The 55,601-nt window shown below is 55.6% G+C and carries 55 protein-coding genes and 1 pseudogene (1 of these 56 running past the window's edge); 28 read left to right on the top strand and 28 right to left on the bottom strand.

Annotation, left to right across the window (positions count from 1 at the left end):
* The 3 genes from KIF87_RS13345 to hsdR all read right to left on the bottom strand — a co-directional run.
* A protein-coding gene (locus KIF87_RS13345) for a restriction endonuclease subunit S (protein ID WP_213329056.1) crosses the window boundary here: on the bottom strand, positions 1–1,692 show its 5' portion. 90 nt of this gene lie to the left of the window's left edge; only the first 1,692 of its 1,782 coding nucleotides appear in the window; the start codon lies at positions 1,690–1,692; its stop codon lies beyond the left edge, outside the window.
* A complete protein-coding gene (locus KIF87_RS13340; protein WP_213328986.1) occupies positions 1,692–3,164 on the bottom strand; it encodes an N-6 DNA methylase in 1,473 nt (490 codons plus the stop codon). The genes KIF87_RS13345 and KIF87_RS13340 overlap by 1 nt, the downstream gene beginning before the upstream one ends.
* A gap of 74 nt (positions 3,165–3,238) precedes the next feature.
* Positions 3,239–5,677 (bottom strand): EcoAI/FtnUII family type I restriction enzme subunit R, encoded by a 2,439-nt coding sequence (gene hsdR, locus KIF87_RS13335; RefSeq protein WP_213328985.1) that lies wholly within the window; start codon positions 5,675–5,677, stop codon positions 3,239–3,241.
* Positions 5,678–6,115: 438 nt separating this feature from the next.
* Here hsdR and KIF87_RS13330 point away from each other — a divergent pair, with 438 nt between their 5' ends.
* Positions 6,116–7,063 carry a hypothetical protein gene (locus KIF87_RS13330; protein ID WP_094420543.1) on the top strand — a complete coding sequence of 316 codons (948 nt, stop codon included), beginning with the start codon at positions 6,116–6,118 and terminating at the stop codon, positions 7,061–7,063.
* Positions 7,064–7,614: 551 nt separating this feature from the next.
* Here the strand turns inward: KIF87_RS13330 and KIF87_RS13325 are convergent.
* The gene (locus tag KIF87_RS13325) at positions 7,615–8,445 is read right to left on the bottom strand and encodes a hypothetical protein (RefSeq protein ID WP_213328984.1); all 831 of its coding nucleotides are present in this window, start codon (positions 8,443–8,445) and stop codon (positions 7,615–7,617) included.
* A complete protein-coding gene (locus tag KIF87_RS13320) occupies positions 8,399–9,826 on the bottom strand; it encodes a deoxyguanosinetriphosphate triphosphohydrolase family protein (RefSeq protein WP_213328983.1) in 1,428 nt (475 codons plus the stop codon). Before KIF87_RS13320 ends, KIF87_RS13325 begins: the two co-directional genes overlap by 47 nt.
* A 374-nt stretch (positions 9,827–10,200) precedes the next feature.
* Between KIF87_RS13320 and KIF87_RS13315 the strand changes: the two genes are divergently transcribed.
* Both KIF87_RS13315 and KIF87_RS13310 read left to right on the top strand, forming a co-directional pair.
* Complete coding sequence (locus KIF87_RS13315; RefSeq protein WP_077257130.1) at positions 10,201–10,770, top strand: DNA adenine methylase; 570 nt, start codon at positions 10,201–10,203, stop codon at positions 10,768–10,770.
* Positions 10,767–11,612 (top strand): 8-oxoguanine DNA glycosylase, encoded by an 846-nt coding sequence (locus KIF87_RS13310; RefSeq protein ID WP_213328982.1) that lies wholly within the window; start codon positions 10,767–10,769, stop codon positions 11,610–11,612. The genes KIF87_RS13315 and KIF87_RS13310 overlap by 4 nt, the downstream gene beginning before the upstream one ends.
* Here the strand turns inward: KIF87_RS13310 and KIF87_RS13305 are convergent.
* The 4 genes from KIF87_RS13305 to KIF87_RS13290 are packed head-to-tail and all read right to left on the bottom strand — an operon-like array spanning position 11,556 to position 14,380.
* Entirely contained in the window at positions 11,556–12,230 is a 675-nt protein-coding gene (locus KIF87_RS13305; RefSeq protein WP_213328981.1) for a nitroreductase family protein, read from the bottom strand. The two genes, KIF87_RS13310 and KIF87_RS13305, sit on opposite strands and share 57 nt — an antisense overlap.
* A complete protein-coding gene (locus KIF87_RS13300; RefSeq protein WP_213328980.1) occupies positions 12,208–12,813 on the bottom strand; it encodes a 7-cyano-7-deazaguanine synthase in 606 nt (201 codons plus the stop codon). The genes KIF87_RS13305 and KIF87_RS13300 overlap by 23 nt, the downstream gene beginning before the upstream one ends.
* Positions 12,810–14,048 (bottom strand): PfkB family carbohydrate kinase, encoded by a 1,239-nt coding sequence (locus tag KIF87_RS13295; protein WP_213328979.1) that lies wholly within the window; start codon positions 14,046–14,048, stop codon positions 12,810–12,812. The genes KIF87_RS13300 and KIF87_RS13295 overlap by 4 nt, the downstream gene beginning before the upstream one ends.
* Entirely contained in the window at positions 14,045–14,380 is a 336-nt protein-coding gene (locus KIF87_RS13290) for a hypothetical protein (protein ID WP_213328978.1), read from the bottom strand. Before KIF87_RS13290 ends, KIF87_RS13295 begins: the two co-directional genes overlap by 4 nt.
* A gap of 413 nt (positions 14,381–14,793) precedes the next feature.
* Between KIF87_RS13290 and KIF87_RS13285 the strand changes: the two genes are divergently transcribed.
* Entirely contained in the window at positions 14,794–15,495 is a 702-nt protein-coding gene (locus tag KIF87_RS13285; protein WP_213328977.1) for a hypothetical protein, read from the top strand.
* A complete protein-coding gene (locus tag KIF87_RS13280) occupies positions 15,492–15,926 on the top strand; it encodes a hypothetical protein (RefSeq protein WP_213328976.1) in 435 nt (144 codons plus the stop codon). The genes KIF87_RS13285 and KIF87_RS13280 overlap by 4 nt, the downstream gene beginning before the upstream one ends.
* A 6-nt stretch (positions 15,927–15,932) precedes the next feature.
* Here KIF87_RS13280 and KIF87_RS13275 read toward each other — a convergent pair whose 3' ends face one another.
* Positions 15,933–16,547 (bottom strand): class I SAM-dependent methyltransferase, encoded by a 615-nt coding sequence (locus KIF87_RS13275; protein WP_213328975.1) that lies wholly within the window; start codon positions 16,545–16,547, stop codon positions 15,933–15,935.
* Positions 16,547–17,560 (bottom strand): HNH endonuclease family protein, encoded by a 1,014-nt coding sequence (locus tag KIF87_RS13270; RefSeq protein WP_213328974.1) that lies wholly within the window; start codon positions 17,558–17,560, stop codon positions 16,547–16,549. The genes KIF87_RS13275 and KIF87_RS13270 overlap by 1 nt, the downstream gene beginning before the upstream one ends.
* A 459-nt stretch (positions 17,561–18,019) precedes the next feature.
* Between KIF87_RS13270 and KIF87_RS13265 the strand changes: the two genes are divergently transcribed.
* Entirely contained in the window at positions 18,020–18,487 is a 468-nt protein-coding gene (locus tag KIF87_RS13265) for a SymE family type I addiction module toxin (RefSeq protein WP_213328973.1), read from the top strand.
* Positions 18,488–18,864: 377 nt separating this feature from the next.
* A complete protein-coding gene (locus KIF87_RS13260) occupies positions 18,865–19,128 on the top strand; it encodes a hypothetical protein (RefSeq protein WP_213328972.1) in 264 nt (87 codons plus the stop codon).
* Between the two features lie 75 nt (positions 19,129–19,203).
* Here KIF87_RS13260 and trpS read toward each other — a convergent pair whose 3' ends face one another.
* A complete protein-coding gene (gene trpS, locus KIF87_RS13255; RefSeq protein ID WP_213328971.1) occupies positions 19,204–20,208 on the bottom strand; it encodes a tryptophan--tRNA ligase in 1,005 nt (334 codons plus the stop codon).
* A 199-nt stretch (positions 20,209–20,407) separates the two neighbouring features.
* Here trpS and fosA point away from each other — a divergent pair, with 199 nt between their 5' ends.
* Positions 20,408–20,833 (top strand): FosA/FosA2 family fosfomycin resistance glutathione transferase, encoded by a 426-nt coding sequence (gene fosA, locus KIF87_RS13250; RefSeq protein ID WP_213328970.1) that lies wholly within the window; start codon positions 20,408–20,410, stop codon positions 20,831–20,833.
* Here fosA and KIF87_RS13245 read toward each other — a convergent pair.
* Positions 20,819–21,826 (bottom strand): LacI family DNA-binding transcriptional regulator, encoded by a 1,008-nt coding sequence (locus KIF87_RS13245; RefSeq protein WP_213328969.1) that lies wholly within the window; start codon positions 21,824–21,826, stop codon positions 20,819–20,821. The genes fosA and KIF87_RS13245 overlap by 15 nt on opposite strands.
* A 185-nt stretch (positions 21,827–22,011) precedes the next feature.
* Between KIF87_RS13245 and KIF87_RS13240 the strand changes: the two genes are divergently transcribed.
* Together KIF87_RS13240 and KIF87_RS13235 are read left to right on the top strand one after the other, a co-directional pair.
* Positions 22,012–23,103, top strand: coding sequence for a cellulase family glycosylhydrolase (locus KIF87_RS13240; RefSeq protein WP_213328968.1), 1,092 nt, complete (start codon positions 22,012–22,014; stop codon positions 23,101–23,103).
* 47 nt (positions 23,104–23,150) lie between these two features.
* The gene (locus tag KIF87_RS13235; RefSeq protein ID WP_213328967.1) at positions 23,151–24,572 is read left to right on the top strand and encodes an MFS transporter; all 1,422 of its coding nucleotides are present in this window, start codon (positions 23,151–23,153) and stop codon (positions 24,570–24,572) included.
* Here KIF87_RS13235 and KIF87_RS13230 read toward each other — a convergent pair.
* From KIF87_RS13230 to KIF87_RS13215, 4 genes are read right to left on the bottom strand one after another with little or no spacing between them, the layout of a single operon-like run.
* Entirely contained in the window at positions 24,535–25,356 is an 822-nt protein-coding gene (locus KIF87_RS13230) for an alpha/beta fold hydrolase (RefSeq protein ID WP_032660966.1), read from the bottom strand. The genes KIF87_RS13235 and KIF87_RS13230 overlap by 38 nt on opposite strands.
* Positions 25,357–25,386: 30 nt before the next feature.
* Positions 25,387–27,006, bottom strand: coding sequence for an MFS transporter (locus tag KIF87_RS13225; RefSeq protein WP_213328966.1), 1,620 nt, complete (start codon positions 27,004–27,006; stop codon positions 25,387–25,389).
* Complete coding sequence (locus tag KIF87_RS13220; RefSeq protein ID WP_148400877.1) at positions 27,003–27,410, bottom strand: DoxX family protein; 408 nt, start codon at positions 27,408–27,410, stop codon at positions 27,003–27,005. Before KIF87_RS13220 ends, KIF87_RS13225 begins: the two co-directional genes overlap by 4 nt.
* Positions 27,410–29,281, bottom strand: coding sequence for an amidohydrolase (locus KIF87_RS13215; RefSeq protein ID WP_213328965.1), 1,872 nt, complete (start codon positions 29,279–29,281; stop codon positions 27,410–27,412). The genes KIF87_RS13220 and KIF87_RS13215 overlap by 1 nt, the downstream gene beginning before the upstream one ends.
* Positions 29,282–29,499: 218 nt before the next feature.
* Between KIF87_RS13215 and KIF87_RS13210 the strand changes: the two genes are divergently transcribed.
* The 5 genes from KIF87_RS13210 (at position 29,500) to KIF87_RS13190 (ending at position 36,722) form a co-directional block, all read left to right on the top strand.
* Positions 29,500–30,186 carry a hydrolase gene (locus KIF87_RS13210; protein ID WP_008501349.1) on the top strand — a complete coding sequence of 229 codons (687 nt, stop codon included), beginning with the start codon at positions 29,500–29,502 and terminating at the stop codon, positions 30,184–30,186.
* Positions 30,187–30,247: 61 nt separating this feature from the next.
* Entirely contained in the window at positions 30,248–30,469 is a 222-nt protein-coding gene (locus KIF87_RS13205) for a DUF1427 family protein (protein WP_193940819.1), read from the top strand.
* The gene (locus KIF87_RS13200) at positions 30,466–30,726 is read left to right on the top strand and encodes a XapX domain-containing protein (protein ID WP_032660955.1); all 261 of its coding nucleotides are present in this window, start codon (positions 30,466–30,468) and stop codon (positions 30,724–30,726) included. Before KIF87_RS13205 ends, KIF87_RS13200 begins: the two co-directional genes overlap by 4 nt.
* Positions 30,727–30,749: 23 nt before the next feature.
* A complete protein-coding gene (locus tag KIF87_RS13195; RefSeq protein ID WP_047646549.1) occupies positions 30,750–31,130 on the top strand; it encodes a response regulator transcription factor in 381 nt (126 codons plus the stop codon).
* A 9-nt stretch (positions 31,131–31,139) separates the two neighbouring features.
* The gene (locus KIF87_RS13190; protein ID WP_213328964.1) at positions 31,140–36,722 is read left to right on the top strand and encodes a trifunctional serine/threonine-protein kinase/ATP-binding protein/sensor histidine kinase; all 5,583 of its coding nucleotides are present in this window, start codon (positions 31,140–31,142) and stop codon (positions 36,720–36,722) included.
* Between the two features lie 3 nt (positions 36,723–36,725).
* Here KIF87_RS13190 and KIF87_RS13185 read toward each other — a convergent pair whose 3' ends face one another.
* Together KIF87_RS13185 and KIF87_RS13180 are read right to left on the bottom strand one after the other, a co-directional pair.
* On the bottom strand, positions 36,726–37,343 hold the full coding sequence (locus KIF87_RS13185; RefSeq protein WP_213328963.1) for a response regulator transcription factor: 618 nt from the start codon (positions 37,341–37,343) through the stop codon (positions 36,726–36,728).
* A gap of 185 nt (positions 37,344–37,528) precedes the next feature.
* Entirely contained in the window at positions 37,529–37,915 is a 387-nt protein-coding gene (locus tag KIF87_RS13180; RefSeq protein WP_213328962.1) for a VOC family protein, read from the bottom strand.
* 82 nt (positions 37,916–37,997) lie between these two features.
* Between KIF87_RS13180 and KIF87_RS13175 the strand changes: the two genes are divergently transcribed.
* The 3 genes from KIF87_RS13175 (at position 37,998) to KIF87_RS13165 (ending at position 40,680) form a co-directional block, all read left to right on the top strand.
* Positions 37,998–38,768, top strand: a complete 771-nt coding sequence (locus tag KIF87_RS13175; protein WP_213328961.1) for a DeoR/GlpR family DNA-binding transcription regulator — start codon at positions 37,998–38,000, stop codon at positions 38,766–38,768.
* A 63-nt stretch (positions 38,769–38,831) separates the two neighbouring features.
* Positions 38,832–39,434 carry an ATP-dependent Clp protease proteolytic subunit gene (locus KIF87_RS13170; protein ID WP_024909504.1) on the top strand — a complete coding sequence of 201 codons (603 nt, stop codon included), beginning with the start codon at positions 38,832–38,834 and terminating at the stop codon, positions 39,432–39,434.
* 124 nt (positions 39,435–39,558) lie between these two features.
* Positions 39,559–40,680: a ribosomal protein uL16 3-hydroxylase gene (locus tag KIF87_RS13165; RefSeq protein WP_213328960.1), complete on the top strand. Its 1,122-nt coding sequence runs from the start codon at positions 39,559–39,561 to the stop codon at positions 40,678–40,680.
* Positions 40,681–40,741: 61 nt separating this feature from the next.
* Here the strand turns inward: KIF87_RS13165 and KIF87_RS13160 are convergent, their stop codons facing one another.
* Positions 40,742–42,160: an aminotransferase-like domain-containing protein gene (locus tag KIF87_RS13160; RefSeq protein ID WP_047646554.1), complete on the bottom strand. Its 1,419-nt coding sequence runs from the start codon at positions 42,158–42,160 to the stop codon at positions 40,742–40,744.
* Between the two features lie 176 nt (positions 42,161–42,336).
* Here KIF87_RS13160 and KIF87_RS13155 point away from each other — a divergent pair, with 176 nt between their 5' ends.
* On the top strand, positions 42,337–42,498 hold the full coding sequence (locus KIF87_RS13155; protein WP_213328959.1) for a DUF1127 domain-containing protein: 162 nt from the start codon (positions 42,337–42,339) through the stop codon (positions 42,496–42,498).
* Positions 42,499–42,592: 94 nt separating this feature from the next.
* On the opposite strand, the gene KIF87_RS13150 is transcribed toward KIF87_RS13155, so the two are convergent.
* Both KIF87_RS13150 and pdxR read right to left on the bottom strand, forming a co-directional pair.
* Positions 42,593–42,847, bottom strand: coding sequence for a DUF4282 domain-containing protein (locus tag KIF87_RS13150; protein WP_213328958.1), 255 nt, complete (start codon positions 42,845–42,847; stop codon positions 42,593–42,595).
* An 81-nt stretch (positions 42,848–42,928) separates the two neighbouring features.
* Positions 42,929–44,317, bottom strand: coding sequence for a MocR-like pyridoxine biosynthesis transcription factor PdxR (pdxR, locus tag KIF87_RS13145; protein ID WP_213328957.1), 1,389 nt, complete (start codon positions 44,315–44,317; stop codon positions 42,929–42,931).
* A gap of 101 nt (positions 44,318–44,418) precedes the next feature.
* On the opposite strand from pdxR, the gene KIF87_RS13140 reads away from it, so the two are divergent.
* A complete protein-coding gene (locus KIF87_RS13140) occupies positions 44,419–44,898 on the top strand; it encodes a carboxymuconolactone decarboxylase family protein (RefSeq protein WP_014882392.1) in 480 nt (159 codons plus the stop codon).
* On the opposite strand, the gene KIF87_RS13135 is transcribed toward KIF87_RS13140, so the two are convergent.
* Positions 44,885–45,787: a LysR family transcriptional regulator gene (locus KIF87_RS13135; RefSeq protein WP_213328956.1), complete on the bottom strand. Its 903-nt coding sequence runs from the start codon at positions 45,785–45,787 to the stop codon at positions 44,885–44,887. The two genes, KIF87_RS13140 and KIF87_RS13135, sit on opposite strands and share 14 nt — an antisense overlap.
* A gap of 100 nt (positions 45,788–45,887) precedes the next feature.
* On the opposite strand from KIF87_RS13135, the gene KIF87_RS13130 reads away from it, so the two are divergent.
* Positions 45,888–47,303, top strand: coding sequence for an aldehyde dehydrogenase family protein (locus KIF87_RS13130; RefSeq protein WP_213328955.1), 1,416 nt, complete (start codon positions 45,888–45,890; stop codon positions 47,301–47,303).
* A gap of 50 nt (positions 47,304–47,353) precedes the next feature.
* On the opposite strand, the gene KIF87_RS13125 is transcribed toward KIF87_RS13130, so the two are convergent.
* The gene (locus KIF87_RS13125; RefSeq protein ID WP_213328954.1) at positions 47,354–47,875 is read right to left on the bottom strand and encodes a GNAT family N-acetyltransferase; all 522 of its coding nucleotides are present in this window, start codon (positions 47,873–47,875) and stop codon (positions 47,354–47,356) included.
* 3 nt (positions 47,876–47,878) lie between these two features.
* Entirely contained in the window at positions 47,879–48,148 is a 270-nt protein-coding gene (locus KIF87_RS13120; RefSeq protein WP_063143245.1) for a type II toxin-antitoxin system TacA family antitoxin, read from the bottom strand.
* Between the two features lie 216 nt (positions 48,149–48,364).
* Here KIF87_RS13120 and KIF87_RS13115 point away from each other — a divergent pair, with 216 nt between their 5' ends.
* The 5 genes from KIF87_RS13115 to KIF87_RS13095 all read left to right on the top strand — a co-directional run bounded on the left by KIF87_RS13115 (position 48,365) and on the right by KIF87_RS13095 (position 52,218).
* Positions 48,365–48,688 (top strand): antibiotic biosynthesis monooxygenase family protein, encoded by a 324-nt coding sequence (locus tag KIF87_RS13115; RefSeq protein ID WP_213328953.1) that lies wholly within the window; start codon positions 48,365–48,367, stop codon positions 48,686–48,688.
* Positions 48,689–48,756: 68 nt separating this feature from the next.
* Positions 48,757–49,452 (top strand): ArsR/SmtB family transcription factor, encoded by a 696-nt coding sequence (locus KIF87_RS13110; RefSeq protein ID WP_213328952.1) that lies wholly within the window; start codon positions 48,757–48,759, stop codon positions 49,450–49,452.
* A gap of 150 nt (positions 49,453–49,602) precedes the next feature.
* The gene (locus KIF87_RS13105) at positions 49,603–50,073 is read left to right on the top strand and encodes a MarR family winged helix-turn-helix transcriptional regulator (RefSeq protein ID WP_213328951.1); all 471 of its coding nucleotides are present in this window, start codon (positions 49,603–49,605) and stop codon (positions 50,071–50,073) included.
* Entirely contained in the window at positions 50,070–51,137 is a 1,068-nt protein-coding gene (locus tag KIF87_RS13100; RefSeq protein ID WP_029739339.1) for an HlyD family secretion protein, read from the top strand. Before KIF87_RS13105 ends, KIF87_RS13100 begins: the two co-directional genes overlap by 4 nt.
* A 4-nt stretch (positions 51,138–51,141) precedes the next feature.
* Positions 51,142–52,218: a DUF2955 domain-containing protein gene (locus KIF87_RS13095; protein WP_213328950.1), complete on the top strand. Its 1,077-nt coding sequence runs from the start codon at positions 51,142–51,144 to the stop codon at positions 52,216–52,218.
* Here KIF87_RS13095 and KIF87_RS13090 read toward each other — a convergent pair.
* The gene (locus KIF87_RS13090) at positions 52,215–53,486 is read right to left on the bottom strand and encodes a DUF445 domain-containing protein (RefSeq protein ID WP_032660921.1); all 1,272 of its coding nucleotides are present in this window, start codon (positions 53,484–53,486) and stop codon (positions 52,215–52,217) included. The genes KIF87_RS13095 and KIF87_RS13090 overlap by 4 nt on opposite strands.
* Before the next feature lie 170 nt (positions 53,487–53,656).
* Here KIF87_RS13090 and KIF87_RS13085 point away from each other — a divergent pair, with 170 nt between their 5' ends.
* Positions 53,657–53,944, top strand: a complete 288-nt coding sequence (locus KIF87_RS13085; protein WP_010427219.1) for a BrnT family toxin — start codon at positions 53,657–53,659, stop codon at positions 53,942–53,944.
* Positions 53,931–54,233, top strand: a complete 303-nt coding sequence (locus KIF87_RS13080; RefSeq protein ID WP_116342305.1) for a BrnA antitoxin family protein — start codon at positions 53,931–53,933, stop codon at positions 54,231–54,233. Before KIF87_RS13085 ends, KIF87_RS13080 begins: the two co-directional genes overlap by 14 nt.
* 30 nt (positions 54,234–54,263) lie before the next feature.
* On the opposite strand, the gene KIF87_RS13075 is transcribed toward KIF87_RS13080, so the two are convergent.
* Complete coding sequence (locus KIF87_RS13075) at positions 54,264–54,902, bottom strand: LysE family translocator (RefSeq protein WP_213328949.1); 639 nt, start codon at positions 54,900–54,902, stop codon at positions 54,264–54,266.
* Between the two features lie 47 nt (positions 54,903–54,949).
* Positions 54,950–55,507 (bottom strand): annotated as a pseudogene (locus tag KIF87_RS13070) (helix-turn-helix transcriptional regulator); the annotation flags it as partial.
* Positions 55,508–55,601 lie beyond the last annotated feature (94 nt).

The following is a 55,601-nucleotide window of genomic DNA, read 5'->3' as shown; positions in this document are numbered from 1 at the left end:
CATTAATACACTTTCTGTGGCTGAAATTATCTTCTTTTTTTCATTATAAGGAGGCAATGCAACAGGCAATAGGGAAACTTGATTTCGTGTAACATTTTTCATTGATGCGCTGGTACCACCAGCTACTATTGCGTAATACTCACGTGAAAGCATAGAGTTATTCACAATATTGATATAGTTCACATCTATCAAATCGGGAAATTGGAAACGTATAATTTTATCACTAAGCATTAAATGCTTAGGCACCGTTTGAGGTACAACCACAGAGCGGGCAACCAGCTCGGATGTATTTGCTCTTGATAAAAGGAAATCATTCCCCTTAACTTCATATTCATGTTTAGGTTCCAATTTTACCGGTAGCGCCTTGTTTTCCTCAGCATTGAACTCTCCCCAAGTAACTGCACTTATTTTCAAGACTCCCCAGTCATCGCCATTTCTTGGATGTGACTCGCATTGCGGGCTCCACCCGGCCTCTGAACCAAGTGCCAAATCACCTAAACGACACCATTCCCATCCCATTGGTAGCACGAAAGGTTTTTCCTCATCACTCACTGGCGGCAAAGGTTTTTGCTTTTTAATTTTGCCTTCTTTAACCAGTTGAGCTTTTTCCTGCTCAATACGTTTAAGCAACTCAGACGTAGGTTCGTCGTTAGGATCCTGCGGAACCAGTTTACCCATTACCGCCAGTTGCAGAATCGTTTGCTTAAGCTCATCGATACTCGCTTCAGTGGTAAACAGCGTGTCGAAATGCTGATTGATTCGCGCCCAGTTTTCGGCGAGTTCTTCGGCATTCTGGCTGTCGGTCAGCGTTGTCAGCAGGGTTTCTACCAGCTTCTGATGTGCATCCAGACTAAGTAGGGATTGCTGTTCCAGTTGGTCGCAAAGGGACATCAAGTCATCAATTTTGCCAAGAATTCTAATTTGTTCGTCAACTGGTGGAACAGGAATGAGAAACCGAGCTAAATCATTTGCTGCAAGATTAGGTTGCGCAGTACCGTTGTCATATTTTTTTATGAATTGATATGAAATAGGGCTATCGAAATAAAAATGAACATACTTGTTATTAACCAGCGGATAGACTCGCACTATAACTAACGAAGACGCAATAGCACCAGAGACATTTCCGACTAATGCAGATTTCCCCAGAGAACCTCTTAAGCAAAACAAAATATCACCGGGCAAAAATTTTCCTGAACGTAGAGTTTCAAAATGGCTTTCTTTAATAAAAGTCATTTCTTTTTCATCTATTTTTCCATTCAACAAATGTCCGGCATTAACGAAAGGAATACCAGTCTCAGTAAGAGTGGATTTATTGGGATAATTCTTGCTTCTATCACCATTCTCTAGCAGACATAGATTTTGAATTGAAGACCACTCCCACCCCTCCGGCAACTCAAACGGCTTCTCTTCCTCACTAATTTCCGGCAGCGGCTTCTGCTTTTTAATTTTACCCTGCTTCACCAGCTCTGCTTTCTCAAAAGCAATACGCTTCAGTAACTCAGACGCCGGTTCATCATTCGGGTCCTGCGGCACCAGTTTGCCGCGCACGGCTAGTTCCAGAATCAGATCGCGCAGTTTCTTGATGCCGTAGAGGTCGATTTTGCTATTGCTGCCTCGCACAGCAGTTGAGCGGGTTTGCAGGGCAGAGGACCAGATATCAATATTCTGGGTAATCAGTTTCTCAACGGTCATCATTTCGCCCCCTTGTTACCCGCCAGCGCAGCATCGAGGATATCGCGCAGCTGGTTACGCAGCTCGCTGATTTCCATTTGCTGTGTCTGGTACTGTGCCAGCAGCTCGTCCGGATCATGGCTGACGGTTTCACCCTGGTACGGGTTTTTGATATCGAGGTTGAAGTTGCGGGCAATGATCTCGGCGATGCTGACTTTCCACGCCTGATTGTTCTCTTCACGGCTGGCAAAACCATCGGCTTCGTTACCCCACCAGTCGATTTCGGTCTGGAATTCTTCAAACTTCATCGGCTTGGTTTTGCTGTAGTTCTTCACGCCGTCCGGGTACGGATGCTCGTAGAACCAGATCTCTTTGGTCGGCTGACCTTTGGTGAAGAACAGAATATTGGTTTTGATGCCGGTGTACGGGTTAAACACCCCGTTCGGTAACCGCACGATGGTGTGCAGGTTACACTCTTCGGTGAGCATCTTTTTGATTTTGGTTTTCACGCCTTCGCCAAACAGCGTGCCGTCCGGCAACACCACTGCCGCACGGCCTTTGTCGGCCAGCACTTCAATAATCAGTTGCAGGAACAGGTCGGCGGTTTCGCGGGTCTGCATCTCTGCCGGGAAGTTTTTCTCAATGCCGTCTTCTTCGGTGCCACCAAACGGCGGGTTGGTGATAATCACATCCAGCTGCTCATCCCACGACGACAACGGTTTGTTGAGGGTATTGTCATGGCGAATTTGGACCGGCACTTCAATGCCGTGCAACAGCATATTGGTGGTACACAGCAAGTGAGGCAGCTGTTTTTTCTCGACGCCGTGGATCTGCTGCTGCAGCGTTTTATGATCTTCGGTAGTGTTGACGTAATGCTCTTTCACATGGTCGAACGCGCAGGCAAGGAAACCGCCTGTACCGCACGCGGGGTCCATGACCGACTCACCCAGTTTCGGATCTATACGGTTGACCATAAAACGCGTCACAGCACGTGGGGTATAGAACTCACCTGCGTTACCGGCACTTTGCAGGTCGCGAAGAATCTGCTCGTAAATATCGCCAAACAGGTGACGTTCGGAGCTGCTGCTGAAGTCGATTTCGTTGAGCTTATTGATCACCTGGCGCAGCAACGTACCGTTTTTCATGTAGTTATAGGCATCACTGAATGCCTGTTTCACCACAAAGCCACGCGGGTTCTTATCGATCGGTGCGGTGAGGTTTTTCAGCGTCGGGAACAGATCGTCGTTCACGAATTCCAGTAACGCATCGCCGGTGATACCTTCGCTGTTTGCCGCCCAGGTACGCCATAAATATCGCTGTGGGATCGGAAGCTGATAGTCATCTTGCTCCAGTTCCAGCTCTTCTTCCTGGGTATCAAAGATCTTCAGGAACAGCAGCCATGATAGCTGCCCCAGACGCTGTGCATCGCCGTCCACACCGGCGTCTTTACGCATAATGTCCTGCAGGGATTTAATGACTGAGCTAATCGACATGTTTTCTTTCCACTCTTAAAAAAGGATGCCACCGGGGGCCAAAGCGCCAGGTGGCAGAATAGGGGGTTTGGTTATCAGGCTGAGCGTGGTGGCAACTGGTAAATTTCGCTTTCCAGTTCGTTCACGGCATCTTCGTAAGCCTGTTTGCTACCAAAGCTACTTTTGATAATTTCCAGCGGGCGACCGAGCGAATCGAACGGTTTCAGTTTCAACACCTGGATGTCCTCGATTTCCTGCACGCCTTCATCTGCGTACTTGTCCAGCAACGTATTTAATACGTTTTGCGCGGCCTCGGAGTATTTAGTGAAATAGTTACGCTTACGAACGTTGTCGGCGCGCTCTTTGCGCGTCAGCGGTGGCTGTCCGTAAACCACATGGCATAATAGATCGAACGGGTCGAGATCTTTGCCCACTTCTTCTGCCAGCACATCCCAAAGCACACCGAGCTGCTCCAGTTCATCAATGATGATCTGTTTGCGGTCCGCAGAGTGCCACTTACGGATGAAGTCATCAAGCGATGCGTAGCCTTTATCTTTGAGCAGCGTTTTGCGGGTGTAATCCTGAAATGATTCAGTGACCAGTTTGCCGTCGGCATCGTAATACTGCACGCGCTTTGCCAGCACTTTTACGCTGACACCGTTGACGTGGAATTTACGGACTTTGTTTTCGTCTTCTTCTTCAAAAGCCCCACTGCCGTTACCTGATGTTGGGTCATAGATGGCAGGTGTTTCAGCGACGCCATTTATCAAATCAGGTAATTCGTGTTCTGGCGTTTCGTCTTCAAGCTGGTCGTCGAAATCAGATTCAGGATCGGTAATATCCTGCGGCGTGGTACGGATCACTTTCTCTGGTACGCCGTCGAAGCGTTCGTCCGCAAATAGCTCGGTCGCTTTTTTGAAGTCGAGAATGGTGAACCACAGTTTGCCGTATTTTTCGTTGATACGCGTGCCACGCCCGATGATCTGCTTAAATTTGGTCATCGACTGAATGTTCTGGTCCAGAACCACCAGTTTGCATGTCTGCGCATCCACACCGGTACTCATCAATTCTGAGGTGGTGGCGATAACCGGGTAGGCTTTCTTCGGGTTGATGAAGTTATCCAGTTGCCCTTTGCCAATATCGTCGTCGCCGGTGATTTTCATCACGTACTTTTCGTTCTTTGCCACCTGCTCCGGATTCAGGTTTACCAGCGCCCGACGCATACGATCGGCGTGATCGATGTCGTTACAGAAAACGATGGTTTTATCCATCGGGTTGGTGCGTTTCAGATAGTCAGTGACGGTTTGTGCCACCAGCCAAGTGCGCTCATCAATGACCATCGTGCGGTCAAAATCTTTCTGGTTATAAATACGGTCTTCAATCAGTTCACCGTTTTTATCAACCTGCCCTTTGGTTGGCCGCCAACCCTGTAAGTCGACATCAATATCCACCCGCACCACTTTGTAAGGGGCAAGGAAACCGTCTTCGATGCCTTCTTTGAGCGAATAGGTGTAAACCGGCTCACCAAAGTAGTCGGTGCTGGAGACTTCTTCGGTTTCTTTCGGCGTTGCGGTCAGGCCAATTTGTGTAGCGCTGCTGAAGTATTCGAGGATTTCACGCCAGGCGCTGTCTTCCGACGCGCTGCCGCGATGGCATTCGTCAATCACAATCAGGTCGAAGAAATCCGGGGCAACTTGTTTAAACGCTTTTTGATGTTCTTCCGGACCCGTAATGGCCTGGTAAAGTGCCAGTTGAATTTCGTAGGCCGGATCAATCGTCCTGCTCGTCACTTTTGACATCGCGCTGCCAAAAGGCTGGAAGTCGTTTGTTTTGGTTTGATCAACCAGGATATTGCGGTCAGCGAGGAACAGGATGCGTTTCTTACTTTTTGCTTTCCATAAGCGCCAGATTATCTGGAAAGCGGTATAGGTTTTCCCGGTTCCGGTTGCCATCACCAGCAATACTCGGTTTTGCCCGGCAGAAACGGCTTCAACGGTTTTATTTATCGCCTGAAGTTGGTAATAACGCGGGGATTTACCTAAGCCATCATCGTAATAATCCTGGCTTATGACGGGCATCTGTTCGGCGGTAAACCCTTTCCAGATACAGTATCTATTCCACAGGTGCTCAGGAGTTGGGAAATCTTCCAGCTTGATTTCAGATTCAAGCTGAAGAGCGTTGCTGGTTTTATCGTGAAAGACAAAGCCATCGCCGTTGGAGGCAAACACAAAAGGCACGTCGAGCAGGCGAGCGTAATCCAGACCCTGCTGCATACCCTTGCCTACCTCATGCTTATTGGCTTTAGCCTCTATGACTGCAAGCGGTAATCCCGGTTTGTGGTAAAGCACAATGTCCGCTGATTTCACTGTCAGGCGTGCAGCCAGCTTGCCGCGTACAACCACTTTACCATCGCGGAGTTTCACTTCCTGGCGGATCTGCGACATCACATCCCAGCCTGCGTCTTTAACCGCTGGCAAGATGTATTTGGTGATGATATCCGTTTCAGTCAGATGAGTTTTGTTTACGCCAGCCATAGCAGAACACTCCACGATATTGGGTTAGCTCTGATTTTACACAAAATAGTGCATCAGGTAATGACCTGAAACGACGTTTTGGGAGGCTATTGGTAAAATCATTGTTCGGCAGGAAAAACTCCGCGGTTTCAGTTCATTTCTTGGATAGCATGATCTGATCCTATGATTAACATATTGTGATGTTGACAGTATCAGACCTGCTTCCAACCGTTGCTATGGTGAAAAGTTTGCAATGTCCTTTGTTAGCTCGAACTAGCCAGGCTTACGGTTCTTAAGAGACGCCATGAAAGAACTGCGTGAGTTCATAATGTTCTGTAAGTGTATGGAAGAATTACTGATGTTGTCGTATTTTAGTCAACATGATGCAGATGGCTAATGGCTTTAAGTAGATATCATTGAAACAAGTAATTTAATGACATATGTAAGCTAAGGGGTTAGATGAAAAAGGTTTCGATTACTCAGGAAGAAATTAATCAAGGCGAGGGTAATTTTCACGATTACATGAGCTACGTGAGAGATCGCTTGTCCGCCAAGTTTGTTGAACCAAGTTATTCACTTTTTGCTGCAGCAGACCTTATTTCTGCAGATGGATACAAAATAGTTTTAGGGTCTAATCCGGATGATGCTGGGCTATCAGTGACAAATTGGTTGGCAAATTTTTATGGAGATAGGCAGCATATTTCCTATTGTTTTCCTCCTATTGCCTATCAAATCAATGGGGTTTTATATTGTGTCAGAATACCTATTGAAAGAATAAAAGAAATTCCTTTACTGGAGGCGGTGGTCGGTCTGACTGAAGAAGCTGTAATGAGAATTACCAGTAGTAAGCTAGAAAAACTTCAGGCTGACTATAACGAATTTTATACGATGTTCTATGACATTAGCCGTTTTGATGTCACTACTATAATTCATTTAGAATCAGCTGCAGATCGGCTACTCGCAGGAGCGGCCCATTATGCGCTTTCTCGATGGGAAAGCCTTCACTTCATCGAACGTGCAATGAAAGAGGTTTTGGAACAGAAAGGTGTAAGATTGTCGGGTAGTGACGGTCATGACATTAGTGGCGCACTTCACCGCGAGTGGATTAAGGCTGGATTTCCTGCTCTCCCAATTGAATTACTTCAGAAGGTGATGTGCACTCCCGCTATTCGCTATCAGAGAACTCCGTATCCCTTTATTGCTTCTGTTACTGCTCACCATGCTTCGATTCGCTTGGCCGCGATTATAGCAAGGGAAATACCTCAAGAACCTAAATTAAAAGATAAAATGATTATTAACAGCTCAGTCTTGTTTCGTGAGGGGGCATTGGCTATCGCTCGCTTATATAAATCTATGGATCCTACATCAGAAACATGGGAGCCCGTAAAACTAATATCTCCCTCTTGATTAAATCAACACAAATCATCATGTTCACTGGAGGATTAAGCTTAGGAACTGTGTTTTGCTTGCTGAGAGGATATCGATTTTGAAAAAGGACTTCGGGAGATTCCTCCATAATTAGTGAAAATGAAACGATCACATACCGTTCCATTGTCGGGTCAAATTGAGCTTCTTAAGCCCATTACAGGACTGTATCAACTGATATTCAATGGGTTAAATGGTCGTAATAAGCTGCTCTCAAGGAGAGTGTGAGTCAGGTAATTTAATTGTTAGGATATAAAGGATGGCTTATGTGATACGGTTCTCGGCAAACGATGGGTGCAATTATGCGCGAACAGGGATTTAACTCGGCTTAGATTTAGCTGGAGCTTGAGCATGTGGATAAAAACGCAATACGTGAGACGTATAACCATACGCAGTATCTGGAGGGATGTAGGGAGATGGTTCTGTTGTATACGGGTTACATTACAGTGTTGATAAAAGTTAGTATAACTCCACATTATATCCCTCTGGATATAGGCATCTAGAGGGATAATAAAATTAATTTTGTTAATGAGCTATTTCTTTTCATTGGATGAAATTAATTCTAAATTCAGCTGCTTACAGTACAGATGGGAATTAACTTTTAAACCGCCTTTGCCTGACCAACTGGCAAGATCTTGGCGGAGCTTGGATAGCCTTGTGCTAGTAATGTAACTTGTCCTAAAACGTTCAAGCTCATCACTAACTAATGTCTGATTTGAATAAAAATTCAGCGATGATGCCAAAAACTGGCATAGACGCTCACCTAGCATGAGTACTTCTTTACCATAGATAGTGCGCAATATTCTGATTAAAGCACTGTTTACATCTGGGGTATGTTCTAGTACTAAATCGAGGCGACCAGTATGTAGATCAGTAAGCCATGAGTCATTTGTAATGATCCTATCATTTTGAATATCGTAAAGAACTGAATCCCATGACATTAGGGTAGTATTCAGCAAGCTCTCCACATCTTTTTGAATGATAAAATGATTTTTAAAAGCCCAAGTCTCCTCAAGACTCCAGATATCAATGTCAACACTGAAGTCTCTAACCCTGAAGCCACCAAATTTATTTTCAGTTATCTGCTGCAAACCATAATCAGAAAGAGCTCTATGAAGATGTCTCTTGGAACCAGCAAAAACCAAGTCAATATCAGAACGAAACTGGTGAGCCGTAAAAAGGCCAATATCACGGATAAGCCCACCAAAAACATACAGATGTGCCTGCTGCGACAGCGCCTTGATTAGCGCCGTCTCGCTTTGCCTACCCCCCCGACCAGATTTGATGTAATACTTTATCCGGCGCTTAAGGAGATTCTCATCTCTGACGACATTCGTACTGGTGGAGTTTTGCGAGTTCATCATGTAATGCTATCAGATAACTGTCAGTCATGCCCGAAATCGCATCAGCGAGCAACTGAGCTTCTTTGTAATGGGCTGGTAAGTCGTTTCTTTGTTCAAAAATACGCCGATAGTTTTCCGAAATGCGACCGTAAACGTAACGACCAAATGGTGTATCCCATTGGGTGCCACCTGTTGCACGACCTTTAATTCCGAGCCAAAGCATATCCATTAGGCCCTTGATATAGTTAGAGCCTTTTAGCTCAAGCTTAAGGACACTACTGTGCTTGTAGCCCCTGGAACTGTCAAATTTCTTCAATACCTTACACAAGTTTCTACCATTGCTTTCTGACACCAAGTCTTTGATTTGGCAATTGTCATTCAAAAATTTGTCGATATTATCTTTAAATGCGATAACAACCGCATCAACAAGCTCTGCGATGGCGTAGACACGAAACTTTTGCATGCTCATATCATTAAGCTCAGCAGGGGAAAGGTCTTGTTGCGCGTAGGTCGTATGATCTTCTTTGCAATTATCCACAACGCGTTTCGCAACAACATCCTCTTTACAAAGCTGATGACACTGAATGAAATCCATAAGGTCGTGAAATGAGGCAAGCCCTTTTTTCACAATATCTTCAGCATCAAGTACTGAGTAGGCGATGTCATCACAAGCTTCCATTAGGTAGGTAAATGGATGACGAACACCTTCGCACAAGCCAGTTTTTTCCCAGACATCATGCACAACATCTTTCTCTGAAAGGAAGAAACCGTGTTTACTCCATAGCTCGGAATTTGCATCCGACGATATGGGGTACTTGATCATTGATGCTAGGGTGGCATAGGTAAGATTTAGCCCATAATTATCATTTAAAATTTGAAGCTTAGTCACCAAACGAAAGGTCTGAGAATTCCCATCAAAACGGCGAAAATCGTCATAAATTTTTTCTTTATACTCTTTAGTCTCTTCAGGCAGGTTTTTTGTAAACCATTCACTCATAGCTTTCTCACCTTGATGCCCAAAAGGTGGATTGCCCATATCATGCACCAAACCAATTGTCGCTAGCAGTGCGGGTACATCGCGCTCTAGGTAGATGTCTTTGCAGATGTCTTTGCAAACATCCTTGAATACCTCATCTTGAAGCTCAAAAGCCAGTCGCATGCCGATTCCTCTCGACAAATTAGACACTTCATGTGAATGAGTAAGGCGTGTTCTAACACTATCATTTTTATCCAAAGGAAAAACTTGTGTTTTATCTGCTAACCGACGAGTAGGTGCAGCGAAGAGGATACGGTCAAAATCACGTTCTATCTGCTGCCTACCTTTGGAAGTATCTTGGGATGAATCCTTATTTTCTTTTTTGGGTTTACGGCGATTGCTGTTTAAGAGGTCATTCCAATGCATGAGAGTTCCTGATGAAGATGTGGTTCACTAAAGTTTCATACATATTAACAATGGAATATTGTAAAAATCATGATTAACTGCACAAAAAAACGAACATAAGCACATGATATTATTAGTTCTGCAATTATTTTTTAGTCTGAATGCCGTGAAATAAAAATCACAATCATTCCGAATTGTGAAACATTTTTTACCATTCTTTTTGACTACCAAAATCCAGCGTTTGAAGAACAATTAAAATTGACATCATCGTCAAAAATGACGATGATTACCTCATGAGATATCCAGGCGGAAAAGGCAAGTGCTACCAACGGCTCATCAACTTGATGCCCGAGCACCAAACGTACATTGAGACGCACTTAGGCGGAGGCGCAGTTATGCGCAACAAACTACCCGCTAAAAAAAGTATTGGTGTAGATCTAGATAGCAAAGTCATTGAACAGTGGCGTAAAACAGAGCCATGCATGTGTGAACTCATTAACGATGATGCACTGTCGTTTCTTAGCTCATTTCCATTTAAGGGAAATGAGTTAGTTTACGTTGATCCACCATACGTTCACAGCACCCGGAAACGCAGCCGAATCTATCGACATGAATACAGTGATGATAACCACCGACAACTGCTTGAAAAGATATTATCACTAACATGTAACGTTATGATTTCTGGATATGAAAACTCTCTTTACAACGAAATGTTAACAAGTTGGCGCTGCGTCAAATTTAACGCAAAAACCCACTCAGGTATTCGAGAAGAAAGCGTGTGGATGAACTATGCTCCACCAGCAAAGCTTCATGATTCACGTTATCTAGGTAACAACTACAGGGAAAGACAAACCGTTGCTCGTCGTCGTGCCCGCTTGTATGACCGGATCGAGCAGATGGAGCAAACAGAGCGTAGTGAATTAATTCAATGGCTGAATACCAAATATGGTCTGGAGACAGTATGACTCAGCGCGGAGCTGTAATTATAGGACCAACTATAATCAACCTCGATTTTCCTGCAGCTGATCAAGCCATACTACCAGGAGTAATGTGGGGAAAGATTGAAGCATTTCCCTCCCCTGCATACTGGGCTTACCAAGTCTTTGCTCGCCGGTTGGAAGTTAATACAGTTAATTACAAACTGGGGCGGACCTTAAAAGAGGAAGTAGGAGCCTGCTTACTTGGTGGACATGGAATACCGGCAGCAATAGGCATTGCCGCATTTAACCTGTTAAAAGCATATGGAGCATTTGAAGCACCATCTCCTTCAGAAGAGCTTCTTTACGAATGGCTTTCTCAGCCGATTGATACAGGTAGTAAATCTGTGCGTTACCGTTTCGCAAAGCAGAAATCCCGTTATCTAGCCGCAGCCTTGAACAAATTAGATATCGAAACACCACCACTTGAATCAGGCCGACAGCTCCGCGACTGGCTAACTACTATTCCGGGTATTGGCTATAAAACAGCTTCATGGGTAGCTCGAAATTGGCTTGGTGCAGATGATGTTGCAATATTAGATATTCACATTCTGCGAGCTGGCCTATTGGCTGGTTTTTTCCCTCAAGACCTAACTGTTGAGCGCGATTATCTGAAGCTTGAACAACTATTCATCCAGTTTAGTGAATCAATGGGGGTGAAAGCCTCAGAGCTGGATGCTCTCATTTGGTACGAAATGCAAGCATCCTCAAGAACAGTTTTTTCTTTGCTTGAATCCTCGAGAGGTCAATCACTTACAAAACTTAAACCACGTTTAACGCGAGCCAAGAACCGCCAAACCGACACCGGCCAAGCAGTCCTCCAGTTTTAAACTGGCGCACCATTCATTGCCTGTAATGCCAAGTGGACAAAAATTACATGCAAACGCTTCTGCTACAAGTGCCATCTGGCCTGTTAAAACACCTGCGTCACGCCATACAAGGCTGTCCGCATATTCGTACTTAGCTGCCGTCTTCCCTGGTTCCGCAATAAGCCTAACAACGATGCCAGATTGAATATCAAGTACTGGTAATAATTCATTGCGTACAACGGCCCTTGTCTGATTTGGTTGTGAAAGCAGCGCCAATGCATGCTTGTCCGGTAAGTAGAGTTGCCACCCATCCATTTCTGGCAAGGAAAGAACAATATGTATAGGATGAATTGCACCAGCGGAAGGTGCTGGCCGTTGGGTTAGAGCGAAGCCTAATTGAGAATGCCCTGCAACCATTTCCCTTGCAACTAACCAGAGCCATTCAGAAAGTATACAGTGATCCAAGGCTCCAAACTCACGTCTTGTTCTACGTGACTCAATCACTGAACGCACCGGCGGCAATAAATTACCTTCTGATGGAGGTGGTAGAAAAAAAAACTCCTCTATCGGCCATTCAATAGGTCGGTATGTGAGAGGTTGTATGCGCGGAAACGGGCTACCTAAGTCTATCCAGTCCATATCCTACTTCATCCAGAACCTGAAAATACTTATTGCACCCACGGCAGTTACCACATGGGATATTTGCTTTGTGACAACTATGCGCCCACGCAAGTCCACCGGGAGTGACGCCAGAACGCCTAACCAATTCAGTTGTGGAAAGTTCTATTGCTGGGGCTTCAACGATCATGTTGCCTTCTTGAAAAGACATCAGCTCACTGATTTTATCCACAAAAGCTAGCGTGCCATCTGAATGAGAGCTATCAGACCTCACTGTCCCTATCCAGAGGTGCGTGACATCAAGCGTAATCGCTTTCATTGCAGCAAGTGAAATCAGCATTTGATTACGATAAGGCCACCAATCACTGCTCGGTGCGTTAGAATTTGCCTCTGCACCCGCCATATCCCCAGACCCTAAAGAGCTACAATCTACTTTAATGACATGATGATCAATTTTCAGGGTGCTACAGGTCGCACTAGCTGCTTTTATTTCAGCTTCTGCAGCGCGTTGGCCATAATCTAAAGTAATGGCTATATCTGGTCGTTTCCACCATGCAATTGCTATAGAGTCCATGCCACCAGAGAGCAATAGAGCTGTCTTCATTTCTGCACCACTGTCCAAAGAGTTTTATAGATTGCAGTAACATAATCCTTGCACAAGATGCACCCTGAGCCAGACATCATTTTTTTGTCTTCATCAGCTTCATTTTCCGCATAGAAGACAACGGGTATATTACATGCTCGAGCGTAACCTATTTCATAGATAGTTCCGGCATCTAAACCATCGCCAATCGCAAAAATGATATTAGCATTTTTTATCCCCTCAAGATCTCTTTCCACAACATCTTCTGCTTTACCATGCCCAACGTCATGATAAGGAGAAAATACTTTAAAGCCTAGATCGCTCAAATTGCGGCGAGCTTGTTCAATTAACCACATCTGTGCCAGAGTAAAGAAAGGGCCCGCGAGATAGACTGAATATTTTTCACCACGTTGAAATTCAGAAGTAGGGCAAATTGCCTTAGGATTAAAATCATCGAGCCCCTGAGATGATGGAAATAAACTGTTCTCACAATAATACGCTGTTGCATGAGAAGCTGCATTAGCTGCATCATGAGCAGATTTTTTATTAATCATCCACTGGTATGCGAAATAAGCAACGAACGCATCTCCTGAACCTATTTTGAATACATTACTGGTCTCATAAGCTGGAACCGTGGATATTTTTCCATTATCACATACCAAGGCTCCAGCAGGCCCTTGCTTAATTATAATTACTTGCGCATGGCCTTGTTCAAACAAATGGATAGCTTGTTCTTCAACAGATAATTTAGGTTGACCGCTCAACGTTGTGGCTTCATAGCGGTTGAGGATAAGTGCCAGATTCTTTGCTGTTGAGCCGTTTTGCGTGAACAATTCGGGTTTCGACACATTTTGAGGATCATAAACGGCGTATTCAGCATCAACAACAGCAGTCCCTTCCAGCATCCCATAACGTAGAACGTTAGTCGCTTTCAATCTGATGTCTGGCATCGATACGGGAGGCACATTATAAATTTTAGGTTCTGACAGGCCATGCTCATAGTGAAACAAAATAGAACGAGCTAGAGGTTGGATGTCGACATTAAAGCCCTCAAAATAGGCTCTCTCACGAAGTACTTGAGCAACGCTGTTATCCGCGTAAGTGTGAAAATTAACTGGTACTTTGAGATGGGCAAGTGCTGAAGCGGCTCGACCGGCAGATCCGAATATATCGTGGTAGCCAGGGTGCAGACAGACTTCATGGTAAGAGCCTCCAACTAATGTCAGAACTCCATTATCTGGTGTATTTGTATTCATTGTGCGTAAACCTTAACCATAACCTGCCCACCATTGATTGAAATTACCTTGGCAACATAGGTAGTACCGAGCTCAATGCATTCACGCATGCGCCGAATTTGAGGGGAGGCAATACCACCTGCAACTTGGTTAGCACCATATATGGCTTCAGTTAAAGATAATCCGTTTTGGTTGCGTTGCTGGATGACCAGTATGTTACCAACTTTGAGTAATGGCACTACAGCTGGGTTTGGCGAGCTAAGCTGTGTAGTTATCGTTAATTTTTCACATGTAAGCTCAAAAGTGTCTTGACCAAACTGACCACCAAAGCTCCCACCGCCTGAACCGGACATAATGACCTCGAGATTATAGCTAGAGATATGTCATTAAAATGTATTATGAAAAAAGATCTATTTGTACAAAAATTGACGATTTTCTGATCATCATCAAACATTGTTTTTGTGTTTAGTACTGCTGCCATAACGGCCCATATACTGCGAAAACAGCTGCTTGATACTATGTCCGGCGATTTTCACGAGTTGACAAAATTAAAGGCAACCGCATGTTTTAGATGAATTTTTTCACGTTTATGGTTAACTAAATCTGGGGGGATATTGTAAAAATCAGGATGCCAGTGAAATTTCAGGGCCATGAAATACTATACGAAGTGAGCACCAACAAGCTTAAGTTGTTCAAGAAGGATATGTCTGGACTGCCAAAAACCGTCTATAACATAGCTAGTTACACTACATATGGAGATGTAAGCATGAGCACCAGAAGAGAGATAAAGGATGGGGCACTATTCGACGTTCTCGACAGAGGGATCGTCTACACCGAGGCGTTGGGCTGGCTTGATATGGGACATGCCCGTGGCAATGACGTGGCAACGCTCAAACGTCAATTCGTTGAGGGAGAGCGTAGCGGTAAGCCATCTTATTCCGTCATGTATCGGCAAGATATGGGCGTCTTAAAATTCAAATCGCGGCTCGGCGTCGGGAAGTTCTCTCACTGGGAAATTAAGCGTGGCCGAAGTACCGAAGACATTAACAGAATCATGCTGGCGATGATGATGAACACCGCATCCAGACTCGAAGGTCTGCAAAGCCTGCGATCATTCTCCTGGTATACGGACAGCGGCTTTAGCGGTGAGGATTTGGTGTCTGACTTGTTCGGGTTCTATCGCGCAATTATTCCTGGCCGGTACGGCTATCGTCTCAAGCCTGTGAGCTATGAATCAGCCGTTCGCCGGTGGGATTACTATGGTGCTATTGGTTCCCATAAAAACCATGGCTTTCGCCCGATTCTCTTTCCTGATCCAAAGGACCAGTGTGTGCTGCACCAGCCGTATACGATTAATCTTCCGCATTTTATGACGTGGCTTCGGCCGTGGGACGATTTCGCATCCGGAGTGGTGAAGGTCATTACAAACGATGGGACATCGCTCTCATTCATGGGGGCTAAACGATGAAAACCCTTTTAAAAGTCCTGAAGTGGTGCGCACTCTCGGTTGCCACCGTCTTTATCCTTGGATGGCTGTTTGTCTGGCTCGTGGCATCGGGTTCTGATGAAACGACGGTTTACACCCAAAATGACTTTTTCCACTACCACACGCTGACTGACAAGGATATTGAAAACGCCCCGCGTGTAACGGATGACTACTATTTCGAGGCGCATCCCGGTGATGGTTATGCCCCTTCAAATAGCATCTTCTTTAAAGGGGCTACTGGTGTAGCACCGTTGCGTGCGTATCTCGAAACGCTGGGATACACGAAGGAAAAGCGTCGCCTGGGGGATAAGGAAATCTGGTCAAAACCCGATCAGGTAAAAGGGGACATTTTCTATTTGTACTTTAATGCCGCTACGGGTGAAGTTGAGCTGACCAAGGTGATGAATTACTGAGTTCGCTTATTCCGTGTCGATTAGCACCGCCTGATGATCAAGCGGCGCTTTTCGTAATACCCCATTCAGCCATGTCTCATCCCTGTCTGGGCGGTTATCCTGAGTTGCCCACAGCGATGCTATCTCTATTCCCGGAACTGCCTTCAGCAACTCCTGCACCCCCTCTTCATCCAGGTCCGTAAACCGTCTTTCACCCTGCACGCGCTCACCGTTGCCATACTTAAAGGAAACATACCAGACACCGCCAGGTTTAAGCGCATCCGCAAGCTTCTGCATCACTGCGGGCAACTCAGAAGAGGGGACATGCAACAAAGAGGCACAGCACCAGATCCCATCGTACTGCGCTTTACCGTCGATCTCTGAAAATGTCATCAGCTGCACGGGTAGCCCGGTATGTTGCTTTGCCAGTTCCACCATGGCGGAAGAGGCATCAAACGCATCCACCAGATAACCCATCTCATGAAAGGCTTTTGCGTCCCGACCAGAACCGCAGCCCGCATCCAGAACCCGGGCACCGTGAGGCAGATGTTGGGTGAAGGCCTCGTAGAGCGAGGTCATATCGACATTGACTGTGCCATCGAAGAAATCCTTCGCGTGGTTTTGATAGTAGTGAAGTGTCATTAAAACGTTGCCTCGCCTTCTGCGTTGGGTTTCCAGGTATGGATAAGTTTATCCAGCGCGGCCTGCCAGTTACGCTGAAGGAAGCTTTTCCGTGCTTCAGGATGTTGCCCTGTCTGTAGAACAATCGTCTCATGTAACGGCAGTTTGCTCTGAATAAAATACTCATTGCGGGCGTGTAACCGCTGCAGGAGCCTGAGCTCGGGAATGCGTGCAGATTTGCCTTCGGCGCCACGGTTACAGCACCGACAGGCCAGCACTAAGTTCCATACGCCATTAATATTGCTCACTTCTTTTCGGGCTGCCCAGGGAATAAAGTGGTCGACGTCCGCCAGTTCTTCATCTCCCGGTACCAGGCTGATAGGTTTGAAGCAGTAAAAACACCGTCCTTTCTGGTAACCATTCAGGCTGTCGCGGCAGCTGGTGATGTCTACGCGACGCGCATTCACCCTCGTGAACAACAGCTGATTATCTTCGTCGAACTCCACGCCCACAAGGTTACGCGAAATCCCCATAGACCAGGCCTGTTCCACCAGGTTCCAGCGAGCATTGGTTTCAAAAGCGAGGTTTTTATACTGCAGGCGTTCTCCCAGTTTAAAGAAGTTATCCGTCAGGCGGATCCCGTTATGGGTTTTGCGCTCATCAAGGAAAAAACGTTTATCGATCTCGCCCTGGTTCACGTAGTGAAAGGCATCAATCACGTTGTTAAAGCCAAGGCGCACCGTCGCTTCAATGAGCTGGGCATGGGTGATTTCGCTTCTGTTGAATTTCAGACAGGTTTCCAAAAACTGACTGCTGCGTGAGGTGATCTGGTTTGGTGCATGCTTCAGGTGCTCGCAAAGATAGCGGCTGAACGGCACGGCAAGCTGGTCGAGTGTAATCAAATCGCTGCCCGTCTTATCCACTTCATACAACGCTGACGCCAGCGCGAACTTGTAAGATGCGACGTTCCTTCCAAAGAGGATCACACCACGCCAGTAGTTCTCAAGCGTCGGATCGGCCTGATAAAATTCCATCGATGAAGTCCTGTTACGGTTGGCTGGGCAGGACGTTACTAAAGCCTGTAACAGGATCACATAACAAAATCAGGGTGATGTAAATCGTTAATCTATAGGTTTGATGAATTTTTGAGAGGTTTGAGAGAGCGATGTAGCGGCAATCAATGCGGCATTAGCGCCAGGTATGCGAACGAACAGATATCTGGAAGAGGGGAGTTGAAGTGATTTTCAGGCCGAAGTGTTGTTGTTTCTCGAATTAAAAAATACCTACCGTTATTTCCTGAATCCCCCTCGCAAATTCTAAATTTACCCCACACCAAACCGCTGTATTTATATTCAGCTCTGTATAATGAGCACCAGAAATTACGCCGAACGGCAAAGGAAGTATCAAGGAATATTTAAAGAGAGAATTCGCGATATGAAGGTGCTGCAACACCCCCATACCGCTAACCACAAACAACTAATCAGGAGTTGAAAATGGCTACAACGAATTTTAAGCCAGAGTTTACTGTTTGCAAAACAGAATCAGACGCTTTCACCGGCATGATTGAAAACCGCGAGCTGGTACGCAAAAACAGCGCCCGCCGTTTACACGGCAACCAGACCAACGCGGCCCCCGTCCATCCCCGCGCGGAAACGCCGCAGGACAGTGCCGCCTGCTGCGAACTCTATGCACGCATAGACATGAAATATCTTCTCCTGGGCGGCGACTGGTTAACTCGCGCGGGCTTTATCAACGGCATGCCCGTAAAAATCCGCGCCATGAAAGACTGCATTGTGATTACGCCACAGCATACAAGAGAATTATGGGGATGCCTGGAAGGTATGAGCGTGGTGAATATAAATAAACTGAAAGTCGCGCAGTGGTTAAAAACGTTTCCGGGAGCGTTGAATGATACGGGAGATATACCTATGGTGAAGCGCGGAAATGGTCTGGCAGAATAAGAATAATATCTAAAATCACCCTTCATTAATCCTGTAAAAGGATAAGTCAATACGGACATGAATACGCATGTCCGTATTTTTTGTTTTTCACGTGAATTATCTATCACCGCTGGTGCACTCAATAAATCGGTTGTAACATTCTCCGCAAAGCGACAGGGAGGACTGCTATGCAGATTTGTAGGATGGACTACAACGATGTCTCCGCCGATGGATGAAAGCTGAAACTACACGTTCATGGCGCTGGGACGTTTCCCGTTTTTCAGGTATAGAACCCGTAACTAATATTACAGAATGCGTCTTTATCAGGAATGCAGCATTACCTGGTGGTAAAGGGTTGATGGCATACGGACGTATTGATGTGACAGGAAGGGCTGATTATGCTTCATGCAAAGTTAAAAAATAATTTCCTGATGGGTCTGTCATGCCTCATTGCTTCCTTCTTTATCGTCCTGTTTCCACTGGGTGGCTTGCTCGATTACTTATCTCAAGCCAGCAATGATTTTTTAAATCGTACCGGTTTGGGGTTTGCTGATGGTGAAGCAGACCCATCATTCCTGTGGGTGCTGGGTGGGATGATGGTCGTCGTTACCGCGCTACTGATGATCATTATCCGAAAGATATGCAACCTGAAGCAGGGATGAAATATTTCATAGCCGCTTTCTAAAACAATTAAGCGGCTTCGTGCCAATCCCACGCACTCCACCGCTAAATCTACTTTAACTAAACACCGGCACCCCCAGCCCAACCTTCACCTCCCTCAACGTCCCTTGCGTCACCCCCTGCGCCCGTTCGGTCCCGCGCTTCAGCATCGCCATCAGCTCGCCCCTGTCACGCATATACATCGCCCTCCGCTCCCGCATCGGCGCAATCAGCTCCTGCAGGCACGCCTCCAGCTCGTTCTTGCACGCCCGGTCACCCAGCCCGCCCGCCTGGTAATGCGCCTTCATCGCCGCCACTTTCTCCTTATCCGGATGAAACGCGTCGAGGTACGTAAACACCACGTTCCCCTCAATCTGCCCCGGGTCGCTCACCTTCAGGTGGTTCGGATCGGTGTACATGGCGCTGACCGCACGGTGGATCGTCTCTTCGCTGGCCGAAAGGTGCAGCGTGTTGCCCAGCGATTTCGACATCTTGGCGCTGCCGTCGATGCCGGGCAGGCGGCTGGTGTCGCTCAGCATCGCCTTACAGTGGCGCAGCACCGGGGCGGGCAGCAGGCTGTTCATCTTGTGCACAATCTCGTTGGTCTGCTCAATCATCGGCAGCTGGTCGTCGCCGACAGGCACGCACTCGGCCTTAAACGCGGTGATGTCCGCCGCCTGACTGATGGGGTAGGCCATAAACCCGACCGGCAGCGAGCGGGCAAAGCCCTTCTGCGCAATCTCGTTTTTCACCGTCGGGTTACGCTCCACGCGGGCGACGGTGACGATGTTCATAAACAGCATCGTCAGCTCGGCGAGGGCGGGCAGGGCGGACTGCAGGCAGATCGTGGTCAGGTTCGGGTCGATGCCAGCGGCGAGGTAGTCGGCCAGCACTTCGGGGATGTTGTCGCGGATTTTCTGCGGGTTGCTGCCGTTGTCGGTCAGCCCCTGCAGGTCGGCAATCAGCACAAACTGGCTGTGCGTCTGCTGGAGCGCCACGCGCTGGCGCAGCGATCCGACGAAGTGGCCGAGGTGCAGCGGGCCGGTTGGGCGGTCGCCGGTGAGGATGGTTTGCTTGTTCATAAAGACTCCTTAATGGGCAGTGGCCGAAAGGGGTCTTAGAAATGTGAAAGCCGCCTTTCGGCGGCTATCTGAAAATGGGGAAAACAACTCCGTGCCGCCTTTAAGAAGGCAGCCACCAGCGGTTTACGGTGAGCACGGCGTGGTTTATGTTCATCTCTTTACCGTACCACGTCCGGCGCGAAAAACAAAAGGGCACGTCATGCTGCAATCACTCAACCACCTGACCCTCGCGGTCAGCGACCTGCAAAAAAGCGTCACCTTCTGGCACGAGCTGCTGGGGCTTGCGCTGCACGCCCGCTGGAATACCGGGGCCTATCTCACCTGCGGCGATCTGTGGGTCTGCCTGTCGTACGACGAGGCGCGCCAGTATGTGCCGCCGCAGGAGAGCGACTACACCCACTACGCGTTTACCCTGGCGGAGGCGGATTTTGAACCGTTCTCGAACAGGCTCGAGCAGGCGGGCGTCACCGTCTGGAAGCAGAACAAAAGCGAGGGGGCGTCGTTCTATTTTCTCGACCCGGACGGGCACAAGCTGGAGCTGCACGTGGGCAGCCTCGCCGCGCGGCTGGCGGCGTGTCGCGAGAAGCCCTACGCGGGCATGGTGTTTACCTCAGACGAGGCTTGAGGCGCGCACCTTCAGCCTGCCCGCCAGCGTCACGTGCGTGGCGGCATCTTCCTCATTGCACAGGTACTCCACCGCCAGCCGTCCCAGCTCGCTGTAGGGCAGTTGGATACTGGTCAGCGGCGGGGTGAGCTGCTCGGAGATCTTCTGGTCGTCGTAGCCCGCCAGCAGCATGTCCTGAGGGATGCGCACGCCGTTAACCGCCAACGCCTGATAGCAGCCAATCGCCAGCCAGTCGCTGGCGCAGAAGATGGCGTCCGGGCGCTCGGCCAGCGCCAGCAGGGACGTGGTGGCGGTAAAGGACTCGCTGAACTGCCAGTTGGTCTGGCGCACCAGGTTGTCGTCGCACGCCAGTCCGGCCTGCTGTAATGCCGCCTGGTAGCCCGCCAGACGCTGGCGCGAAGCCTCCATCCAGCTCTCGCCGGTGATGTGGGCGATGCGCGTGGCCCCGCAGGCGATAAGGTGTTTAGTCACCTGGAAGGCGTTGGCGTAGTCGTCCGGGATAAACGACGGCAGCAGCGGCGAGCCGGGGTCGCGCTGGTTGAGCAGTACCAGCGGAATGCGGGTGCAGTCCTGGAATGCCGTCATGTCCACCAGCGTGGTGACCGGAGACGCGAGAATAATCCCGATGCAGTTGCGCTTCTCCAGCTGGCGGATAATGTTCAGCGCCAGCTCGATGTCGTCGCCGTAGTCGTAGACGGTGAGCAGGGTCTCGTTGCGCCACGCCGCTTCCCGCGCCTGGCTGATGGCGTCGATAAACGGGTCGAAGCTCTGCATGGAGCTGACCAGCAGGGCGATCTCCTCCTGGTTGCGCGGGGCGTGAACGGCGGGGAGGCGGTCGTAGCCGAGCTCGGTGGCAACGCCAATCACCCGCTGGCGGGTGTCGTCGCTGAGCTTGATGTTGCGGGACTGGTTAAGCACCAGCGATACCGTCGCCTGCGACACGCCCGCCGCCCGCGCAATATCGTTCATCGTCACTTTCGTTTTTCGCTTCATCCGTCCTCTCCCTTTCGCGATTTCGCATCATACCCTAACCGCGCGCTTTAGCGCCGTCGATCACGTTTCTCATTCATCGAAGCGTGAACTTTGTGAGAGCCGTCGCTTTTCTAAACGCCGTGATTTGCGCATTTATCCTGCAACTAATATTTATTAGCTAAATATTATCAGTAAGAGGACGCGTAATGAAAGAGCAGTGGAGCAGGGAGCAGGCACAGGCGTGGTACGAGCAAAAAGGCTGGCTGTGCGGGTTTAACTATCTGCCGTCGACGGCGGTGAACTGGACCGATATCTGGCAGGAGGAGACCTTCGATGCCGAAACCATCGAGCGCGAGCTGGGCTGGGCGGCGGAGGCGGGCTACAACACCCTGCGCATCAACCTGCCGTTTATCGTCTGGGAGCACGACCGCGACGGGCTGATGGCGCGCATCGACAGGTTTTTGACGATTGCCGACGGTCGCGGGTTTAGCACCATGCTGACCCTGATGGACGACTGCGGCTTCTCCGGCGACGAGCCGTACCTCGGCCCGCAAAAGCCGCCGGTGCCGGGCAAGCACAACAGCCAGGCGGCGGCGAGCCCGGGGCGCGACAGGGTGTGCGATCCCGACTGCTGGGCAGACATTGAGCGCTATATCCGCGACGTTGTCCGCCAGTTCCGCGAGGATAAGCGCGTGCTGCTGTGGGATCTCTACAACGAGCCGGGCAACCGCGGCATTTTCGCGACCGGCACGCAGGAGGTGCAGTACGACGCGAAGCTGGAGACCTGCGCCCACGCGCTGATGAAGCTGGCGTTCCAGTGGGTGCGTGAAGAAGACCCGACCCAGCCGCTCACCGTCTGCGCGTGGCGTCTGCCGCCGGAAGAGGAGGGCGAGACGTTCTTTCAGCATCCGCTGGACCAGACCGCGCTGGCGCTCTCGGACGTGGTGAGCTTCCACGCCTACACCCACACGGGGCGCATGACGGCGATTATCCAGCAGCTGCAACAGCTCGGTCGCCCGCTGTTCTGCACCGAATGGCTGGCGCGCCACGTGGGCAGCACTCTCGAAGAGCAGCTTCCGCTGATGTACGCGGCGAAGGTCGCGCCGTACCAGTGGGGGCTGGTGCGCGGCAAAACCCAGACGTGGCTGCCGTGGCCGGTGGTAATGAAGGAGTCCACGGACTACTGCCGCCTGTGGTTCCACGACGTGTTCGAGGAGAACGGCATTCCTTTCTCGCGCCGTGAAATCGCATTAATGCAGCAGCTGCGTAAGATCGCCCCGCAGGCGCAGGGCGAATAATATCGACCCGGCGGCCGACCGCCGGGCAACCAGGCAGGCATATAACAATGGCAACGACAATGAAAATACCGTCTCGCGAGTTGTGGTCTTATTTTGGCTATGGTTTAGGTCAGTGTTTTAGCTTTGGTTTAGTGGGTTCGTTTATTAACTATTTTTACACCGACGTGCTGGGGATCTCGGCGCTGGCGGCGAGCACCATCTTCCTGATTGCCCGCGCGTGGGACGCGGTTCACGATCCGCTGTTTGCCAGCATTATGGACACCATTAACAGCCGGTTCGGCAAGTTTCGCCACTTTTTGCTGATCGCGCCTTTGCTGATCACCGGCGTCACGCTGCTGTCGTTCTATAAAATCGAAGCGGACATGACCACCAAAATCCTCTACGCCGGGGTGACCTACATCCTGTGGGGGACGCTGTACGCCATCTCCGATATTCCGTTCTGGTCGATGTCGTCGGTGATGACCAACGACTCCGCCCAGCGCACCCGCGCGGTGACGGCGGCGATGCTCGGGGTCAACGCCGGGATTGCCTGCGCCAACATCTTCTTCCCGAAGCTGGCGGCGTTCTTCGCCCAGTACAGCAACGATAAAGGCTACTTTATGGCGGCGCTGGTGATGATGCTGGTGGGCCTGCCGCTGATGCTCAACGGCTTTATGCAGATCAAAGAGCGCGTGCCGCCGAGCCCGGAAAAGGTGACCATCCGGGATACCTTCCACAACCTGCGCCAGAACAAGCCGCTGTTTATCGTCCTGCTGTCGTTCTTCTTCTGCGTGTTTCATAACGTGGCGGGCGGGCTGTATATCTACTTCTTTATCAACAACCTGGGCGACGGCAGCCTGCAGATGGCGATTGGCGTGATGGGGATCGTGGCGGCGGTGCTGTGCCTGGTCGCGCCGATGCTGACGCGGCGGATGCAGAAGCGGAAGCTGTTTATGATCCTCTGCGGGCTGGATGTGGCGGTGCGCGTGGTGATGTGGTTTGTCGGGTATCAGCAGGTGACGATGCTGTTTATTCTGCTCGGCCTGAGCACGCTGTTCGTGATGATGACCAACATCCTCACCTCGTCGATGATTGCCGACACTATCGAGTACGCGGAGTACCACACGAACAAGCGCTGCGCGGCGATCACCTTCTCCGGGCAGACCTTTACCGGCAAAATGTCGGTGGCGGTGGGCGGCGGGCTAATCGGCGTGTTCCTGACCATGATTGGCTACGTGCCGCAGGCGCAAATCCAGAGCGAAGGCGTGCTGTCGGGGCTGTTCTTCGGGATCTGCCTGCTGCCGGCGATAGGGTCGCTGATTCGCATCGTGTTTATGTCGCGCTTTACCTTTACCGAGGAGAAGCATGCGAAGATTTGTCGGCTGCTGGCGGAGCGGAACGCGTCTGCGAAAGCGCCGGGTGGCGGCTGCGCCTTACCCGGCCTACAGAAAATTACAGCGACTTCACAAACGCCAGCAGATCTTCGTTGAGCTGGTCCTGGTGGGTCAGCGCGAAGCCGTGCGGCGCGTTGTCGTACACCTTCAGCGTGGCGTTTTTGATCATCTCTGCCGCCAGCTTGCCGGTGCTTTCAAACGGCACGATCTGGTCGTTGCTGCCGTGGATCACCAGCGTCGGCACGTCGATTTTCGCCATATCCGGGCGGAAGTCGGTTTCGCCGAACGCGGTCACGCAGTCGATGGTGCCCTTCAGCGACGCCAGCAGGGCGATGTTCAGCGTCTGGGTCAGCGCACCGGCAGAGACGGTCTGTCCGGCGTTGATGCCGTAGAACGGGGTCGCGAAGTCGCTGATAAACTGGGCGCGATCTTTACGCAGTCCGTCGCGAATGCCGTCGAATACGCTCTGATCCACGCCCTGCGGGAAGGAGTCGGATTTGCCGAAGATCGGCGTCACCGCGCCCAGCAGCGCCAGACCGGCCACGCGCGCGCTGCCGTAGTTGTTGATGTAGCGGGTCACGTCGCCGCCGCCCATGGAGAAGCCCACCAGCGTCACGTCGCGCAGATCCAGGGTGGTAATCAGGTCGTTGATGTCGGACGCAAAGGTATCGTAGTCGTAGCCGTTCCACGGCTGATCCGAGCGGCCAAAGCCGCGACGGTCAAAGGCGATGGCGCGGAAGCCGCGCTCGGCCAGATAGTTCAGCTGGCTGTCCCACATGTCGCCGTCCAGCGGCCAGCCGTGGCTGAAGAGAACCGGTTTGCCCGCGCCGCCGTCTTTGTAATAAATCTGCGTGCCGTCTTTTGCCTTAAACGTTGCCATAGTGTGTTCCTGTGCAGGTGATGGTTATGGTTATACCGGCGCGACCAGGTAGCGAATAGCCGGTGATGTTGTGCCCTGATGAAAAGCCAGAACGCGGCTCTGCAGCAGGAGGTCATTCATGGTGTGGCGCTCCTGCTGGCGCAGATGCTCGATCCAGGAGCCCATCAGGAAGGTCTCGATAAACAGGCCGGGGCGCTCAATATCCTCGTATACCGCCCAGCTCATCGCCCCGGCGCGGCGGCGCACCCGGCGCAGCTCGTGGACCGCCTCCAGGAAGGCCTTCGTGTTCTGCGGGTCGATGATGTACTCGTGCGATACCAGCACCGGGCCGCGCTCGTTCGGCAGGTCAATCTCCACGCCGTCCAGCGGCTGGCCGCTGAGGTCGAGGTTCAGGTCCGGATCTTTGCCCAGCTTCCAGCGGAACACGGTGGCGCTAGCCAGCACCATCCCCAGCGTGGCGACCACCAGCGAGGTCGGGGTGCCGAACCGGGAAGCGATCTGCCCCCAGATGGCGCTGCCCGTGGTCATCGAGCCAAAGAATACCGTCAGGTAGACCGCCAGCGCGCGGGCCTTCACCCAGCGGGCGGCGCTGCGCTGCGCGCCGAGGTTCAGCGTTGAAAGCACCGCAATCCACGCGAAGCCGGTGAAGAACTCAAACAGGTTGAGCAGCCAGAAGTGGCGCACGAACGCCAGCGCCAGCATGGTAAGGGCAAAGGTCAGGCTGGCGGCCACCATCAGGCGGTCGGCGTTCAGCCGCTGGCGCAGGCGCGGCAGCAGGATGGCCCCGGCAATCGCCCCCAGGCCAATGCACGCCAGCATCACGCCGTAGCCAGCCGGGCCTAAGCCCAGCTCGCGGCGCGCCACCAGCGGCAGCAGGGCCCAGCCCGCGCTGCCGAAAACGAAGAAGGCCACGGTGCGCACCAGCACGTTGCGCAGCACCGGCGCGGCGTGCACGTAGCGAATCCCGGATCGCACCGCCGAGAAGAAGTGCTCCGGCGGCAGACGCTGAATGGACGGCGCCGGACGCCAGCGCCACAGCACCCACGCCACGCCCACAACGGACAGTGCGTTCAGGGCAAACACCATCCACGGCCCGGCGAGCGACAGCAGAAAACCGCCCAGCGCGGGGCCAATCGCCCGGCTGATGTTCACCCCGAGCGAGTTCAGCGCCACGGCGGCGCCCAGCTCCGGCTTGCTCACCAGATCGGGCACCACGGCCTGGAACGGCGGCGAGCTCATCGCCGCCCCCACGCTCAGCAGAAACGTCGCCACCAGCAGAACGGCGGGGGTGACGTGTCCGGTGAAGGAGAGCACCGTCAGCCCGGCGGCGGCGATGAACACCCACAGCTGGGAGAAGAGCAGGTATTTACGTCGGTCGACGATGTCCGCCATCACCCCGGACGGCAGGGCGAAGAGGAACATCGGCAGGCTGCTGGCCGCCTGTACCAGCGCGATATCCAAAGGATCGGCGCTCAGGGTCAGCATGCTCCAGTTGATGCCGACGTCGCTCATCCATGAGCCGACGTTAGAGACCACCGTGGCGATCCACAGCATGCGGAACACCGGCTGGCTCAGCGGCTGCCAGGGCGAAACCGTCGATGCGGGCGTCGTCTCGACGTATGCGTCGCGAACGTCGTTAACCTGGGTCATGCGAACCTCTCCGTTGCCTTACGCTGCAGCCGCCACTGGCCCGGCCCGGTGAGGGCGAGGGTGGTGAAGATAATCAGCAGCAGCCAGCCAAACTGCCCTTCGGCAATCGACCAGTTCGGGTGGACCGCCAGCATCGCCACCAGCAGCACGGCGATAATCGGCAGGCACGCCAGGCGGGTGTACACGCCCGCAATGATAAACAGCGGGCAAACCACCTCGGCGACAATCGCCGGGATCAGGCTGGCGTAAGGCCCGAAGCCGAACGGATCTTCAATGCGCGTCAGCTCTTCGCTGAAGTGCAGCACCTTCGGCAGGCCGTGCACGTACAGCAGCAGCAGGCTGCCGGTGAGGCGCAGGAAGAACAGCCCCAGGTCGACCCGGGGGGGGGTAAAGGTGTTTTTCATCAGAATGCAAAGCAGCTGCAGCCCAGCGCCCCCCAGAAAGCGTTATCGTCGGACACCGGCATCTCTGACGTGCGGGCGAAATCATGCTGGTGGCTGTGAACCCCGCACGGGCCGCTGCAGTGGTGGATAGGGCTCATGCCGACGCGTGCGGCCTGCGGCGGCGCGCTGCGGTAGTGGCCCGGCACCTTGACCACCGGGGACCACTCGGGCAGAACCGGAATGGCAGGCGGCGCGAGCGGGCCAAAGCTGCCTGCGGCGTAAACGATATCGCCGTTGACCACCGTCAGGACGGACTCGATGCCCTTGATCTCCTCTTCCGGCACGCGGAAGTAGTCTTTGCTCAGCACCGCCAGATCGGCGAGCTGGCCGACCTTGATCTGCCCCTTCTGGTTCTGCTCGCTGGAGAACCACGCGCTGCCCTGGGTCCAGAGCATCAGGGCGGTATCGCGGTCCAGACGGGCGCTGTGGTCGTACATCTGCATCCCGCCGACGGTACGACCGGAGACCAGCCAGTAGAGCGCGGTCCACGGGTTATAGCTCGCCACGCGGGTGGCGTCCGTCCCTAAGCCCACCGGCACGCCGGTCTCGAGCATTTTTGCCACCGGCGGCGTGTGGCGGGTGGCTTCGATGCCGTAGCGCTCGGCGAAGTATTCCCCCTGGAAGGCCATGCGGTGCTGGACGGCAATGCCGCCGCCAAGTTCTTTGATGCGGTCGATGTTGGCCTGGGTGACGGTTTCCGCATGGTCGAAGAACCAGTGCAGGCCGTTGAACGGAATGTCGCGGTTCACCTTCTCGAAGACGTCCAGCATGCGGCTGATGGATTCGTTGTAGGTGGCGTGCAGGCGGAACGGCCAGCGGTGCTCCACCAGATGGCGCACCACGCGCTCCAGCTCGTCCTCCATGCCCGGCGCGAGGTCCGGGCGCGGCTCGAGGAAATCTTCAAAATCGGCGGCGGAGAAGACCAGCATCTCGCCCGCGCCGTTGTGGCGGAAGAAGTCGCTGCCCTGGCCCGGCGTGAGCATGTCGGTCCATTTTTCAAAGTCTTCCAGCTCGTGGCCCGGACGCTGGGTAAACAGGTTGTAGGCGATGCGGATGGTCATCTGCTTTTTCTCGTGCAGCTCGGCAATCACCTCGTAATCTTCCGGGTAGTTCTGGAAGCCGCCGCCCGCGTCGATGGCGCTGGTCAGCCCCAGGCGGTTCAGCTCGCGCATGAACTGACGGGTGGAGTTGACCTGCTGCTCCAGCGGCAGCTTCGGCCCTTTGGCCAGCGTGGCGTAGAGGATCATGGCGTTCGGACGGGCAATCAGCATCCCGGTCGGGTTGCCGTTAGCGTCGCGCTGGATCTCCCCGCCCGGCGGGTTTGGCGTGTCTTTGGTGTAGCCGACCACCTTCAGCGCGGCGCGGTTGAGCAGGGCGCGGTCGTACAGGTGCAGGATGAAGACCGGAGTGTCCGGCGCGGCGTCGTTAATTTCGTCGAGGGTCGGCATGCGGCGCTCGGCAAACTGGAACTCGGTCCAGCCGCCCACCACGCGCACCCACTGGGGCGACGGCGTGCGCAGGGCCTGCTCTTTCAGCATCCGCAGGGCGTCGGCCAGCGACGGCACGCCTTCCCAGCGCAGCTCGAGGTTGTAGTTCAGCCCGCCGCGGATCAGGTGCAGGTGCGAGTCGTTCAGGCCGGGGATGGCGGTGTGGCCTTTTAAGTCGACCACTTTAGTGCCGTCGCAGTGGTGCTGCATCACCTCGGCGACGGTACCCACTTCCAGAAATTTTCCGTCGCGCACGGCAACGGCTTCCGCGACGGGGTTTTCGCGATCGACGGTGTGAAACTGGCCGTTAACCAGAATGAGATCGGCTTTACCGAGGGTAACCATAAACTGCTCCTGACTGAGAGGGGAATGGTCAGGATTATGGGAACCGGTTTCGGCAAAGATCCAGTTATACAATAGGATAGGTATACCAAAGTATAACTATACCTAAGGTTAACTATACGAAGAGATAATTACGCCCAAGGACGGAAAACCGCAGGATGAGGGTGACTTTATCGTCGCGGCGCTCGCGGCGATTTCACCCTTAACCACTGGAAAATGCTATGACCTCTTCAAAGCTCGAAGTGTTAACCCCTGCGAACTGTCAGATCATCTTTATCGATCACCAGCCTCAGATGGCGTTTGGCGTGCAGTCTATTGACCGCCAGGTGCTGAAAAACAACACCGTGGCGCTGGCGAAAGCGGCCAAAGTGTTCAACATCCCGACCATCATCACCACCGTTGAGACCGAAAGCTTCTCCGGTAACACCTATCCGGAGCTGCTGGACGTGTTCCCGGGCCAGGACATCCTGGAGCGTACCTCCATGAACTCCTGGGACGACCAGAAGGTGCGCGACGCGCTGAAGGCTAACGGCAAGAAGAAGGTGGTGGTGGCCGGCCTGTGGACCGAAGTGTGCAATAACAGCTTCGCCCTGTGCGCGATGCTGGAAGGCGACTACGAAATTTATATGGTGGCGGACGCGTCCGGCGGCACCTCCAAAGAAGCCCACGACTACGCGATGCAGCGCATGATCCAGGCGGGCGTGATCCCGGTGACCTGGCAGCAGGTGATGCTGGAGTGGCAGCGCGACTGGGCGCGTAAAGAGACCTACACCGCGGTGATGGATATCGTGCGCGAGCACTCCGGCGCGTACGGCATGGGCGTGGATTACGCCTACACCATGGTGCACAAAGCGCCGTCTCGCCAGAAGAGCGAGCACCGCACCTTAGCGCCGGTCCCGGCTCGCTAAGTTCCGCTGGCGGGCTGGTCCCTCATCCGGCTCGCCGCTGCCTCTTTCTCTGGAGTTCACAATGAGTACTGGGCTGATATCCCTTGCGGCAGGCGTGTTGATTGGCCTGATGTATGCCGTGCTGAAGGTGCGCTCCCCCGCGCCGCCCGCGCTGGCGCTGATTGGCCTGCTCGGGATGCTGGCGGGCGAACAGGCGACGCGCCATCTGTTATCCCGCGACGCCGCGCTGCCTCCTCAGGTGACCGTTCCGCAGGCTAAATCGCAGACGGGAGCGTCGTCATGAAAGCATGGATAATTTCGCTGGTGTGCGGCGTGGTTGCTGGGGTAATTTACGCTCTGCTCAACGTCCATTCCCCGGCGCCGCCGGTTGTCGCCCTGCTTGGCCTGTTTGGCATGCTGGTGGGCGAACAGCTCATCCCGGTGGGACGGCGTTTATTGAGTCGCGAACCGCTTACCCTCGCCTGGTTTCGTCACGAATGCGTACCGAAAATCAGCGGCACGGCGCCTCCTGCGCCCGCGAAGGACGATCGCGACGTTTAATGATTTACCAGAGGAAAGACAGCATGACGCTGCCGTGGCGCATTGCCATCATTGATGACGAACGTTCCGTCCGCAGCGGGCTGAGTAATCTCCTGGAGTCGGAAGGCTATGCCGCCGATACGTTTGATTCGGCAGAGGTATTTCTGAGCCATCCGCTCGCCCTGTCCGGCGCGGCGCTGGTGATCGCCGATATCAAGCTGCGGGGCATGAGCGGCCTGGAGCTGTTTGACAAGCTCCGACTGCTGGCCGTCCCGCCTCCGCCCGTGATCTTTATCTCCGGTCATGCTGATGAAAATATGCAGCGGTACGCTCTTAATCTGGGCGCCGCTGCATTTTTGCGTAAGCCTATTAACATCGATATTCTGCTGGATCATATTCAGCGGGAGCTGGCCCGCCGACAATAAGGATCGCGGATGAACGAACACGAGCAGCCTGCATTCTGGCCCGCCCAGGGGAATCTTCACCAGGGGCGGGTTTTTGTCCTTAAAGAGGATGTGATTTTTACCGTGCTGGCGCAGGAGGGCGGTATCGCCTGGATGCACGCGCGACATCCTCATTCCGGCGGCTCGTTCATTATCGCCACCGCGGTGAGCGACGAAGAGGAAGAGCGGGCCACCCGGCTGCTGAAAAACGAGTTTGCGCTGCGCGACGTGCTGCAGGACAGCTGGGCCATCCGCGCCGTTGCCTCCACCCAGTACCGGGGGCGCTTCGCGCTGGTGTATGCCCCGTTTGCGTTTGAGCTGCTGGCGCGGCGCGCGGGCAGGGCGATCTCGGGGATCGCGCGCTTTCTCGAGATGGCGATCCAGATCTGCGTTCCCCTGCGCCAGATGCATCTGCAAAACCTGATCCACGGCGATATCAAGCCCGGCACGATTTTTGTTCATCACGATGCCACCTGCCGTCTGGGGAGCTTTGGCCTTTCCAGCAGTCTCTCCGAAGCCGTCACCCAGACCCGGCTTGCCGTTTCAGGCGGTACGCCCGCCTATATGTCGCCGGAGCACACCACCCGCACCCAGCGCCCCGTCGACGGCCGCAGCGATCTCTACAGCCTCGGCATGGTGCTGTATGAGCTCCTGACCGGACGCCTGCCGTTTGAGCTGGGGGAGGACGAACAGACCAACTGGGCGCACTACCATATTGCCTCCGCGCCGCTGGCCCCGGACGCGATCCGCCCGGACGTGCCGGGAATGCTGTCGACCATCATCCTCAAGCTGCTGGAAAAGCACCCCGATAACCGCTACCAGACGGTCGACGGGCTGATTGCCGACCTCCGCCGCTGCCAGGCGACGCTGACCTGCGAGGGCGAGATCGTCGCCTTTACCCCCGGCCAGCAGGACCGCACCCCGGCAATCCATCTGGCGGACTCCCTTTTCGCGACGCATCCGCAGGCGAACGACGTCATTGCCGCGTTTGAGCGGGTGGGGCAGAACCTGGTGCCGGAGCTGGTGACGATCGGCGGGCCGTCGGGGATTGGCAAATCCTCAATTATCGCGACGGCGCTCAAAACGCTGCAGCAGCGTACGGTGCTGCTGGCGGTGGGCAAAGTCGACCAGTTTTCGCCGTCGCTGCCCTACGGCGTATTAAGCTCCGCGTTCCGCACCCTGACGCTGCACCTGCTGGGGCTGCCCGCAGAGGACGTGGCGAAGTGGAAAATCCGCCTCTCTCGCGCCCTGGAGGGGCACGAGGCGCTGGCCGTCAGCCTCGTGCCCGAGCTGGGCCTGCTGCTTGAGAGCAAGCCGCGCTTCTCGGCGGATACGTTTTCCATTGATGCCCGGGCGCGCTTCAGCCATATGGTGCTGGCGCTGGTAAAAACCTTTGCCTCGCAGGGCTGCCCGCTGGTGCTGGTGCTCGACGATCTCCAGTGGAGCGACGCCGCCAGCCTGCACACGCTCAAATATCTGCTGATGAACTGCGGCGCTGTTCCGCTGCTGGTGGTCGCGGCCCACCGGGATATCAGCGCCGTGTCCGACGCCGCCCTGCAGGCGCTGCTGGCGAGCCTGCCGGAAGCGGCGCAAAACGCGAGCGAGATTGTCCCGCAGGCGCTTTCCGTGAAAGCGGTGGCGCGCTGGCTGGCGACGGTATTTCGCACCCGCAGCGCGGCGACGACCGATCTCGCCACGCTGATCCACGAGAAGACGGGCGGTAACCCGCTCTTTGTGCACGAGTTTTTCCGCCGCATCGTTGATGACGGCCTGGTGGTGCACAACAAATATCAGGACAAGTGGCACTACGATCTGCAGGCGATCCGCGCCAGGCATTACACCGAAAACGTCGTCACCCTGGTGCTGGAGCAGCTTGAAGAGCTGCCCGACGAGACGCGCCGCCTGCTGGGCAGCATCGCCTGCCTCGGCGGCACGGGCGAGATGGAGATGATCTGCCGCGTGGTTGGCATGTCGATGGCGGAAATGCGCTATGCGCTGCACCCGGCGGTGATGGCCCAGCTCATCGTGCTGACGGAAAAAAAGTACGCCTTCACCCATGACCGGGTGCAGGAGGCGGCCTTTGCGCTGCTCGAACGGCATGAGAAAAGCCATATTCACCTGACGACCGCCAGCCTGCTGGCCGACGCCGCTCGTCAGGCGGCGGGGAACGAGCTGCTGTTCCGCGCCGTTCACCACGTTACGGCCGCGCTGGACAGCATCCAGCCCGCGCCGCAGCGCCAGATGTTCCGCGAGCTGAGCCTGCTGGCCGCGCGACGCGCGAAGCGTTCGGGAGATTACCTTTCGGCGCTCGGCTATATCCAGACCGCCAGAGCGCTGGGCAACGCCGGGACGGTGTCGGACTTTATGCTCGACATCGAAGAGGCGGGCTGCGAGTTTGCGCTGGGCCATCTGGAGCGTACCCGCGAGCTGTGTGACGCCATTCTCGGCTGCCCCGGCGGGCTGACCGAAAAGGCGCTGGCGGCCAACCTGCTGGTGGAGGTGTACATTCGCCAGTCGGACAGCCGCCTGGCGCTGGAGGCGGCGCTCTGCTGGCTGGGGATTTTCGGGATCCAGATTAGCCGCTATCCGGAAGATGCCGACTGCGACGAGGCCTGGGCGCTGTTTTGCAACCGCACGGCCGACGCGCCGCAAAACCTGTTTGCCCAGCCGTCGCGGATGGATAATCCGGAAACCGAAGCGGTGATGAACCTGCTCTACAGCGCCAGCATTTGCGCCAGCTTCATCTGCCCGCGCCTGCACTTTTTGCTGCTTTGCCGCATGATGCACCTGACTCTCGACCACGGCATTACCGGCGCGTCCACCACGGCAATGGCCTGGTTTGGCGTGCTGATTGGCCACCGCTACGCCGAGTACCGCCTCGGGTTCCAGTACGGCACCCTGGCCCGCGAGCTGGTCAATCGGCACGGCTACGACGCGTTCGAAGCCAAAACCCTGCTGCCGCTCGACCAGCTCAGCGTCTGGACCCAGCCGCTGTCGTTTACCATCGAGTGCGCGAAGGCCTGCTTCACCTCGGCGGTGACCCACGGGGATATGACGATGGCCTGCTTTGCGGCCTGCCATCAGGTGATTAACTTCCTCTCGCGGGGCGATCACCTGGACGGGGTGCTGACCAGCATCGATCGCGGCCTGGCGTTCGTGCGTAAAACCCACTTCCAGGACGTGGAAACCATTCTGATGGTCCAGCGCGGCTACGTTGAGTTTCTGCGCACGCCGGTCATCGGCACCTGGACCGCGTCGCAGGTGCTGCCGGAGGCGCTGCTTCCCGCGTCGCCGGAGCAGGCGCCGGAGAAGAACGCCACCATGCTGTTCTGGTACTGGCTCTATCGCGGCATGGCGCACTTTACCTGCGGCGAATATGCCGACGCGCAGGCGGATCTCGAGATGGCGGGCTGGTTCGCGTGGTCTGCGCCGGGGCACATCCATCTGCTGGATTACCATCTCTACAGCGCCCTGGCGCTGTCACGTCAGCTGACGCCGGAGACCTTCTCGGCGAATCACCGCCGCAGCATTCACGCCCACTACGACAAAATCGCTCTGTGGGCGCGCATTAATCCGGGCACGTTCGCGGATAAAGAGGCGCTGATCTACGCCGAAATCGTGCGGCTGGACGGGATGAACAGCATTGCGCTTGAGCAGTATGAGAAGGCCGTACGCCTCTCCCGCGAGGGCGGCTTTAACCCGATTAACGCTCTGGCCCACGAGCTGGCGGGGCGCTTTTCGCTGGCCTGCGGCTACCCGACCGCCTCGGACGCGCACTTCCGCGGCTCGATTGCCGCCTGGGGCCGCGCGGGCGCGCAGGCCAAGGTGCGCCAGCTGGAGCAGGATTTCCCGCACCTGCTGGCCTCCGGGCAGGCCAGCGCCTACGACACGGTGGCCTTCGCCCAGAACGAGACCATCCGCGATCTGCAAAGCGTCATCAAAGCCTCCCGCGCGCTGTCGGAAGAGATTAACCTTGAGCGCTTAATCGAAAACCTGATGACCATCCTGCTCGAACGCGCCGGGGCGCAGCGCGGCCTGCTGCTGCGCGTGAGCGAGAGCCTGATTCCGGAGATCGAGGCCAGCGCCTGGACCAGCACCGAGGGCGTGCGGGTGCGGATCCTGAAAGACGTGCCGACGGCGAGCGACCTGCCGCTGTCGGTGCTGGCGGCGGTGATCCGCACCGGGCAGGAGATCCGCACCGGCAGGCCGGAGGAGTTTCATCCCTTCAGCCAGGACCCCTATCTGGTGACCTCGGGGGCGGCGGTCATGTGCGTCCCGATGTTCAAACAGGCGCGGCTGGTGGGCGTGCTGTACCTGGAAAACCGCCTGATGCCGGAGGTCTTCACCGCCGAGCACTCGCGCGTGGTGAGCCTGCTGGGCGCGCAGGCCGCCGTATCCCTGGAGACGGCGCGACTCTACGCCGAGCTGCTGGCAGAGAACATCCAGCGCCGACGGGTGGAGAAAGAGCTGCGATCCAGCCAGACCTCGCTGATGCTCGGCGAGCAGATCAGCCACACCGGCAGCTGGCGCTGGGAGCTGGAGCAGGATCTGATGTTTGTCTCGGAAGAGTACGCCCGTATTCTCGGCCTGCCCGAGCAGCAAAAGATGATCTCCATGGCGGAGTTTTTGACCTTCGTTCATGAGGACGATTACGCCCGCATCAGCGCCATCGTCACCCGAAGCGTGCGCGACGGGCTCTCCATGCGCGCGGAGTTTCGGGTTAAGCGTACCGACGGCTCAACGCGCTACCTCCTCGGGATTGGCGATCCGGTGGGCGTGGGCAGCGAGGTGAACGAGTATTACGGCATCATCACCGATATCACCAGCCAGCGCGCCGCGGAGGATGCGATGCGGGTCGCGCAGGCGGATCTGGCGCGCGTTTCCCGGGCCACCACCGTCGGGCAGCTGACCTCCTCCATCGCCCACGAGATCAACCAGCCGCTGATGTCGATCGTCTCGAACGCCGGGGCGAGCCTGCGCTGGCTCAACCGCGAGCCCGCCCGGCTGGATAAGGTGCGCGAAGGGCTGGAGGAGATCGCCGCGGAAGGCGCGCGGGCGGGGGAGATCATTCGCAGCATCCAGTCCCTGACGCGCAAGCAGGATCCCACCTTCTCGCGCATCGATATGCACTACCTGATCCACCATATCATCACGCTTTCGCGCAGCGAGCTGGAGCAGCGACACATTAGCGTTGATTATCTGTTAAGGGCGCAGGACAGCTTTATCACCGGCGATAGCGTGCAGATCCAGCAGGTGCTGCTCAATCTGGTGATGAATGCGGTAGAGGCGATGGCCGAGGTGAAGGATCGCGCCAGCATCATTACCCTCAGCACCGCCAACGCGGACGGGAAAGTGATCGTCGAGATCGCCGATACCGGGAGCGGCATTGAGCCCGAGCGGCTGGAGCAGATTTTTGACTCGTTCTACTCCACCAAGGCGCAGGGGATGGGGATGGGGCTGACCATCAGCGCCAGCATCATCGAGCGCCACTGCGGGAAGCTGAGCGCGCGCCGCCGGGAGCCGTACGGCACGGTGTTTGCGTTTGCGCTGCCGCTGGCGGCGCTGGAAGGGTAAAGGTTACTCCGCGGGCTGGCTATTGGTCAGGCGCTCAACGGCCCTGACCAGCTCCGCCACGGAGCGCACCTGCATTTTCTCCATCACGCGGCGACGGTGCACCTTAACCGTGATCTCGCTGACGCCCAGCTCGGCGGCAATCTGCTTGTTCAGCATGCCGCTTATCGCCAGCGTGAGCACCTCGTGTTCGCGCGGGGTGAGGGACAGATGGCGCTGCTTCAGGGCGTAGTGCTCTTTATTGCGCGCGGCGTTGTGTTCCGCCAGCTGAAGCGCGGACTCGATGGCGTCGATAAGCGCGGTGGATTCGACGGGCTTGGTGAGAAATTCGTACGCGCCGCCTTTAATGGCGCGCACCGACATCGGGATAGTGCCGTGGCCGGTAAGAAAAATAATCGGGATCTCGCGCCCGCTGTCCTTGAGCGCGTCAGCCACCTCAAAGCCCGAGATGGCGGGCATTTGCATATCGAGGACCACGCACGACGGCAGATCCTCAAAGCGGTGTTGAAGAAACGCTTCTGCCGATGAAAAGCCGACGGCGTTCAGGTCTGCCGAATCCAGCAGCCCGATCACGGACTGCCTGACTGCGTCATCGTCATCTACCACATACACAATGTGTTCCATTCACCGCCCCGGTGCTGATTGACATGTCGAGGATGCAAACAATCCCGACCGTTACGTAAGGGACTGTTTATGCTGACTTTCATCTTAACACATTAACTATCATTATCATTTCACAATATGATAACCGTATGAAGATGAAGTATAGCGATACGTGACCGGGGCGGTTAAGCAACGAAACGCTGATTTTATGCACCCACAAGCTCGATGCGGTTGCCGTCCGGATCCGCGATCACCGCTTCATAGAAGCCGTCCCCGGTCATGCGCGGGGCGCTGAGCAGCGTGCCGTTTGCCTGCGCCCGCTCGGCCATGCTGTCGACCTGTGCTTTGCTGCCGACGTTGATAGCGATATGCGCCCAGCCGATAAACTCCGGGTGCGCAGGGGCACCGGGCAGATCCGGTAGCGTCATCAGCTCGATGGTCGGCCCGTCATCCAGCGTAATAAAGTGTGATTCAAAACCGGGACGATTTTTACTGACGTAGCGTTCGTTACTGCGGCCATTAAAAACCGTTTCCCAGAACTCAACCTGCGCGTTCAGGCTGCGGGTCCAGAGTGCGACATGTGCAATATTCATAATAACCCTCGTTGTTTGTGTTGCGCGGTTGTGCAACATTATGCGCATTGATACTCGATTAGACTTTTACCAGGGACTTCTTATGCTCGATTATGCTGTTTTTCCGGAGCAACGACAAGCCAGGATCCGCCAGATCCTTCAGGAGAGCGGAAGGGTGGTGTGCGCTGAGCTGGCGAGCCAGATGAACGTTTCCGAGCACACCATTCGCCGGGATTTACATGAACTTAGCAAAGAAGGTTATTGTAAAAAGGTCTACGGCGGCGCGGTGCTTCAGCTGCCGGATGCGGGTAATTTTTTCAGCCGCGAACAGAAAATAAGTGCAGAAAAGAACACAATCGCGCAGAAAGCAGCAGCCCTGGTTAAGCCTGGCGGCTGTATTTTTATCGACGCGGGAACGACTAACCTGGCGCTGGCGAAAGCCCTCCCGGCGGACCTCAGCGTCACGGTGGTCACCAACTCCCCGACGATTGCCGCGGAGCTGCTGCATCATCCGCTGTGCGAGGTGATCGTCACCGGCGGGCAGATCCAGCGGACGTCCGGCGGAACGGTTGGCGCCACGGCGGCAAGCCAGATTCAGGGAATTATCTTCGATCAGGCGTTTATCGGCGGCTGCGCGATGGACCCGGAGATGGGGCTTACCGGGTTTGATTTTGCCGACTGTGCGTTCAAAAAGGTTGCGATCGCCCAGAGCAACCAGACCATCGTGGCCCTGACCGCCGACAAGCTTCCCGGCGTGGCGCGCTATGTGGTGGCGAAGAGCCGCGACATCGATGTACTGGTGGTGGCAGAAGGGATTGAAAAGCGCGTTCTCGACGCGTTTGCGGCGCAGGAGGTTCGCATTGTGTGCGCCTGAGGACTTTCACCGGTAAAACAGGCTACACTCTGGTTTTGAGCGCTACAAGCTGAGGAAATAACAATGCACTACACACTGAAAGAAAGCGACAAGGAAAAAGCGGAAGGGTCAAACGGCGCGGGCGCTCTGCAGCAAAAACTGCTGGAGTCCCGTTCGATTGTGATCTCCGGTGAGATCAACCAGGAGCTGGCGCAGAAGGTCATCACCCAGATGATCCTGCTGCAAAGCGTCAGCAACGATCCGATCAAGCTGTACATCAACAGCCAGGGCGGCCACGTGGAAGCGGGCGATACCATCCACGACTTTATCAAATTCATTCGCCCGGAAGTTCACGTCATCGGCACCGGCTGGGTGGCGAGCGCCGGGATCACCATCTTCCTGGCGGCGAAGAAAGAGCACCGCTACTCGCTGCCAAATACCCGCTTTATGATCCACCAGCCGCTGGGCGGCGTGCGCGGTCAGGCAACGGATATTGAGATCGAAGCGCGCGAGATCATCCGCATGCTGGATCGCGTGAACAAGCTGATCGCCGACGCCACCGGCCAGCCGCTGGAAAAAGTGAAAAAAGACACCGACCGCAACTTCTGGATGTCTCCGGCAGAAGCGCTGGACTACGGCATCGTGGGTAAACTGATTACCCATTATGACGAGCTGAAGCTGGATTAAGTTTTCGCGGCGTGTTTGAGTCGGGTGATACCCGACCTACACGCCCTCGTTTGACCCATGACAAGTTCCCCCTCTGCCTTCTTGCCTATAATCGCGCCTGTTTCCCCTCTCACTGGTGCTACCCATGGCGTATCAACTGAACCTGAACTGGCCGGAATTTCTCGAAAAATACTGGCAAAAAAAACCCGTAGTGCTGAAAAATGCCTTCCCGAATTTTGTCGATCCGATTACCCCGGACGAGCTGGCAGGCCTGGCGATGGAGCCGGAAGTCGATAGCCGCCTGGTGAGCCATTTCAACGGCAAGTGGCAGGCCAGCAATGGTCCGTTTGAGCACTTTGACGATCTAGGCGAAACCAGCTGGTCGCTGCTGGCGCAGGCGGTGAACCACTGGCATATGCCCGCGGCGGAGCTGGTGCGTCCGTTCCGCGTCCTGCCGGACTGGCGTCTGGATGACCTGATGATCTCCTTCTCCGTGCCGGGCGGCGGCGTGGGTCCGCATATCGATCAGTACGACGTGTTTATCATTCAGGGCATGGGCAGCCGCCGCTGGCGCGTGGGCGACAAGCTGCCGATGCGTCAGTTCTGCCCGCATCCGGCGCTGCTGCATGTGGATCCGTTTGAGCCGATCATCGACGAAGATCTGGCCCCGGGCGACATCCTCTACATCCCGCCTGGATTCCCGCACGACGGCTTTACCCACGAGACGGCGCTCAACTACTCCGTCGGCTTCCGCGGGCCGAACGGTCGCGATCTGATCAGCAGCTTCGCCGATTACGCGCTGGAAAACGATCTGGGCGGCGAGCACTACAGCGATCCGGATCTGACCTGTCGCGAACACCCGGGCCGCGTGGAGAAGTACGAGCTGGATCGCATTCGTCAGATGATGATCGACATGATCGGCAAGCCTGATGATTTCACAAAATGGTTCGGCAGCTTTGTCTCGACGCCGCGCCACGAGCTGGATATCGCCGCCGCCGAGCCGCCGTACGCGCCGGAAGAGGTGCTGGACGCGCTGCAGGGCGGCGAAACGCTGTCTCGCCTGAGCGGCCTGCGCGTGCTGAACGTTAACGGCAGCTTCTTCATCAACAGCGAACAGCTGGAGACGGTAGACGCGAAGGCGGCGGATGCGCTGTGCCGCTACACCGAACTCGGCCAGGCCGAGCTGGGCGATGCGCTGAATAACCCGGCGTTTGTTGAAGAGCTCACCGGGCTGATTAACCAGGGGTACTGGTACTTCGACGAGTAGTGCGGCACGGTTTTCTCCCTCTCCCTGTGGGAGAGGGTCGGGGTGAGGGCATCAGGCCGCACTAGCCCTCCTCCATCGCAATCACAATCGCTTCGCCCATCTTCTTCAACGCCTCACGATTCTTCTCCGTCGGCGGCAGCGCCACGTTGATCCGCAGGCAGTTGCGGTACTTCCCGGAGGCGGAAAACAGCGACCCGGCCGCGGCCTGGATCTTCAGCCGACACAGCTGCTTGCTGACGCACACCATGTCGACCTTCTCCGGTAGCTCAATCCACAGCAGGAAGCTTCCCTGCGGGCGCGTGACGCAAATCTCTGCCGGAAAATACTGCCGCACCCAGCAGGTGTAGGTTTCCATATTCTGCTGATAAATCTGACGCATACGGCGCACGTGGCGATGATAATGCCCGTCGCGAATAAAGGCCGCCACCGCCATCTGCGTACCCGGCACGTTAAACCCGCCCGCGGCGTATTTCATGTGCATCACCCGGTCGTAATAGCGCCCCGGCACAATCCAGCCGACGCGCAGGCCCGGCGCCACGGTTTTGGTAAACGAACTGCAGAGGATCACGCGACCGTCGATATCCATCGAGTGGATGGTGCGCGGGCGCGGGTACTCCGCCGCCAGCTCGCCGTAAATGTCATCCTCCACGATCACGATATCGTGCCGCTGGGCCAGGGCTAACACCTGCTTTTTCCGCGCTTCCGGCATGATAAACCCGAGCGGGTTATTGCAGTTGGGCACCAGGATCACCGCCTTGATCGGCCACTGCTCCAGCGCCAGCTCCAGCGCCTCGATGCTGATCCCGGTCTCGGGATCGGTAGGAATTTCAATCGCCTTGATGTCAAACCCGCGCAGCATCTGCATGGTGCCGTGAAACGACGGTGACTCCACCGCCACGATGTCCCCCGGTTTACACACCGAGAGCAGGGCGATCGACAGCGCGCCGTGGCAGCCGTTGGTGATGACAATCTCGTTCGCTGCCACGGTCGAGCCGCCGTCCAGCATCAGGCGGGCGATCTGCTCGCGCAGCTCCAGGCGCCCGTCGAGCACGTCATAGCTCAGCATTTCACCCGGATTATGCTGCGCAATGCGGCTCATCTCGCGCCACAGGGGCTTCAGGCTCGGCTGGTTAATATCCGGCGAGCCGCCGCCAAATGAGATCATCTCTTTGTCGGCGCGGGCGTCCAGCAGCATCATCACCTCATCCCACTGGGTGACGTCCACGGGGCGCTGCACCGGGCGCGTCATGGCCGGAACCGGCGGCTGGGCTTTGCGCTGCGAAACAAAATAGCCGGAGCGCGGCTGGGGGGTGATCAGCTGGAGGTTTTCGAGGATCTGATAGGCCTGCTGTATGGTGCTGATACTCACGCCGTGCTCCTGGCTCAGCGTGCGTACCGACGGCAGACGTTCGCCGCTGCGATACAGCCCTTGTTCAATGCGTTCTGCCAGAAGGTTGGCGAGATGTTGATAGCGCGTCATGCTGTATCCTTTGTTTTCACCATACAGATTGTAAAACCAGTACAGATTGCCGTAAAAATTGGCATGCAGATACTGTTTTAGCGGATCTGTATGTTAAACAAAAGGTGTTTTTGAGTCTGTATTGCACGGGTCGATTTCCGGGATGATAACCCCACTGGTACAGTGAGGAGAGCATCATGGAATTCTATGAGAACCGTTCAAAACGTCCGTTCGCCGTGTTTGTCTGGATCGGCAAAACGATCTGCAACTGGTATCGCATCAACCGTACCCGCCGCATTCTGAGCCAGATGAGCGACGAGCAGCTCAAGGACGTTGGGTTGTCGCGGTATGACGTGTGAGGCATTTATCGCCCGGTGGCGCTTCGCTTACCGGGCCTACGGGATCGAGTAGGCCGGGTAAGGCGTAGCCGTCACCCGGCATATAACAAGCGGATTATTCGGCAGATTTTATCGACGTGTTTTCAGCGATGCGGCGCAAATATTCGTTGTTCTTGAACGCAACCATAATCAGTTCGAACATCACTCGGCATCCGACCAGGCTGCATACCATACCGATAAAGCCGGTGACGAGATGGTCGCTGAACATGGTATACACACCGCCTGCAAAAATAAGCAGCATGGCGATCCAGTAAAATAAGACCAGCACGCGTGGTGTTAATAAATAATCAAATCCCAAAATTGATTTCATTTTCTTTTCCTTAGAAATGTAAAAAAGCCATCAGATTATATAGATATTTTAAATCGGTGCTAATTTGGCAGATATCTGATTTCAGAGTAATACTTCAAGCGTCTGCCGCTTCGGTCTTTCCAGCAAATCCAGCGCCTCCTGATACGACCGCACGTTGTTATATCCCATCACCAGCCCGTAGCGTTTGCCCGACCCGCGATACCACTCCGAAAGCGCATTCACCTGCAGCTGCTGTTCCTGCCAGCAGCGCGCCACTTCCCGGTCACCGCTTCCTCTGGTCAGAAACGCCACGATATGCATCCCGCCGTCGTTTTGCTCGGTGAAAAACAGATCGCCATACACCTCGCGCAGGGCGGCAATCATCCAGTCGCGGCGGGTCTGATACAGCGCGCGCATCTTTTTCAAATGACGGAAAAAATGCCCTTCGTTGAGAAACGCGGTGAGGATCTTTTGCGTCAGCACCGGCTGGCCGCTGGTGGTAATGTCCGCGCAGTCGGTAAAGGCCCCGACGGTGCTGGCAGGCATCACCACGTAGCCCATGCGCAGCGACGGCATGATGGTTTTACTGAAGGTGCCCATAAAAATTACCCGGTCGTGCTGGTCGAGGCTTTTCAGCGACGGCAGCACCTTGCGGGTATAGTGAAACTCCCCGTCGTAATCGTCTTCGATAATCCACGCCTCGTTCTGGCTGGCCCAGTCGAGCAGCTGCTGCTTGCGCGGCAGCGAGAGCGTGACCGCCAGCGGGCTCTGGTGCGACGGAGTGACGATGGCAAAACGGGCGTCGCGATGGTGACGGAGCAGGTAGTCCGTGTCGATACCTGATCGGTCAACCGGCACCGTGTGCAGGCGCGGCACGATCCGCTTGAGCAGCTGCTGGCCCATAAAATAGCCCGGATCTTCAAACACCACCTTGTCGCTGCGGCTGGCAAGGGTGTCGAGGATCAGCCGCAGGCTGCCGCTGTAGCCGCTGGTGATCAGCACCTGTTCGGCGCTGCAGGACAGCCCGCGTGAGATATTGAGATAGCTGGCGATGGCCTGGCGCAGAGGATACCAGCCCAGAACGGGCGGGTTGAGCATCTCCTCCTGGCGCATGGCGCGCGTCGCCTGGCCCGCCAGCAGCAGCCATTTTTTATACGGAAAGCTGTCGAGGGCCGGGATGCCGGGGCGCAGAAACCCCGCCCGCTCGCGCTGGCTGATGAGCGATGCCGGAAGCGCGCCGGTGGGCTGTTCCGCAGGGGCATTGTTATCCGGCAACAGTAAATCAGGGTTAACCCGCGTGCCGCGCGCGCCCTGGCTCACCAGATACCCTTCACCCGTCAGAATGGCATACGCCGTTTCGACGGTTTTACGCGCCACCTTCAGCTCTTCCGCCAGCACGCGAATGGCGGGCACCTTATCACCCGGCTTCAGCACGCCGCGCGTGATGTTGTCGCGATAGCGGGAATAAATCTCGTGATAGCCCGGCTTCATGTCCTACCTCGTTTCACGCTTTTTGTATCTTTTTACTATGTCATGAACGGCGTAGATTTGCCTCATCGCATGACACATGCCGCACAAAAAGAGGAAAGACAATGAGCACTCGCGTTAACCACCATAAAGTCACACCTGCCCTCGCCAACGCCCTGTCCGCCCTGAGCATGGAAGTGGCAAAAACCTCCATCGACCCGGCGCTGAAGCACCTGATCGACATTCGCGTGTCGCAGCTGAACGGCTGTACCTTCTGTCTGGATATGCACTCGAAAGAGGCCAAAATCGCCGGCGAGCGCGAGCTGCGCCTGTACCATCTGGCGGCCTGGCGCGAGTCCCCGCTGTTCAGCGCCCGCGAGAAAGCCGCGCTGGCCTTCACCGAAGCGCTGACCCAGATTGGCGTTCATGGGGTAAGCGACGCGCTGTACCGCAGCGTGGCGGAGCACTTCTCGGACGTGGAGATTTCAGAGCTGAACTTCGCCATCGTGGCGATCAACGCCTGGAACCGTCTGGGGATCACCTCCCGCATGGCGCCGGGCTCACTGGATGCGGCTTACGGGCTGAACAAGGCTAACCTGGAATAATCCCGCGCTCGCGGATCGTCGCCACCAGCGCCCGTAACCCTGGCGGAACGTGGCGATGGCCGGGGTAATACAGGCGCAGCCCGGCAAAGGGCTGCGCCCAGTCGTTTAAGACGCTCACCAGTTCTCCACGCTCAAGCTCTTCACGGATATACAGTTCCGGCAAAAATCCCACCCCTAATCCCGCTTTCACGGCGCGGATCGAGGCAAAAAGATCGGACGTCGCAAAGCGCGGCGGCACGGCAAGGGCGTACGTTTCCCCCCGACGCGCCAGCTCCCAGCGGTAGATCCCGCCGTGGGCCATGCGCATGCCGATCCCCTGATGTGAAAGCAGATCGTCCGGCGTCTGCGGAATGCCGTGACGTGCAAAATAGTCCGGCGTGGCGGTGACAAGCTGGCGGATCTCCCCGGTTAGCGGCACGGCAATCATGTCCTGCGGCACGGACTCCTCAAGGCGGATCCCCGCGTCAAAGCCTTCCGCTACGATGTCGATCATTCGCGCTTCGCTGACGGTCTCTACGCGCATCTTCGGGTAGCGGATCATAAAGTCGATCAGCAGCTGGTCCAGAAACAGGGTGCCGATATGGTTCGGCACGTTCAGACGCAGCGTGCCGGTAAGTTCCCTGGTGTCGCTGTGGATCTCCTCGCTGGCGAGACGGATCTCCTGCAGGGCCGGGCCGATACGCGCCACGAAGCGCTGCCCGGCATCGGTAAGCGCCACGCTGCGGGTGGTGCGGTTGAAAAGGCGCGTCTCAAGGCGGCTCTCCAGCCCGGCGATGGCGTTGCTTACCGCCGTGGCGGACATGCCCAGCTCCTGCGCCGCGGCGCGAAAGCTGCCGCGCCGCACTACCGCCATCACCACTTCCAGCTCTGTCAGACCTGAACGATGCATAGATTATCCTGAAAATCGAAACAACCCTTGCAGCATAGCGTGGATTATCGCAACGGAGAAGCCGTGCCAGACTGTGCTCACACAGCCTGAGGAGGTTTATATGCACACCATCGAACAGATCTTTATTAACGGCGAATTTGTTACCCCGCACGGCACAGAGTGGTTTGATTTATACAACCCGGCGACGGCGCGGGTTATCGGCCAGGTTCGTCTGGCGGATGAGGTTGACGCAGAGCGCGCCATTGCGGCGGCAAAAGCGGCGTTTCCGGCGTGGTCGCAGACAACAAAGCAGGAACGCATCGCGGCGCTAAAACGTATGCACGCCGCCGTGGCCGCTCGCCACGACGATCTGCTCGACGCGATCGTTGAAGAGTACGGCGCGCCCGCCTCGCGCTCGGCGTGGATGGCCAGCTATCCGGCGGAGGTGATTGCTCAGGCCATTGAGGCGCTGGAGGCGTTCGCATTCGTCACCCCCGCAGGCGCGGCAACGGTGCAGATGACGCCGCTTGGGGTGGCCGGGCTTATCACGCCGTGGAACAGCGACGCGGGGTTTATCTGCGGCAAGCTGGCGGCCGCGCTGGCGGCGGGCTGTACGGCAGTCATCAAGCCGAGCGAAATGAGCGCCCTGCAAACACAGATTGTCACCGAAGCGCTGCGCGATGCCGCGCTGCCGCCGGGCGTGTTTAACATCGTCACAGGGCGCGGCGAGACGGTAGGTGAGACCATCAGCCGCCATCCGGACGTGGCAAAAATCTCGTTTACCGGCTCCACGAATACCGGCAAAGCGATCCTGCGCAACGCGGCGGAGAGCTTTAAGCGCGTGACCCTGGAGCTAGGCGGCAAATCGCCGACGATCCTGCTGGATGATGTGGATCTGGCGCTGGCGATCCCGCTGGTGATTCAGGCCGGGTTTATGAACAGCGGGCAGGCGTGCGTGGCCGGGACGCGCATTCTGGTGCCGCAGGCGCGTAAGGCGGAGATCGAAACCGCGCTGGCGCAGGCCGTGGCGGCGGTGAAATCCGGCGACCCGCGCGATAGCGCGACGGACGTCGGCCCGATGGTCAGCGAAAAGCAGTGGCAGCGGGTGCAGGGCTATATCCGTAAAGGCATCGAAGAGGGGGCGCGTCTGCTGGCGGGTGGTGAAGGGAGACCGGACGGGACGCAAGACGGCTGGTTTGTGCGCCCGACGCTGTTTGCCGACGTGAACAGCCGGATGACCATTGCCCGCGACGAGATATTCGGCCCGGTGCTGTGCGTAATCCCTTATCAGGACGAAGCGGAGGCGATCGCCATTGCCAACGACACAGAATACGGACTGAGCGCGATGGTGCTGGGCGGCGATGCGGACCGCGCGCGCCGCGTGGCGCAGCAGATTGTTTCCGGTCGCGTGCTGGTGAACACGCTTGCCCATGAACCGAAAGCGCCGTTCGGCGGGTTTAAGCACTCCGGCGTGGGGCGCGAGATGGGCGAGTGGGGGATTCGGGCGTTTATGGAGCCGAGGTCGATTCTGGGTTAAAACCGCTGAAGGTAAAGTACGCCCCGCTAGCCGGGGCGTTACGTGCTTGATCACTCTTCAAACACGCTCTCAAAGGTTTTCGTCGGTAAGAACAGCGTGAATTCATTCTCGGCCAGGAGCGGTATGAACCCCATTTTGAGGTAAAACTCTTTGGCTTTATGGTTGAGTGCTTCAACAAACAGACCGTGAATGCCGACGGCAAACGAGGCCAAATAAACGGTCTTCATGGCATGAATAACGAGTAATTCTCCATAGCCTTGCCCCTGAATACGTTTATCAATCGCCAGGCGGCCAAGGGTGACGCTCGGCACATTTTTATATGGAATACGTTTTTGCTGAGTTTTTGAGGGCAGGTAAGCCTTTTCAAAACAGCTTCCGGAGAGCGTGTAATAGCCCAGAATACGCGGTTTTGGCTCTCGTGTGGTGAGGACATAGCCCCGCAAAAACTTTCCACGATGCTGGCGTTTCAGGTGCTCCGTCAGAAAGGTATTAAGGCTCTCTTCTCCGCAGTCGAACTGGCTTAGGTCGTACTCAACGTCTTCTGAAAAAATCCCTATCTTCACGTCGTTCACGTTTTACTCCATATCCAGGAGACGCTTAGCCGCTCGCTTCAGGCGGTCATTTGGCGCAGGCGGATTGCTGATGGCGTCCATCACCGTATTCCAGGATGCTTCGCTAAGGACCAGGCGGCGGTGCTGGTCAATTACCTCTGCTGCGCGTTCAGAGGCTGTGCTGACCATGAATTGTGAAATCGACTGGTTTGTCATTGCCGCCGCTTCTTCGATCATGTTTTTGTCATCTTCGGTTAACCGGAGATCGATGCGCTGTTTCTTCAGTGCTGACATGGTTTCATTCTCAATCTTTATCCGGGCTTAACGCCTCGTTTTACAGGTAACACTAATGTACGGCATTTATCCGTACATTAATCATAAGTGCGTCCTCACCGGAATTCAACGAGAAGTTGAGCGCAGCGCCATCCGGCACAACACTTCGCTCCTTACCGAAGCATTGTGCTTTTCCATCCTGCATTCTCCCCTCATCCCCACAACGGAGAGACACCCATGATTGCAGTCATTTTCGAAGCCCAAGCGGAGCCCGCGCATCAGGCCCGCTACCTGCAGCTCGCTGCCGAACTCAAGCCTTTGCTGGCGGATATCGACGGCTTTATTGATATCGAACGGTTCCAGAGCCTGACCACCGACGGCAAAATCCTTTCCCTTTCCTGGTGGCGGGATGAAGAGGCCGTCCGCCGCTGGAAGCAGAACGTCTTCCATCAGGCCGCGCAGGCCGAAGGGCGGGAGTCGATTTTTTCTTTTTACCGTATTCGGGTGGCGCAGCTGGTGCGAGAATACAGTTCCGAAACCGGAGGGCACGCGGATGTATGACGTTCACCTCATTCTGCCGACGGATAATGATAAGCTGGCCGCAGAGATCACCGAACCCTGGGCGACATATGTTAAAAACGAGCCTACCTCCTGATAACAGCGCGGCGCTGGAACAGGCCGTTGCGGCTGTGGCGGCGGCAATGGCCGATCCGTCGCGCGTGAAGATGCTGTGCGCGCTGATGGACGGCCGGGCGTGGACCGCTACCGAGCTGAGCGCGGCGGCAGACGTTGCGCCGTCGACCGCCAGCGGACATCTCGCCCGGCTGGTGGAAGGAAAGCTGATTACCTGCCTGTCTCAGGGGCGGCATCGCTACTATCGCCTGGCGGGGCACGACGTGGCGGCGCTGGTCGAGCAGATGATGGGGCTCTCCTGGAGCCGCATCACCCCGCCGGAAACCACCGCGCCGAAAGCCATGCGCGAAGCGCGAACCTGCTACGACCATCTTGCCGGAACGGTCGCGGTCCAAATCTATGATTTCATGCAGGCGGAAGCGTGGCTGGAGGCAGACGGTTCAGCGCTCACGCCGTATGGCCGCGAGCAGTTTCTGAAGCTTGGTGTTCCGCTAAATCCTAATACCCGTCGCAAGGCCTGCTGCGCCTGCCTGGACTGGAGCGAGCGGCGCTTTCATCTTGGCGGTGAGGAGGGCGCGGCGCTGTTGATTTATCTGGAAAGCAAAGGGTGGATCCAGCGCGTGGCGGGGTACAGGGAGGTGGTGGTGACGGCTTCCGGGAAAAGTGCCGTCAGGAAGCATTTTAGCCGCTAAACTCTGCTGCGGGCTGGTGCCCTCACCCCGACCCTCTTCCACGGGGAGAGGGAGAACATCGTTTCGCAATTCCTGCGCTTTTACCTCTCGTTTCTTGATACTTACCCTGATAACTATTATCTTGACCGCGTGTGACGAGAGGTTTCCCCCATGAGTGAAGAAGAACTGTTCAGCCGCAGGCCGATGGGTATGCGGATGGCGATGATCGTGCGCCAGTGGCGTGCCGTCATCGACGATGCCATTCTCGATACCGGGTTAACCCAGTCGAGCTGGACGGTGATGATGCAGCTTCATCAGCTCGGGGATAACGTCTCCATGAGTGAGCTGGCGGAGGTGCAGGGCATTGAACTGCCGCCGCTGATGCGCACCCTGACACAGCTGGAAAAGCAGGGTTACCTGCTGCGCGCGGTATCGCCTTATGACAAGCGTATCCGGCTTCTGACGCTGACGCCTGAGGGAAAAGCCATATTAAAACGGCTCACTCAGGTGATTGAGACCTATCAGGCGCGCGTATCGCAAAACATCGCGCCGGAACATATCGACATTTTCAGCGCCACGTTGAATCAAATCGCCTGCAATTTGCGGACAATCCGCGAAGAAGATAACAAGACCGAAAAATAATGACTCCTGAACAAAAGTTTGCCCGCTGGGTAAGGGTGAGTATTGCCTCTTTCCTGCTGATGTTTGTCTACTTTATCGTCGCGGATATCTGGATCCCGCTGACGCCGGACTCCACCGTGATGCGCGTGGTGACGCCGGTTTCTCCGCGCGTCTCCGGGTATGTGGCGGCGGTACACGTCCACAACAACAGCCAGGTGAAGAAAGGCGATCTGCTGTTTGAGCTCGACGACACGCCGTTTCGCAATAAGGTGGAAGCGGCGCAAATCGCGCTTGAGCAGGCCCGCCTGTCTAACGACCAGCTGGATGCGCAGATCGCCGCCGCGCAGGCCAGCCTGAAAACCGCCGTGCTGACCGCGCGTAACGACAAAGTGACCTTCGACCGCTACCAGAAGCTGAGCACGCTGCAGAACGTCTCGCAGGCGGATCTGGATAAGGTCCGCACCACCTGGCAGAGCAGTGAGCAGTCCGTCAGCTCCATCCAGGCCAATATTCATAACCTGCGTATTCAGCGCGGCGAGCGGGACGAGCACCGCAACGTGACGCTGCAAAAATACCGCAACGCGCTGGATGAAGCGGAACTCAACCTCGGCTGGACGAAGGTCTACGCCCAGGCGGACGGCACGGTCAGTAACCTGCAGTTAAGCCCGGGCTTTTACGCTTCGTCCGGCTCAGCCGCGCTGGCGCTGGTGAACAACCAGACCGATATCGTCGCCGATTTCCGCGAGAAGAGCCTGCGCCACACCCATCAGGGCACCGACGCCGCCGTGGTGTTCGACGCCTTCCCGGGGCACGTTTTCCGCGCCCACGTGACCAGCAGCGATGCGGGGATACTGGCGGGTCAGGAGGCCGTGAACGGTCAGCTGTCCGAACCGGAAACCTCCAACCGCTGGGTGCGCGATGCCCAACGCATGCGTATTCACGTCGCGCTGGACGAAGAATTGCCGAAGCATTTGCCGACCGGCGCACGCGCCACCGTGCAGCTCTACAACAGCGAGGGGCCGTTTGCGCGCTTCTTCTCCGGGATGCAGATCCACCTGGTGAGCCTGCTTCACTATGTTTATTAGTTCGATGTCTATTAGCACCCTGGCGCGGGTCTTTACCCCGCACGGCAACATCGTCTATACGGCAAACGACTTTCGCCAGACCCTGCGCATCGTCTTTGCCGGGATGATTGCGCTGAGCATCTCCAGCTTTTACAACACCAGCTACGGCGTGTTTTTTGTGGTCTATCCGATCATGCTGCTGTCGCTGGTGCCGGTCTTTAACCGCCACGTGGCGAAGCAGTTTATTTTCAGCGCTGCGCTAAACTGTGTCGAAATGATCTTCATTATCGGCTATCTGTCGCAATGGCCGGTCATCATGACGCTGGTGGTGTTTGCCCTGTACGTGATGCGCTTTCGCTTTATGAGTAAGGGGCCGCTGTTCCTGTTTGGCTCAATGGGCGTGGTGTGCCAGAGCGTGATGCTCAACTTTATGAGCTACCCCACCACCAACTGGCACACGCTGCTGTTTTCCAACATCGAAGCGAGCGTGATGGCGGTGTGCCTGAGCGCGCTGATGAACTACCTCCTGCCGGACGTCGAGCCCCGCAAGCCGCCGCCGCTGATTGAGAAAAACGATGCCCGTGTGCGCCACGAGTCGCTGCTCTCGGGCACCGTCGCGACGCTGATATTCGTGGTGTTCCAGATTAGCGACTTAAGCGATTCGCTTTCGGCGCTGATGGCGGGGATTTTGATTCTGTTCCCGATGCACTATCGCGGTTCGGTGATGAGCTCTATCTGGCGCGTGGTCGGGGTAGTGCTGGGCTGCCTCTATATTCTGGTGGTGCAGCTGATCCTCTACGATCACAGCAGCCATATGCTGCTGATGATGCCGCTGATCGGCCTCGGGCTGGCGTTTGGCGCGCGCCTGCACGTGATGGAAAAGGTGGGCGCGGGCGTGGGGTTCTCCAGCATCACGACCATCGGCATTATGTTCGGGCAGAACATGCACCCGGACACTGACCTGGTGTTCAGCGATCTCTACCGCATCACCTCCGTCACCTTTTCGCTGGTCGCAACGCTGACGATGGTATTTCTGGTACACCTAATCCTCAACCGCTTTGAGGCGACGCGCTACGTCATCACGCCGCCCAAAGTAGATTAATGCCCCAGCACGGCAGGCAGCTGCGAGAGTAAAAACAGGATCAGGCCAATCGTCCCGCCGACCAGCGTGCCGTTGACGCGGATGAACTGCAGATCTTTACCGATGTTAAGCTCAATCTGGCGGGACATGTCTTTAGCGTCCCAGCTTTTGACCGTGTCGCTGATGTGGCGGGTCAGAAACGCCGCGAAATCCGGTGCGAGGCGGTGCGCGGCCTGCTCCAGATGCTCGTTCAGCGACGCCCGCAGGCTGGCGTCGTTAGACAGCGTTTCGCCAAACCACAGCCCGGCGTTGGCGATGCGTTGCTTCACGCGCGAATCCTCGCTTTGCATATCCGCTTTCAGCCACTGGCGCAGGTCAGCCCACATCTCACCCAGATAGCGGTTAAACGCCTCATCGTTTTTCAGGTAGTGCTTGATGTTGTCGGCTTTCGCCGCCATCTCCGGATCGTTTTTCAGGTTGTCGATAAGCTTCAGAGTGGCGCGGTCGAACGCCTGGCGGATCTGGTGCGTGCGGTCGTGGCTGATATCGTCCAGCAGCGTGTTCACCGCGTTCGACACCATCTCCGCGCTTTGATCGCCCAGCCACTCGGTGGGCAGCACCATCGCCTTGCGCGGGTGTTCGGTCTTCAGCCAGTGGACAATCTGATCGGCAATAAAGTCCCGCGTGCTCTCCCGCTGAATCAGGGTAATCAGGCGGTTGATGATGGCGTCCAGCAGCACCTGGTGGCGGTTGTTTTTGGTCATGCTCTCCAGCATCACGGCGCTGGTTTCGGTGAAGTCGACCTTGTCGATGGCCTTATGCACCGCCCGTTTGAGCAGGCGCTGAATGCGCCCGTCGTCGGTCAGTTCGAGAAAACCGCTCATCACCTGCATCAAATGTAGCCCGACGCGCTGGGCGTTGTCGGGCTTGCTGAACCAGGCACCAATCATTTGCGCGGGCTCATAGCGGCGGATCAACGCCACCAGCGACTGAGTATCAAGAAACTTCTCCTGCACAAACTGGCCAAGATTGTCGCCGATCCGGTCTTTATTGCGCGGGATGATCGCCGTATGGCGGGAGATAAAGGGAATGGGCACCCGGCGGAACAGCGCGACCACGGCGAACCAGTCTGCCAGCGCGCCGACCATCGCCGCCTCGGCAATGGCCTTTACGCCGCGCACCCAGAAGGTCTGCGGCAGGAACAGGGTGGTGATAAACGCCGCGGCGGCAACCAGCAGCAGCGACAGCGCCAACAGCTTGGCGCGTTTGAGTTCAGCTATTTTTTCCATGGGTTAAGGATAGAGGGAAGCGGGGGGAAAGTGCAAAGAAGGAGAAGGACCTTCGCGTTTCAGCTTCTGGAATGCGCCTTCAGAAAATGAAATTGAACGATGTCGACCGGTTCAATTTACGAACGTTTTGTATATGCTTTTTTGTATATACAATAAGGGAAGGGTACACTATGCCAACGGAGTTTGAATGGGATACCAACAAAGCGAAAAGTAATCTCATTAAGCATGGGATCCGCTTTGAAGAGGCTGTTCTGGTTTTTGACGATCCTTACCATTTATCTCTGCAGGATCGTCATGAAAATGGAGAGTTCCGTTGGCAGACCATTGGCCTTGTACATGGTCTAATTGTCATTATGGTCGCACACACGGTACGTTTTGAAAGTGGTGACGAAGTCATTCGAATCATTAGCGCACGAAAGGCGGACCGTAAAGAGAGGAGCCGTTATGAGCATGGTTAAACATAAACGCGGTAGTGCGCCTGAGGTTAGTGCTCGTCGTGAGGCTGAGCTCAAAGCACTCGCCGAAAAATCGGAAGCAGAGATTGATTACAGCGATATCCCTGCCACGGGGGATGAACAGTGGTCAGGGGCGGTGCGAGGGAAGTTCTATCGGCCACTCAAAACTCAGGCATCTGTACGTATCGACGCTGACGTGATGGAGTGGCTTAAACGGCCTGGAAAAGGTTATCAGACGAGGCTCAATGCCATTTTGCGTGAAGCAATGCTGCGCGATCAAAATAAAAAATAAGCAACGGGCGGCGTCAGGCTGCCCGCTATCTCAGCGTATAATTTCCAGTAGCCGCCACAGCACCCATCCCCCAAACCCCATCAGCACCACCCCTGCCGTGCGCTCAATCCACCACAGTGAACGGCTAAGCTTCTGCTGAATCGCCGATAGCCCCATCAGCGATACCAGCGCCAGATCCCACACCAGCACCACCATCACCATCCAGACGCCGCAGGTCGCCTGCTGAAGCAGCGTCACGTCCGGCCCCAGCAATGCCGTCATCAGCGCCAGATAAAACAGCGCGTTCTTCGGGTTTAACAGCGCCGAACCGAGCCCCAGCAGGATCTGCTTGCGAAGCGAAGGTAAGCGCTGGTGGGTTTCATTCAGCGTCAGAGTCTGAGATCGGCTGCGCACCAGATGCGAGCCGATCCACAGCAGGTACAGCGCCCCGCAAAGCTCGATAAGCGTAAACAGCCACGTAAACTGGCGCAGCGCGCTCCAGCCGATAATCACCAGCAGGATGTAGAGCCCGTTACCCGCAGCGATGCCGAGGCACAGCCCGGCGCTGCCGCGCACTCGATAGCGCGCGGCGTAGCCCACCAGCAGGAAAAAATCCGGGCCCGGGCTTAGCAGGGCAACAAAATGCGCCAGCGCCAGGGCGAGAAAAGCGGAAGGAAATAACAGTTCCATAGCGACCTCGGTTAATAATCCGAGGCCAGAGTACGGCGCTGCAGAACCTATTTATTGTCTGATATTGATCGGCCCATGGCGTACTGGCGCGGCGTGGCGGCGGTATAGCTGACGAAGGTCTTATGAAAGTGGCTCTGGTCTGCAAAGCCGCTCTGGTAGCCGACGTCGGCAATATCATCTCCAGCGCGCAGCCGCGCCTTGGCGTACTCCACGCGGGAAATGCTGAGGAAGCTGCCCGGCGTCAGGCCGGTGTCCTGCTTGAAGGTGCGAATCAGCGTCTCCTTGCGCAGCGAGAAGCGTTGGGCAAGCTCGTCGAGGGAAGGCGGGCAGGTGAGATCGGAAAGAAATGCCTCCTGAACCTGCTGGCTGGTTGAGCGAAGCGCGTCTGCGCTATCCGCACCGTGGGGAAGGGCAGAAAGCAGTGCGTCCACGGACGCTGGAGACATTGTCTTGACGACGTCCAGGTAGTGGGCAAACAGGTCAGGGCTACGAATCACCTGTAGCGCCAGAGGAAGCTCGGTGTCGATGTAGAGCATATGGTAGCTGCGCGGATTCCCGGCGACGGGGTTGCAGCTGTGCGGCGCACAGGCCGGGATCACGATGAGGTATGAACCGGAAACATGGGTAACACTTTAGACCGGATACATGGGTAACAGTTATAACTGGCATAGAAGAGGAGACTCGCTATGCCCTGGACTG

The organism is Enterobacter sp. 120016, from assembly GCF_018383635.1.
GTDB classification, from domain to species: domain Bacteria; phylum Pseudomonadota; class Gammaproteobacteria; order Enterobacterales; family Enterobacteriaceae; genus Enterobacter; species Enterobacter asburiae_D.
This window is presented reverse-complemented; position numbering and strand designations above follow the sequence as displayed.

What these genes read in the sequence shown, in the direction of transcription:
- KIF87_RS13340 (WP_213328986.1), bottom strand. Translation starts at nt 3,164, where the DNA reads ATGTCGATTAGCTCAGTCATTAAATCCCTGCAGGACATTATGCGTAAA.
- hsdR (WP_213328985.1), bottom strand. Translation starts at nt 5,677, where the DNA reads ATGGCTGGCGTAAACAAAACTCATCTGACTGAAACGGATATCATCACC.
- KIF87_RS13330 (WP_094420543.1), top strand. Translation starts at nt 6,116, where the DNA reads ATGAAAAAGGTTTCGATTACTCAGGAAGAAATTAATCAAGGCGAGGGT.
- KIF87_RS13325 (WP_213328984.1), bottom strand. Translation starts at nt 8,445, where the DNA reads ATGATGAACTCGCAAAACTCCACCAGTACGAATGTCGTCAGAGATGAG.
- KIF87_RS13320 (WP_213328983.1), bottom strand. Translation starts at nt 9,826, where the DNA reads ATGCATTGGAATGACCTCTTAAACAGCAATCGCCGTAAACCCAAAAAA.
- KIF87_RS13315 (WP_077257130.1), top strand. Translation starts at nt 10,201, where the DNA reads ATGCGCAACAAACTACCCGCTAAAAAAAGTATTGGTGTAGATCTAGAT.
- KIF87_RS13310 (WP_213328982.1), top strand. Translation starts at nt 10,767, where the DNA reads ATGACTCAGCGCGGAGCTGTAATTATAGGACCAACTATAATCAACCTC.
- KIF87_RS13305 (WP_213328981.1), bottom strand. Translation starts at nt 12,230, where the DNA reads ATGGACTGGATAGACTTAGGTAGCCCGTTTCCGCGCATACAACCTCTC.
- KIF87_RS13300 (WP_213328980.1), bottom strand. Translation starts at nt 12,813, where the DNA reads ATGAAGACAGCTCTATTGCTCTCTGGTGGCATGGACTCTATAGCAATT.
- KIF87_RS13295 (WP_213328979.1), bottom strand. Translation starts at nt 14,048, where the DNA reads ATGAATACAAATACACCAGATAATGGAGTTCTGACATTAGTTGGAGGC.
- KIF87_RS13290 (WP_213328978.1), bottom strand. Translation starts at nt 14,380, where the DNA reads ATGTCCGGTTCAGGCGGTGGGAGCTTTGGTGGTCAGTTTGGTCAAGAC.
- KIF87_RS13285 (WP_213328977.1), top strand. Translation starts at nt 14,794, where the DNA reads ATGAGCACCAGAAGAGAGATAAAGGATGGGGCACTATTCGACGTTCTC.
- KIF87_RS13280 (WP_213328976.1), top strand. Translation starts at nt 15,492, where the DNA reads ATGAAAACCCTTTTAAAAGTCCTGAAGTGGTGCGCACTCTCGGTTGCC.
- KIF87_RS13275 (WP_213328975.1), bottom strand. Translation starts at nt 16,547, where the DNA reads ATGACACTTCACTACTATCAAAACCACGCGAAGGATTTCTTCGATGGC.
- KIF87_RS13270 (WP_213328974.1), bottom strand. Translation starts at nt 17,560, where the DNA reads ATGGAATTTTATCAGGCCGATCCGACGCTTGAGAACTACTGGCGTGGT.
- KIF87_RS13265 (WP_213328973.1), top strand. Translation starts at nt 18,020, where the DNA reads ATGGCTACAACGAATTTTAAGCCAGAGTTTACTGTTTGCAAAACAGAA.
- KIF87_RS13260 (WP_213328972.1), top strand. Translation starts at nt 18,865, where the DNA reads ATGCTTCATGCAAAGTTAAAAAATAATTTCCTGATGGGTCTGTCATGC.
- trpS (WP_213328971.1), bottom strand. Translation starts at nt 20,208, where the DNA reads ATGAACAAGCAAACCATCCTCACCGGCGACCGCCCAACCGGCCCGCTG.
- fosA (WP_213328970.1), top strand. Translation starts at nt 20,408, where the DNA reads ATGCTGCAATCACTCAACCACCTGACCCTCGCGGTCAGCGACCTGCAA.
- KIF87_RS13245 (WP_213328969.1), bottom strand. Translation starts at nt 21,826, where the DNA reads ATGAAGCGAAAAACGAAAGTGACGATGAACGATATTGCGCGGGCGGCG.
- KIF87_RS13240 (WP_213328968.1), top strand. Translation starts at nt 22,012, where the DNA reads ATGAAAGAGCAGTGGAGCAGGGAGCAGGCACAGGCGTGGTACGAGCAA.
- KIF87_RS13235 (WP_213328967.1), top strand. Translation starts at nt 23,151, where the DNA reads ATGGCAACGACAATGAAAATACCGTCTCGCGAGTTGTGGTCTTATTTT.
- KIF87_RS13230 (WP_032660966.1), bottom strand. Translation starts at nt 25,356, where the DNA reads ATGGCAACGTTTAAGGCAAAAGACGGCACGCAGATTTATTACAAAGAC.
- KIF87_RS13225 (WP_213328966.1), bottom strand. Translation starts at nt 27,006, where the DNA reads ATGACCCAGGTTAACGACGTTCGCGACGCATACGTCGAGACGACGCCC.
- KIF87_RS13220 (WP_148400877.1), bottom strand. Translation starts at nt 27,410, where the DNA reads ATGAAAAACACCTTTACCCCCCCCCGGGTCGACCTGGGGCTGTTCTTC.
- KIF87_RS13215 (WP_213328965.1), bottom strand. Translation starts at nt 29,281, where the DNA reads ATGGTTACCCTCGGTAAAGCCGATCTCATTCTGGTTAACGGCCAGTTT.
- KIF87_RS13210 (WP_008501349.1), top strand. Translation starts at nt 29,500, where the DNA reads ATGACCTCTTCAAAGCTCGAAGTGTTAACCCCTGCGAACTGTCAGATC.
- KIF87_RS13205 (WP_193940819.1), top strand. Translation starts at nt 30,248, where the DNA reads ATGAGTACTGGGCTGATATCCCTTGCGGCAGGCGTGTTGATTGGCCTG.
- KIF87_RS13200 (WP_032660955.1), top strand. Translation starts at nt 30,466, where the DNA reads ATGAAAGCATGGATAATTTCGCTGGTGTGCGGCGTGGTTGCTGGGGTA.
- KIF87_RS13195 (WP_047646549.1), top strand. Translation starts at nt 30,750, where the DNA reads ATGACGCTGCCGTGGCGCATTGCCATCATTGATGACGAACGTTCCGTC.
- KIF87_RS13190 (WP_213328964.1), top strand. Translation starts at nt 31,140, where the DNA reads ATGAACGAACACGAGCAGCCTGCATTCTGGCCCGCCCAGGGGAATCTT.
- KIF87_RS13185 (WP_213328963.1), bottom strand. Translation starts at nt 37,343, where the DNA reads ATGGAACACATTGTGTATGTGGTAGATGACGATGACGCAGTCAGGCAG.
- KIF87_RS13180 (WP_213328962.1), bottom strand. Translation starts at nt 37,915, where the DNA reads ATGAATATTGCACATGTCGCACTCTGGACCCGCAGCCTGAACGCGCAG.
- KIF87_RS13175 (WP_213328961.1), top strand. Translation starts at nt 37,998, where the DNA reads ATGCTCGATTATGCTGTTTTTCCGGAGCAACGACAAGCCAGGATCCGC.
- KIF87_RS13170 (WP_024909504.1), top strand. Translation starts at nt 38,832, where the DNA reads ATGCACTACACACTGAAAGAAAGCGACAAGGAAAAAGCGGAAGGGTCA.
- KIF87_RS13165 (WP_213328960.1), top strand. Translation starts at nt 39,559, where the DNA reads ATGGCGTATCAACTGAACCTGAACTGGCCGGAATTTCTCGAAAAATAC.
- KIF87_RS13160 (WP_047646554.1), bottom strand. Translation starts at nt 42,160, where the DNA reads ATGACGCGCTATCAACATCTCGCCAACCTTCTGGCAGAACGCATTGAA.
- KIF87_RS13155 (WP_213328959.1), top strand. Translation starts at nt 42,337, where the DNA reads ATGGAATTCTATGAGAACCGTTCAAAACGTCCGTTCGCCGTGTTTGTC.
- KIF87_RS13150 (WP_213328958.1), bottom strand. Translation starts at nt 42,847, where the DNA reads ATGAAATCAATTTTGGGATTTGATTATTTATTAACACCACGCGTGCTG.
- pdxR (WP_213328957.1), bottom strand. Translation starts at nt 44,317, where the DNA reads ATGAAGCCGGGCTATCACGAGATTTATTCCCGCTATCGCGACAACATC.
- KIF87_RS13140 (WP_014882392.1), top strand. Translation starts at nt 44,419, where the DNA reads ATGAGCACTCGCGTTAACCACCATAAAGTCACACCTGCCCTCGCCAAC.
- KIF87_RS13135 (WP_213328956.1), bottom strand. Translation starts at nt 45,787, where the DNA reads ATGCATCGTTCAGGTCTGACAGAGCTGGAAGTGGTGATGGCGGTAGTG.
- KIF87_RS13130 (WP_213328955.1), top strand. Translation starts at nt 45,888, where the DNA reads ATGCACACCATCGAACAGATCTTTATTAACGGCGAATTTGTTACCCCG.
- KIF87_RS13120 (WP_063143245.1), bottom strand. Translation starts at nt 48,148, where the DNA reads ATGTCAGCACTGAAGAAACAGCGCATCGATCTCCGGTTAACCGAAGAT.
- KIF87_RS13115 (WP_213328953.1), top strand. Translation starts at nt 48,365, where the DNA reads ATGATTGCAGTCATTTTCGAAGCCCAAGCGGAGCCCGCGCATCAGGCC.
- KIF87_RS13110 (WP_213328952.1), top strand. Translation starts at nt 48,757, where the DNA reads ATGTTAAAAACGAGCCTACCTCCTGATAACAGCGCGGCGCTGGAACAG.
- KIF87_RS13105 (WP_213328951.1), top strand. Translation starts at nt 49,603, where the DNA reads ATGAGTGAAGAAGAACTGTTCAGCCGCAGGCCGATGGGTATGCGGATG.
- KIF87_RS13095 (WP_213328950.1), top strand. Translation starts at nt 51,142, where the DNA reads ATGTCTATTAGCACCCTGGCGCGGGTCTTTACCCCGCACGGCAACATC.
- KIF87_RS13090 (WP_032660921.1), bottom strand. Translation starts at nt 53,486, where the DNA reads ATGGAAAAAATAGCTGAACTCAAACGCGCCAAGCTGTTGGCGCTGTCG.
- KIF87_RS13085 (WP_010427219.1), top strand. Translation starts at nt 53,657, where the DNA reads ATGCCAACGGAGTTTGAATGGGATACCAACAAAGCGAAAAGTAATCTC.
- KIF87_RS13080 (WP_116342305.1), top strand. Translation starts at nt 53,931, where the DNA reads ATGAGCATGGTTAAACATAAACGCGGTAGTGCGCCTGAGGTTAGTGCT.
- KIF87_RS13075 (WP_213328949.1), bottom strand. Translation starts at nt 54,902, where the DNA reads ATGGAACTGTTATTTCCTTCCGCTTTTCTCGCCCTGGCGCTGGCGCAT.